The organism is Paralcaligenes ginsengisoli (genome assembly GCF_054781135.1).
Window position 1 is genome coordinate 1 of sequence record NZ_BAAGUZ010000038.1, and the last position, 51908, is coordinate 51908.

50 protein-coding genes, 2 tRNA genes and 1 pseudogene are annotated in these 51908 nt (G+C 58.4%); 33 read left to right on the top strand and 20 right to left on the bottom strand.

All coding sequences use genetic code 11. The features are described from left to right. Positions 1–164: 164 nt before the first annotated feature. Together ACYVIS_RS17915 and ACYVIS_RS17920 are read right to left on the bottom strand one after the other, a co-directional pair. Complete coding sequence (locus ACYVIS_RS17915) at positions 165–1202, bottom strand: quinone-dependent dihydroorotate dehydrogenase (protein ID WP_232740855.1); 1038 nt, start codon at positions 1200–1202, stop codon at positions 165–167. Between the two features lie 97 nt (positions 1203–1299). Continuing rightward, entirely contained in the window at positions 1300–2274 is a 975-nt protein-coding gene (locus ACYVIS_RS17920; RefSeq protein ID WP_460874638.1) for a GlxA family transcriptional regulator, read from the bottom strand. A gap of 157 nt (positions 2275–2431) precedes the next feature. Here ACYVIS_RS17920 and ACYVIS_RS17925 point away from each other — a divergent pair, with 157 nt between their 5' ends. Then, entirely contained in the window at positions 2432–3652 is a 1221-nt protein-coding gene (locus ACYVIS_RS17925) for an MFS transporter (protein WP_232740853.1), read from the top strand. 65 nt (positions 3653–3717) lie between these two features. Here the strand turns inward: ACYVIS_RS17925 and ACYVIS_RS17930 are convergent, their stop codons facing one another. Genes ACYVIS_RS17930 through ACYVIS_RS17945 form a run of 4 tightly spaced genes read right to left on the bottom strand, consistent with a single transcriptional unit; the run spans position 3718 to position 6511 of the window. Next, on the bottom strand, positions 3718–4446 hold the full coding sequence (locus tag ACYVIS_RS17930; RefSeq protein ID WP_232740852.1) for an arginyltransferase: 729 nt from the start codon (positions 4444–4446) through the stop codon (positions 3718–3720). Positions 4447–4490: 44 nt separating this feature from the next. Then, a complete protein-coding gene (gene aat / locus ACYVIS_RS17935; protein WP_232740851.1) occupies positions 4491–5228 on the bottom strand; it encodes a leucyl/phenylalanyl-tRNA--protein transferase in 738 nt (245 codons plus the stop codon). Positions 5229–5242: 14 nt separating this feature from the next. Then, positions 5243–5839, bottom strand: coding sequence for an NUDIX hydrolase (locus ACYVIS_RS17940; RefSeq protein WP_460874639.1), 597 nt, complete (start codon positions 5837–5839; stop codon positions 5243–5245). Positions 5840–5848: 9 nt separating this feature from the next. Continuing rightward, complete coding sequence (locus ACYVIS_RS17945) at positions 5849–6511, bottom strand: DUF2946 family protein (protein ID WP_460874640.1); 663 nt, start codon at positions 6509–6511, stop codon at positions 5849–5851. A 176-nt stretch (positions 6512–6687) separates the two neighbouring features. Between ACYVIS_RS17945 and ACYVIS_RS17950 the strand changes: the two genes are divergently transcribed. From ACYVIS_RS17950 to ACYVIS_RS17960, 3 genes are read left to right on the top strand one after another with little or no spacing between them, the layout of a single operon-like run. After that, positions 6688–7632 carry a sulfurtransferase gene (locus ACYVIS_RS17950; protein WP_232740848.1) on the top strand — a complete coding sequence of 315 codons (945 nt, stop codon included), beginning with the start codon at positions 6688–6690 and terminating at the stop codon, positions 7630–7632. A 48-nt stretch (positions 7633–7680) separates the two neighbouring features. Beyond that, on the top strand, positions 7681–8763 hold the full coding sequence (locus ACYVIS_RS17955; RefSeq protein WP_460874641.1) for a YeeE/YedE thiosulfate transporter family protein: 1083 nt from the start codon (positions 7681–7683) through the stop codon (positions 8761–8763). A gap of 8 nt (positions 8764–8771) precedes the next feature. Next, entirely contained in the window at positions 8772–8936 is a 165-nt protein-coding gene (locus ACYVIS_RS17960) for a hypothetical protein (RefSeq protein ID WP_232740846.1), read from the top strand. 11 nt (positions 8937–8947) lie between these two features. On the opposite strand, the gene ACYVIS_RS17965 is transcribed toward ACYVIS_RS17960, so the two are convergent. After that, a complete protein-coding gene (locus tag ACYVIS_RS17965) occupies positions 8948–9709 on the bottom strand; it encodes a GntR family transcriptional regulator (protein ID WP_232740845.1) in 762 nt (253 codons plus the stop codon). 223 nt (positions 9710–9932) lie between these two features. Between ACYVIS_RS17965 and ACYVIS_RS17970 the strand changes: the two genes are divergently transcribed. The 10 genes from ACYVIS_RS17970 (at position 9933) to ACYVIS_RS18015 (ending at position 18479) form a co-directional block, all read left to right on the top strand. After that, positions 9933–10802, top strand: a complete 870-nt coding sequence (locus ACYVIS_RS17970; RefSeq protein WP_232740844.1) for a fumarylacetoacetate hydrolase family protein — start codon at positions 9933–9935, stop codon at positions 10800–10802. Then, positions 10799–11794 (top strand): ornithine cyclodeaminase family protein, encoded by a 996-nt coding sequence (locus ACYVIS_RS17975; protein ID WP_460874642.1) that lies wholly within the window; start codon positions 10799–10801, stop codon positions 11792–11794. Before ACYVIS_RS17970 ends, ACYVIS_RS17975 begins: the two co-directional genes overlap by 4 nt. 102 nt (positions 11795–11896) lie before the next feature. Continuing rightward, positions 11897–12955: a cupin domain-containing protein gene (locus ACYVIS_RS17980; RefSeq protein ID WP_232740842.1), complete on the top strand. Its 1059-nt coding sequence runs from the start codon at positions 11897–11899 to the stop codon at positions 12953–12955. 47 nt (positions 12956–13002) lie between these two features. After that, complete coding sequence (locus ACYVIS_RS17985) at positions 13003–13494, top strand: aromatic-ring-hydroxylating dioxygenase subunit beta (RefSeq protein WP_232740841.1); 492 nt, start codon at positions 13003–13005, stop codon at positions 13492–13494. A 22-nt stretch (positions 13495–13516) separates the two neighbouring features. Further along, positions 13517–14785, top strand: a complete 1269-nt coding sequence (locus tag ACYVIS_RS17990) for an aromatic ring-hydroxylating dioxygenase subunit alpha (RefSeq protein ID WP_232740840.1) — start codon at positions 13517–13519, stop codon at positions 14783–14785. Positions 14786–14787: 2 nt separating this feature from the next. Next, complete coding sequence (locus ACYVIS_RS17995; RefSeq protein ID WP_370635840.1) at positions 14788–15111, top strand: non-heme iron oxygenase ferredoxin subunit; 324 nt, start codon at positions 14788–14790, stop codon at positions 15109–15111. Next, positions 15105–16358, top strand: a complete 1254-nt coding sequence (locus ACYVIS_RS18000) for an NAD(P)/FAD-dependent oxidoreductase (RefSeq protein ID WP_370636005.1) — start codon at positions 15105–15107, stop codon at positions 16356–16358. Before ACYVIS_RS17995 ends, ACYVIS_RS18000 begins: the two co-directional genes overlap by 7 nt. A gap of 25 nt (positions 16359–16383) precedes the next feature. After that, entirely contained in the window at positions 16384–16809 is a 426-nt protein-coding gene (locus ACYVIS_RS18005; RefSeq protein WP_460874643.1) for a nuclear transport factor 2 family protein, read from the top strand. 135 nt (positions 16810–16944) lie between these two features. Continuing rightward, a complete protein-coding gene (locus tag ACYVIS_RS18010) occupies positions 16945–17928 on the top strand; it encodes a Bug family tripartite tricarboxylate transporter substrate binding protein (protein ID WP_232740836.1) in 984 nt (327 codons plus the stop codon). 185 nt (positions 17929–18113) lie between these two features. Beyond that, positions 18114–18479 (top strand): VOC family protein, encoded by a 366-nt coding sequence (locus tag ACYVIS_RS18015; RefSeq protein ID WP_232740835.1) that lies wholly within the window; start codon positions 18114–18116, stop codon positions 18477–18479. Between the two features lie 188 nt (positions 18480–18667). Here ACYVIS_RS18015 and ACYVIS_RS18020 read toward each other — a convergent pair whose 3' ends face one another. Further along, positions 18668–19357, bottom strand: coding sequence for a helix-turn-helix transcriptional regulator (locus ACYVIS_RS18020; protein WP_460874644.1), 690 nt, complete (start codon positions 19355–19357; stop codon positions 18668–18670). A 152-nt stretch (positions 19358–19509) separates the two neighbouring features. Between ACYVIS_RS18020 and ACYVIS_RS18025 the strand changes: the two genes are divergently transcribed. Then, positions 19510–21165, top strand: a complete 1656-nt coding sequence (locus ACYVIS_RS18025; RefSeq protein ID WP_460874645.1) for an acid phosphatase — start codon at positions 19510–19512, stop codon at positions 21163–21165. A gap of 74 nt (positions 21166–21239) precedes the next feature. On the opposite strand, the gene ACYVIS_RS18030 is transcribed toward ACYVIS_RS18025, so the two are convergent. The 3 genes from ACYVIS_RS18030 to ACYVIS_RS18040 all read right to left on the bottom strand — a co-directional run bounded on the left by ACYVIS_RS18030 (position 21240) and on the right by ACYVIS_RS18040 (position 24486). Further along, a complete protein-coding gene (locus ACYVIS_RS18030) occupies positions 21240–22235 on the bottom strand; it encodes an asparaginase (protein WP_232740832.1) in 996 nt (331 codons plus the stop codon). A gap of 7 nt (positions 22236–22242) precedes the next feature. Next, the gene (locus ACYVIS_RS18035; RefSeq protein WP_460874646.1) at positions 22243–23301 is read right to left on the bottom strand and encodes a tripartite tricarboxylate transporter substrate binding protein; all 1059 of its coding nucleotides are present in this window, start codon (positions 23299–23301) and stop codon (positions 22243–22245) included. A gap of 78 nt (positions 23302–23379) precedes the next feature. Further along, positions 23380–24486 carry a TauD/TfdA family dioxygenase gene (locus tag ACYVIS_RS18040; RefSeq protein ID WP_232740830.1) on the bottom strand — a complete coding sequence of 369 codons (1107 nt, stop codon included), beginning with the start codon at positions 24484–24486 and terminating at the stop codon, positions 23380–23382. 114 nt (positions 24487–24600) lie between these two features. On the opposite strand from ACYVIS_RS18040, the gene ACYVIS_RS18045 reads away from it, so the two are divergent. Continuing rightward, positions 24601–25506, top strand: coding sequence for a LysR family transcriptional regulator (locus ACYVIS_RS18045; RefSeq protein ID WP_232740829.1), 906 nt, complete (start codon positions 24601–24603; stop codon positions 25504–25506). A gap of 205 nt (positions 25507–25711) precedes the next feature. Continuing rightward, positions 25712–26638, top strand: coding sequence for a GGDEF domain-containing protein (locus ACYVIS_RS18050; RefSeq protein WP_232740828.1), 927 nt, complete (start codon positions 25712–25714; stop codon positions 26636–26638). Between the two features lie 5 nt (positions 26639–26643). Here the strand turns inward: ACYVIS_RS18050 and ACYVIS_RS18055 are convergent, their stop codons facing one another. Further along, positions 26644–28041 carry an MFS transporter gene (locus ACYVIS_RS18055; RefSeq protein WP_232740827.1) on the bottom strand — a complete coding sequence of 466 codons (1398 nt, stop codon included), beginning with the start codon at positions 28039–28041 and terminating at the stop codon, positions 26644–26646. A 270-nt stretch (positions 28042–28311) separates the two neighbouring features. Continuing rightward, the gene (locus ACYVIS_RS18060) at positions 28312–29196 is read right to left on the bottom strand and encodes a LysR substrate-binding domain-containing protein (RefSeq protein WP_232740826.1); all 885 of its coding nucleotides are present in this window, start codon (positions 29194–29196) and stop codon (positions 28312–28314) included. 157 nt (positions 29197–29353) lie between these two features. Here ACYVIS_RS18060 and ACYVIS_RS18065 point away from each other — a divergent pair, with 157 nt between their 5' ends. The 7 genes and pseudogenes from ACYVIS_RS18065 to ACYVIS_RS18095 all read left to right on the top strand — a co-directional run bounded on the left by ACYVIS_RS18065 (position 29354) and on the right by ACYVIS_RS18095 (position 35609). Next, entirely contained in the window at positions 29354–30106 is a 753-nt protein-coding gene (locus ACYVIS_RS18065; RefSeq protein WP_232740825.1) for an SDR family NAD(P)-dependent oxidoreductase, read from the top strand. Positions 30107–30125: 19 nt separating this feature from the next. Then, complete coding sequence (locus ACYVIS_RS18070; protein WP_460874647.1) at positions 30126–31001, top strand: transketolase; 876 nt, start codon at positions 30126–30128, stop codon at positions 30999–31001. Further along, positions 30998–31996, top strand: a complete 999-nt coding sequence (locus ACYVIS_RS18075; RefSeq protein WP_232740823.1) for a transketolase family protein — start codon at positions 30998–31000, stop codon at positions 31994–31996. Before ACYVIS_RS18070 ends, ACYVIS_RS18075 begins: the two co-directional genes overlap by 4 nt. Positions 31997–32128: 132 nt before the next feature. Next, complete coding sequence (locus ACYVIS_RS18080) at positions 32129–33145, top strand: TRAP transporter substrate-binding protein (RefSeq protein ID WP_232740822.1); 1017 nt, start codon at positions 32129–32131, stop codon at positions 33143–33145. Positions 33146–33205: 60 nt separating this feature from the next. Further along, positions 33206–35035 carry a TRAP transporter large permease gene (locus ACYVIS_RS18085; RefSeq protein WP_232740821.1) on the top strand — a complete coding sequence of 610 codons (1830 nt, stop codon included), beginning with the start codon at positions 33206–33208 and terminating at the stop codon, positions 35033–35035. 158 nt (positions 35036–35193) lie between these two features. Next, positions 35194–35367: pseudogene (locus ACYVIS_RS18090) on the top strand (type II toxin-antitoxin system RelE/ParE family toxin); the annotation flags it as partial. Next, complete coding sequence (locus tag ACYVIS_RS18095; RefSeq protein WP_232740820.1) at positions 35364–35609, top strand: helix-turn-helix domain-containing protein; 246 nt, start codon at positions 35364–35366, stop codon at positions 35607–35609. The pseudogene ACYVIS_RS18090 and the gene ACYVIS_RS18095, both read left to right, overlap by 4 nt. Here the strand turns inward: ACYVIS_RS18095 and ACYVIS_RS18100 are convergent. After that, on the bottom strand, positions 35574–36056 hold the full coding sequence (locus tag ACYVIS_RS18100) for an Lrp/AsnC family transcriptional regulator (RefSeq protein ID WP_232740819.1): 483 nt from the start codon (positions 36054–36056) through the stop codon (positions 35574–35576). The two genes, ACYVIS_RS18095 and ACYVIS_RS18100, sit on opposite strands and share 36 nt — an antisense overlap. 130 nt (positions 36057–36186) lie before the next feature. On the opposite strand from ACYVIS_RS18100, the gene mdeB reads away from it, so the two are divergent. Next, positions 36187–38952 (top strand): alpha-ketoglutarate dehydrogenase, encoded by a 2766-nt coding sequence (mdeB, locus tag ACYVIS_RS18105; protein ID WP_232740818.1) that lies wholly within the window; start codon positions 36187–36189, stop codon positions 38950–38952. 189 nt (positions 38953–39141) lie between these two features. On the opposite strand, the gene ACYVIS_RS18110 is transcribed toward mdeB, so the two are convergent. Continuing rightward, positions 39142–39215, bottom strand: a tRNA-Cys gene (locus ACYVIS_RS18110). 67 nt (positions 39216–39282) lie between these two features. Next, a tRNA-Gly gene (locus tag ACYVIS_RS18115) sits at positions 39283–39358 on the bottom strand. A 286-nt stretch (positions 39359–39644) separates the two neighbouring features. Here ACYVIS_RS18115 and murB point away from each other — a divergent pair. Then, a complete protein-coding gene (gene murB / locus ACYVIS_RS18120; protein ID WP_232740817.1) occupies positions 39645–40664 on the top strand; it encodes a UDP-N-acetylmuramate dehydrogenase in 1020 nt (339 codons plus the stop codon). Positions 40665–40694: 30 nt separating this feature from the next. On the opposite strand, the gene dapB is transcribed toward murB, so the two are convergent. Further along, entirely contained in the window at positions 40695–41486 is a 792-nt protein-coding gene (dapB, locus tag ACYVIS_RS18125; RefSeq protein ID WP_232744643.1) for a 4-hydroxy-tetrahydrodipicolinate reductase, read from the bottom strand. An 8-nt stretch (positions 41487–41494) separates the two neighbouring features. Further along, a complete protein-coding gene (locus tag ACYVIS_RS18130; RefSeq protein WP_232744642.1) occupies positions 41495–41959 on the bottom strand; it encodes an outer membrane protein assembly factor BamE in 465 nt (154 codons plus the stop codon). 212 nt (positions 41960–42171) lie between these two features. On the opposite strand from ACYVIS_RS18130, the gene fur reads away from it, so the two are divergent. Continuing rightward, a complete protein-coding gene (gene fur / locus ACYVIS_RS18135; RefSeq protein ID WP_232740816.1) occupies positions 42172–42609 on the top strand; it encodes a ferric iron uptake transcriptional regulator in 438 nt (145 codons plus the stop codon). A 24-nt stretch (positions 42610–42633) separates the two neighbouring features. On the opposite strand, the gene recN is transcribed toward fur, so the two are convergent. Both recN and ACYVIS_RS18145 read right to left on the bottom strand, forming a co-directional pair. Next, positions 42634–44277: a DNA repair protein RecN gene (gene recN / locus ACYVIS_RS18140; RefSeq protein WP_232740815.1), complete on the bottom strand. Its 1644-nt coding sequence runs from the start codon at positions 44275–44277 to the stop codon at positions 42634–42636. 4 nt (positions 44278–44281) lie between these two features. Beyond that, entirely contained in the window at positions 44282–45181 is a 900-nt protein-coding gene (locus ACYVIS_RS18145) for an NAD kinase (protein WP_232740814.1), read from the bottom strand. A gap of 115 nt (positions 45182–45296) precedes the next feature. Here ACYVIS_RS18145 and hrcA point away from each other — a divergent pair, with 115 nt between their 5' ends. The 6 genes from hrcA (at position 45297) to dnaJ (ending at position 51795) form a co-directional block, all read left to right on the top strand. Next, complete coding sequence (hrcA, locus tag ACYVIS_RS18150; RefSeq protein ID WP_232740813.1) at positions 45297–46307, top strand: heat-inducible transcriptional repressor HrcA; 1011 nt, start codon at positions 45297–45299, stop codon at positions 46305–46307. A 58-nt stretch (positions 46308–46365) separates the two neighbouring features. Then, positions 46366–47430, top strand: a complete 1065-nt coding sequence (gene hemH, locus ACYVIS_RS18155; RefSeq protein ID WP_232740812.1) for a ferrochelatase — start codon at positions 46366–46368, stop codon at positions 47428–47430. Between the two features lie 129 nt (positions 47431–47559). After that, on the top strand, positions 47560–48141 hold the full coding sequence (gene grpE, locus ACYVIS_RS18160) for a nucleotide exchange factor GrpE (RefSeq protein ID WP_232740811.1): 582 nt from the start codon (positions 47560–47562) through the stop codon (positions 48139–48141). 54 nt (positions 48142–48195) lie between these two features. Then, positions 48196–48531 (top strand): thioredoxin family protein, encoded by a 336-nt coding sequence (locus ACYVIS_RS18165; protein WP_232744641.1) that lies wholly within the window; start codon positions 48196–48198, stop codon positions 48529–48531. A gap of 112 nt (positions 48532–48643) precedes the next feature. Beyond that, positions 48644–50569, top strand: a complete 1926-nt coding sequence (gene dnaK / locus ACYVIS_RS18170; RefSeq protein WP_460874648.1) for a molecular chaperone DnaK — start codon at positions 48644–48646, stop codon at positions 50567–50569. A 104-nt stretch (positions 50570–50673) separates the two neighbouring features. Next, positions 50674–51795: a molecular chaperone DnaJ gene (dnaJ, locus tag ACYVIS_RS18175; protein WP_232744501.1), complete on the top strand. Its 1122-nt coding sequence runs from the start codon at positions 50674–50676 to the stop codon at positions 51793–51795. Positions 51796–51908 lie beyond the last annotated feature (113 nt).

Here is a 51908-nt window from a genome sequence, read left to right on the forward strand (position 1 = left end):
CGTGCCGGACTGCACAGCACCGCCCACCCTGCGGCGTCTTTATAGAATTAACCGCCGCCCACACACCAATACACAGCCCAAATTCACACCCCAAGCCTAAAAACGGCTCAAAACAAAGTCACTGAAGCACATTCAGCGCAGTAAACACTGGAACCAACACTGCGCTAAGACAGCGCACGGACGCACTCGCCTATGAGCGCCGGGCCGCGGTAGATCAGACCGGTATAAAGCTGCACCGCATTGGCTCCCGCCGCCATTTTTTCTTGCGCTTCCTTGCCTGAGACAATGCCGCCAACACCGATAATCGCAAACGAGGCGCCAAGCTGCTGTCTGAGTCGGCTTATGACGGCCAGCGACAGGGCGTGCACCGGCGGTCCCGACAGGCCCCCGGTTTCGGCCGCATGCGGCAAGCCTTGCACGGCTTCGCGCGACAGCGTGGTATTGGTGGCGATGACGCCATCGACTTCGTAGCGCGGCAACGTGTCGGCAATGACGTCGATTTGTTCGGTAGTCAGGTCGGGGGCGATTTTCACCACCAGCGGGACTTGCCGGCCGTGCCGGTCGGCAAGGGCCTTGCGTTTTTCCCGTAGGGCCTGCAGCAGTCCGGCCAGTTCGTCCTGGCCCTGCAGGCTGCGCAGGTTCTGGGTATTGGGCGAGGAAATATTGACGGTAATGTAGTCGGCATGGGGGTAGACCCCTTCAAGCCCCAGCAGATAATCGTCCACGGCCCGTTCGATGGGCGTATTGGCGTTCTTGCCTATGTTCAGTCCTAAAATTCCGCCCTGTTTGCGCCATTGGCTTTTTTGCACATTATCGATAAACGTTGCCAGGCCTAGATTGTTGAAGCCCAGGCGGTTGATCAGGGCCTGGGCCCGCGGCAGCCGATACATGCGCGGCTTGGGATTGCCCGGCTGCGCCTTCGGAGTAACGGTTCCGACTTCAACAAAGCCAAAGCCCAGGTTTCCAAGCGCGTCAATGTGAGCACCATTTTTGTCCAGGCCGGCCGCCAGGCCGACCGGGTTGCGCAGAGTCAATCCCATGAGAGAGCGCGGCAGGCGCGGCTGATCGCTCAGCAAGCCACGGGTAAGGCGACAGTCGTAGGCCTTTTGCAAGGATGCCAGCGTAACTTCGTGGGCGGTTTCGGCATCCAGGGAAAACAGGGCCGGGCGAGCCATCGAATACGAATTGAATAGAAATGACATGGCGATGTTAAGCGGTTGTGATGCCGTCTTGGGCAGGGCAGAGGGGACCGCTCATAATATCATCCGCGGGTAACCCAGGCATGGCTTGCCGGCTGATCTATTGTGCTGCGCGCGACCAGCTGTGCGTGGAGTCTGTCCTGCCGGTGCGCCGCAGAGCCTGGGGAGGTTGGCCGAATACGCGAATGAACGCGCGGCGCATTCTTTCCGGATCTGAAAATCCGACGGACCGCGCGATGGCTTCGATAGGTTCCGACCCCGTTTCCACCCGGGCACGCGCCGCATCGGCTCGCAGCCTTTCAATAGCTTTTGCCGGAGATTGCCCGGTTTCGTTCATGAATGCGCGGTCAAACTGCCTGCGGCTGAAACACGCGATTTCCGCCAGGTGATCGATCGAGATGTTCTCGTGCATATGCTCCCGGGCAAAACGCAGTGCACGGGCAATACGCTCTGAATCGGGGCTCAGTTCAAGTAGCGTGGAAAATTGCGATTGGCCGCCGTGCCGCCGATAATAGACGACCAGTTCGCGCGCCACGGCACGCGCATCGTCGGCGCCAAGGTCTTCCTCGATCAGGGCCAGTGCCAGATCAATCCCCGCTGTGATGCCCGCCGACGTCCATATGGGGCCATCCTTGATGAAAATGCGATCGGCGTCGACCCGCACCCGCGGATAATTTCGCTGCAAGTCCGACGCCTTGCGCCAGTGCGTGGTGGCTCGCCTACCGTCGAGCAGGCCGGCGCCGGCCAGAATGAAAGCGCCCGTGCACACGCTGGCCACCCGGCGGGAATTCCCGCCGGCGTGTTGCGCAAAGGCATACAGCGCAGAACAATCGAATGTGCCGAATGTACCGCCACCGCCGCAGATGATCGCCGTATCGAATGCCGCATCATCGATTTTGCGAGTCATGACCTGGACGCCCGAAGAACTCGTCACACACCCTCCGGTTTCGGAAACAACGCTGATGTCGTAAGGGCGTGGGCTCAAGAGCCTGTTCGGCGCATCGAACGCGGCCAATGGCCCCGACAGGTCAAGAAGATTGAAGGATGGAAACACCAGAAAACCGATCGTGCGCATGATGGCTTGGAATAAGGGTTATATGTCGTTAAAGACATATCTTCGCATGGCACACTTCAGTCATCAAGCCATTTGAACGGCAGCCGGCATTCGGCCTGATCCGTGAAAGTGTTCACTCCTCCAAAAACAGGCAGGCCGCCCGAGCGGCAGGAAAACCATGAATGAAAAGGCCGATGGTGCCGTGGGGCGGCGCAATGCCCGCATTTTGGCGATCGCGCAGGCGCTGTATACCGCGGCAGTCTCGATTGACCTGACGCTCACCGGATTAACCGGGTATCAGCTTGCTTCCGATAAATCCCTGGCAACGCTGCCTTTTGCCATGATCACGGTATCGGGCGCCGCGGTGACTCTGGTGGCCTCATTTCTGATGCAGAAGATAGGGCGCCGCAAGGGGTTTGCGCTCGGTTCATCCGTCGGCGCGCTGGGCGGTTTGATTTCGGTGTGGGCAGTGCTGCATGGCAGTTTCGCCCTGTTTTGCGTCGGCACTTCGGCCGTTGGCGTGTTTCAGGCATTTGCCCAATACTACCGTCTGGCCGCCGCCGATTCAGTTTCCTCGGAATACAAGGCCAAAGTCATTTCAACGGTTCTGGCAGGTGGTGTCATTGCCGCAATAGTGGGGCCGCTGGTTGCGGCATGGAGCAAAGACATCCTGCCCGTGCTGTTTGCCGGCTCTTATCTTGCCGTCTTTGTTTTTGCGCTGCTTTCCAGCCTGATTGTTTTTGCGGGCTATCGGGATATCGAGCCGCAAGCGGCACCTTCCGTTCAAAGCGACGAGCCGGTTCGCCCCTTGGGCGTGGTGATGCGTACGCCGATTTTCATGGCGGCCGTTGCAAGCAATGTTATTGGCAGTGCCGTCATGATGCTGGCCATGACGGCGGCACCGCTGGCCGCAGTGGCCAGTCATCATTCCATAGATCAAGGCGCCAATATTATCCAGTGGCATTTAATCGGTATGTACGGCCCGTCGCTTTTTGCCGGCAAGCTGATCAAGCGATTCGGCTTGGCTCGTGTGTTGTATGCCGGCATGCTCTTGAGCGCTGCATGCGGAATCGTGGCGATTTCGTCCACTCATTTGATTGCGTTTTATGTTGCACTGTTGTGTTTGGGCGTAGGCTGGAACTTCATGTTTGTGGGCGGCACTGCCTTATTGGCCGAATCTTATCGGCCTCGAGAACGCGCCAAAGTGCAGGGCATCGCAGAGCTGATTCGTTATGGGGTAACGGCCATTGCCACACTGAGTGCCGGTCCATTGCTGGAATTTTACGGATGGCAAGGATTGAACGTGGTTACCATGCCCTTGCTGGCAACCGCCGCATTGATGACTTTCTGGTGGGCCTGGACCGCAAAGCGCCAGCGCGTGCGATCCGCCGGTGTGTAAGCGGGTTCTCGGTCGGCCGGATTGTGGATGCATGGGAAGCAGGCATGCCGTTCAATCAGCGGTTCTTACAGTTCGGCCGGTTCGGCCCACACTGCGTGCTGCAGGATTTGATAAGGCTTGAACTGCGATTTATACGCCATTTTGCGGCTTTGACCGATCCAGTATCCCAGGTACAGCCAGGGCAGATCCATGCTTTTGCATTGTTCGATCTGCCAGAGCACGCCGTAAGTGCCCAGGCTGCCTGCCGCGTCCGGGTCGAAAAACGTATACACCGAGGACAGGCCGCTTGCGAGAATGTCGATCATTGACACCATCAGCAACTGCCCCGTCGGCGCTCGGAATTCGACCAGCCTGGAATCGACCCGGCTGGTCAGCAGGAATTGCGTGTATTGGGCCTGGCTGTCTTCGTCCATCCCGGCGCCGGGATGACGGCCCGCCTGATAGCGTTGGTACAGGTCGAAATGTTCGGCCTCCCAGTGCAAGGGCAGGATACGGCTTTGCAGATTCCGGTGGCGGTTCCATACCTTGCGCTGCGTACGGTTGGGCTGGAATTGTCGAGTATCGACGCGTATTGAAATACAGGCGCGGCATGCATCGCAATGGGGGCGGTAAGTAAACAGGCCGCTGCGCCGGAAGCCTTGTTCGACCAGGCGAGAATAGGTGGCGCTATCGATCAGATGCGAGGGCGCCGCAACCTGTGAACGGGCTTCGCGGTCCGGCAGATAGCTGCAGGGGTAGGGCGCAGTCGCATAAAACTGCAGGGTTTTAAACGATAGTTCGGTTGGATGGCTCATGACGGGGCTCTGCAGTATGTCGCAAGGCCATTATGCGTTTTTGCCTATCGCGGAGCAAGTTCTCCCGATTGAAGAAGGCGGCCCGGTGTCCAGGGCGGAGACGGTAAGCGCATGGCCTGTTCGAGGTCGAGCAGAAAATCGGCGCGTTTGATCGGCCGGGCGCCCAGGCTGGCCAGATGCCTCGTCTGCTGCTGGCAATCGATGCGTCGTACATTGTTGCGAATCAGGAATCTCACGAGATAAGCCAGGGCCAGTTTGGATGCATCGCTGATCAGGCTGAACATCGATTCTCCGCAAAAGATACCGCCCAGGCTTACCCCGTACAGGCCGCCGACCAGTTGGCCATCCATCCATGTTTCGACGCTGTGGACCTGCCCCGCCTGATGCCAGTCGAAATATGCGGCCTGGATGTCAGGCGAGATCCAGGTGCCGGCTTGTGTCGACCGGGGGGCCGCGCATGCCGCCATGACATCGGCGAAGGCGGTATCCACACGGATCTGAACCGAGGCGTGCGATGTCGTTTCGGCACGGCCCAGCTGACGCAATTTCTTGCGCAGCGAGTGCGACGGGGAAAACTCCGCACAAGGCAGCACCATGCGCGGGTCGAGGCTCCACCAGAGAACCGGGTCGCCTTCGTTGAACCAGGGAAATATTCCCTTTGAATAGGCTTCGGTCAGGCGCGCGATCGACAGATCGCCGCCAACCGCCAGGAGTCCGTCGGGGAGCGCCAGGCTGGGATGGGGCAATGGCGTGGAACTGTCAAGCCAGACCGGAGCTTGCACGATTCGGCCTCGGCCTATTTGTACAGAGGGCTGTCGGGGAGAGGAATATCGTAGTGATGAATGGGAAAGGTTCCTTTTTCCCTGTCGTCCAGATAATGCTTCAGGGTTGTAATGACGGTGCGGAACGACAGCTCATCCCAGGGGATTTCGTGCGTGGCGAAAAACCTGGCCTCGAGGGTTTCCGGGCCGGGATCGAGATTGGGGTTGAGCACCCTGGCCAGATAAAAAAAGTGAACCTGTTCGGCATGAGGGACATCAATGACCGTATAAAGCGGCCCCAGTTCGATCTGGACGCCGGCTTCCTCGTCGGTTTCGCGTACTGCGCCCTGCGCCGTGGTTTCGCCCAGTTCCATAAAGCCGGCGGGTAGAGTCCATTTGTTATAACGGGGTTCGATGGCGCGGCGGCACAGCAGGATTTTGTCTTCCCAGATCGGCAGCACGCCGACGACGTTGCGCGGATTCTGGTAATGCACCGCTCCGCAGTTTTCGCAAACATCGCGCTGACGGTTGTCGTCGGGGGGAGTCATGTATGTGAGGGGGGCGCCGCACTGGCTGCAAAATTTTTGCGTCCGGGGGGCGGGGAAATAAAAAGAAGGTGCGTGCGCTGTCATGCCCAGATTCTACCGAATCTGAGCCGGGGCCGGGTAGCGCTGAAACCCTAATTGCCCGGGGATGTCCTGGGCGGCACAGAAATTCAGGGCGATGGGATATTCGCCGGCAACGCCGCAATCGGCTGAAATGGCGGCGATTTTGGCTTCTGCCGCAGGCAGGGGCCATGGCTGGACGGTGATGGTTTGCGCTCTGTTGCTTTGCTCCAGAATTTCCGCCAGAGGCCGATTGTCGGCGGTGCGCAGGGCATCGAGTACCGTCGACAGGTCGCGTCCCGCCACCAGTCCGGGACCGTATTCGGTTTGCGCATACAGTCGGCCCGAGTCATCCAGCCACCAGGCGCGAATGGCGGCCAGGCTCAGCCCGTTGTGCGTCTGCAGGGCAGGCGGCGCGCCCAGGGTTTGCAAAATATAGGGCGCCGCATCCAGGCGCACAAATACGCGCTGGGGGCCATTCTGGAAAAACCAGCGCCCTTGTTCGTCGCCGGCATAATTGCGCCCGATGAATTGCAGGATCTGGGGGCTGGAAATGGCTTCTCCCGCGTCGGTGGCGTCCTGCAGTGCGTCGCCTCTGGGGTGCAGGCGCCATGCCCCGCGTTCCGACAGCGACAACCAGCCGAAAACGTCGGGCACATCGGGCCAGCGGGCCATTGCGGCGATTACGTTTGTGTCCATGGGTACGCCTGCATTTGCGTTGTTGTATCGGAATCCCATGTTAAACGGGATTTTTATGGTCAAAAGCCCGTTTGCGAACAGGCTGTTTTGCATTAACAAATAATTAGACTGTAGTTCCATGTGGGAATATTATCTGCCATGATAATGGTCGGTTTCCTATTGCTGGGTATTTCCAAATGAAGTTATTCTCATCGATTGCCGTATCTGTAGCGATGTTCAGCGTGGCCACTGTCAGCTTTGCGGCTACCCCGCTGGTCACTCCGCCCGAGCTCAATACATTGCTGGCCGATCCCTCGGTGCGTGTCATCGATATACGCCCGGCCCCAGCCTACAAGGCCAACCATATCCCCGGGGCGTTGTCGGCGCCTTATGCGCAATGGCGCGGCCCCGCATCCAATCCCGGCCAGTTGCCGCCTTTGGCTAAATTGACCTCTCTGGTGCAAGGGCTTGGGCTGAACGCGGACAGCCATGCCGTGGTTGTTTCTTCCGGCGCCGATTCCACCGATTTCGGCGGTTCCGCACGGGTCTATTGGACGTTGAAATATCTGGGATTGACCAACTTGTCGATTCTGAATGGCGGGGTCAAGGCGTGGGCGGGTGCTGCGCTGCCGCAAAATCAGACGGTGGCCAGCGTTGCGGCCAGCACATATACGCCGACGCTGGATCAAAGCCTGATTGCCACCCGCGAACACGTTGCCGCTCAGGTCGACAATCCGAAAACACGCCTGATCGATGCCCGCCCGGCCAATTATTTCCTGGGCGACGTTCGGGCTCCGGCTGCCAAGGTTGCCGGCACTATCCACAATGCGATCAATTTGGAAAACAGCAAATGGTTCAAGCCGGGCACGTCGATTTTTGTGTCTCCCGAAGAGGCTAAAAAGATTGCGGCACGTTCCGAACCCAAGCCGGCAGACGAAACGATCTCGTTTTGCAATACCGGGCATTGGGCCGCTACCGACTGGTTCGCCCTGTCTGAAGTCGTCGGTCAGAAAAATGTGAAGCTCTATCCGGCTTCCCTGGTGGACTGGACCCAGGCGTCGGCGTCTCTGCCCATGGACAATGTCCCTGGTCGCGGTAAGCAGATCATCATGGACCTGAAAGCCTGGCTGGGCAGGTCATAGCGGTTCGTAAAATCAATCCGGGCAAAACTTTTTCAACTGAAAATCTTAATGAAGCGCTTCCCGATAGCGGCCGTCATGGCCGCCTTTTTTGTCAGCCTGGTGTGGTTTGTGTCCATACGCCAGGCCGTTCTTTTTCTGGTCGGTGTGGGCTTGGGAGGTTTTCTGGCCGGCACGCGCTTCGGGTTTACCACCGGTTGGCGGAGATTGATCGAACACCGTGATCCGCGCGGCGTGATGGCGCAATTATTGCTATTGGCCGTAGCCGCCGCGCTATCGATGCCCTTGCTGGCAAAATTTCCAGAGTTGGGCGCGGCGCTTGGTCCACCCAGTTTCAGCCTGCTGATAGGCGCTTTTGTATTCGGCCTGTCGATGCAGATCGCCGACGGCTGCGGTTCCGGCACGCTGTACAAGGCGGGTCTCGGCATTCCATTGAACATGGCCATCCTGCCGCTTTTTGCGGCCGGGAGCTTTTTTGGTTCGGCGCAACTCAATAGCTGGCTCGATCTGGGCAGCCTGAAACCGTTCGGCCTGGTGGCGCAATTCGGCCCGCTGGAAGCGTTTGGTATTACGTGCCTGGGCCTGATCGCTTTTGGCTGGGCGGCCCTGCGATGGTCGGGCAGGTCGGCGTCGTGGTTCGATCGCCGTCTGTGTATCGGCGCCATTGGCCTGGCGGTGCTGGCCGCCTTGAACTTGCTGATTGCCGGCCAGCCCTGGGGCATTGTGTATGGCTTTGGCTTATGGGGCGCCAAAGTGGCCACCGCGCTCGGCGCTTTTAACCCTCTTGCCAACCATTTCTGGAGCGAGCCAGGCAATTTGGAACGCTTGTCGCAATCGGTGTTTCTGGACGTGACCTCGATTACCAATATCGGCATTCTGGCGGGCGCCTTGTTCATCTCGGCCCGCAAATTGCCGACACAAGCCCTGGCGGCGCCCCTCACTGGCGTGCAGTGGACGGTAGGGCTGATCGCCGGCTTCCTCATGGGCTATAGCTCGCGGCTGGCTTTTGGCTGCAATATCGGGGCGATGGTCAGCGGCATTTCCACGGGCAGCGTGCATGGCTGGATCTGGGTGCCGATGGCGTTTGGCGGTACTTTGATCGGCGTACGTGTGCGCCGTTACCTGAAGTTTTAGGGCCGATCGTGAAAAGACCTATTTTTATCGTTCTGTTCTGGGTGCTGCTGCTGGCCTTTTTCAGTTGGGACTGGGCGGTTTCCCGTCCCATCGATTTTCGCACGGAGCCGCCGCTAATTGCCGCCGGCTCCGGCCAGGCTCCCACCGGCGGCCATTGCGCGTCGACATATTGACGGTTTCTTCCTTATGCAACCGTCAGGTTCAGGCCGAGCAGCGGTGTCGTTGAAGGTTCTGCGCTCGACTTTCCCGAACGTACCTGGCGTATTTGTTCGATGAGCTGGCGCTTGTTTTCGCGGCTGCGGTAAGCGTGCTCGCGCATGATGTTTTCCGCACGCGCCGCTTCCCTGCGGGTAATGGCCTGCACCAGATCTTCGTGGTCCGCCTGGGCTCGCAATACAAATGACGTTTCCAGAAAAGTCGGAGTAATGGGCAGGGTTAATGCGGCGGGGCCCGTCAACGGCGTTTTATTGTTGTGCTCGAGCGCCGAGGTCAGGGCCCGGTTGTTGGCTTCCTGAACCAGAAGCTCGTGAAAGCTGCGGTTTATCTGGCCCCAGGCCAGCGCGTCCACGGTTGTGCGGGGGTTCACGATAGCGCTTTCGAGCAGCTTTTTGCCCTGCTCCACGACAGCCTGCATTTGCTCCAGCCAGGTGTGCGATGGGCCCCGTTCCGCGATCAGACGAGCAGCCATGCCTTCCAGGACTCCTCGAACATCGACAGCGTCGGCAATGTCTTCGACCGAAAAAGCCCGTACTCGAAAACCGCGAGAAGGCAGCCTTTCCAGTAGCCCTTCCTTTTCCAGTTCGGCCAGAGCCAGCCGCAGCGGGGTGCGCGATACGCCCAGCCGGGACGAAAACTGCAATTCGATGATGCGTTCTCCGGGCTGAAGCTCGCCGGAAACCATCATGGCCCTGAGTTCAGAGACGACGCGGTCGATTTGTGCGGCCATATTTTCCTTTTGAATGGGGAAATGCAATAAGAGCTTAGTGTAGTTCTTAATTGCATGCATTTTGTTTTCTGGCAACAAGAAAAGCTTGATATTTGGATAAATTGCATGCAATAATTGATTTTATAAGCAACGAGGCCAGATAATGCGGGTCTAATGCATGCAATTTACCCGTGGGCCATTGAATCACAGATGGCTTCGGTTGGCCCATCCGGATGGAGACAAAATGAAATTGGCAAGCTTTCGCGGCGACTCCGGCATAGGGTGGGGGGCGGTCGAAAATGAGGTTGTTGTGCCGCTGGACTCGGTATGGCCCGATATCCGGCAGGGGATCGCCGCCGGATTACCCGCCATTAAGCGGGCGATCGAGTCCACGGCCATGCGTTTGCCCGTGGATGCGCTGCAATGGCTGCCACCTGTGCCCGTACCTGGAAAGATCTTGTGCGTGGGCTTGAATTATGGGCGCCACATACGGGAAACCGGTCGCGAGCTGCCGCGGTATCCGTCCTTGTTCGTGCGCTTTGCCGACTCATTCGTTGGGCATGGAGCTTCCATCATCCGTCCATGGGCGTCGCACAAATTTGATTTTGAAGGCGAGTTGGCGGTAGTCATCGGCAAGGCCGGCCGCCATATCGCACGTGATGATGCCCTGGCTCATGTCGCCGGCTATACCTGCCTGGCCGAGAATTCCGTGCGCGATTTTCAGAAACACAATGCGCAGGTCACGCCGGGAAAGAATTTTGCCGGCAGTGGGTCCATGGGGCCCTGGATGGTGACCTCCGACGAGATTCCCGATCCGTCCGCACTCACGCTTCAAACCCGATTGAACGGCATGGAAGTACAGATGGGCGAGCTGTCGGATCTTATTTTCCCGATTCCGGAACTGATTGCCTATATAAGCACTTTCACACCCTTGTCGCCCGGGGACGTGATTGCCACCGGGACACCCGAGGGAGTGGGCTCGATGCGTGCGCCACCCCTATTCATGAAGCAGGGCGATGTGCTGGAACTGACCATCTCCGGCATTGGGCGCCTGAGCAATCCCGTCGTCGACGAGCCGCAGGCCAATCAACATACAAGCAGGAAGGTTTTATGAGTGAAGGAATCCGGTATCTGACGGAACAGGATGTGGTTTCAACCCTGGATATCCGTCGCGCGATCGATGCGCTCGAGGATATGTTGGCTGCACAAGGCCGTGGCGAGGCCAAAAATCTGCCCAAGACGCTGACCACATGGGGCGAGGGCAACTCCATGCATGCTTTGGGTTCGGTGATGATCAACAAGGGCTATGCCGGATTCAAGACATGGGTGTACTCCAAGTCGGGAGGGGGGTCGATCTTCAGTCTTTTCGATTCGCAGCACGGCACTCTGTTGGGCCTGATCGAGGCGCGGGCGCTCGGCATGCTGCGCACCGCGGCAATTAGCGGCGTGGCTACGCGTTTACTGGCTTCGCGCGATATTCGCACGGCCGCACTCATCGGCACGGGCCCGCAGGCGGTGACTCAATTGGCCGCCCTGGCCGCCGTGCAGGATCTGGATGAGGTCCGTGTTTTCAGTCCTACCGCCGAAAAGCGCAAGGCTTTCGCACAGAATGTCGCCGCGCGCTATCCGTTTCCAGTGCGTGCTTGCGACACGCTTGAGGAAGCCCTGGATGGCGCGGGCATTGTCACGGTCATTACCCGGGCGCAAGAGCCGTTTCTCAATGCCGCCAATTTGAAGGACTGTCGGCACTTGAATGCCGTAGGCGCCATTCTTCCGGCCAAGGCCGAATTTCATCAAGATGTGTTTGAAAGAGCGGACCTGGTGGTCGTCGATGATCTGGAAAATGCCCAGCGCGGCTCGCGTGAATTGCGTGAACATTTTGGAGCAGGTCCTCAAGGCTGGGGCGAGGTCAAGGTTCTGAGCGATCTGTTGGCGGCGAATAAGGATTGCCCGCTGGGAACGCGTTTCTCGATCTTCAAGGGCATGGGCATGGGCCTGTCGGACCTTGCCATGGCTTCGGTGGCTTATGAGCTTGCCTGCCAGCGGGACCTGGGTATCTCGCTGCCCAGGCAAACCCGCGAAAACCTGTTGCTGACGCAGGTGTAAGCGGGTTTTATCGATATGGAATCTTTGATGCGGGTGCATGAAATGGATAATGGAAAATCTTGTTTTGTAGATGTAAGCGGTGTACAAGCCCGACCCCAGAATATGTGGCCATCGATCGTGGTGCCGAAAAAGGCCATCGATCTGGAAATTGAACGCTTGATTGATTTGGCGCGACCCGACAATGGCCGCCGCGCATCATTGATCACTCATCCCGAGGCGACGGCGCCAGGCCTGGGGCTGGCACCGGGTATCGATGTCACGATCAATGTGCTCAAGCCCGGCGAGAAAACATTGAATCTGCGCAAGAACTCGAACATGGTGGAAATTTGCATCAGCGGTTCGGGGCTTGCCAGAGTTGACGGGCGATCGGTTCGAATGCAGAAATGGGATGTATGGAATACCCCGTCCATGCAAGTTCACAGTTACGAGAATGACGGCCGCGAACCTTGGGTACGGCTATCGTATTCGAATGCTCCCCTGCTGGAAAAGCTCGAGGTCCATTATGTAGAAGAGTTTGAAGGAGATATTCCGCCTGCCGACGCGAATACGCGGCGTGCGGAGGTCAACCGCGAAGCAACCGCCCGCGCCCGCGATCTCGCGATACGCGAGCAGATCACCGAAGAAGGGGCCTGGCTTCTGGGCTATGAGTGGCTGATCGATATTGACGTGCTTGAATCGAAATCGCTGCATTGGCCATGGGCCAAAGTTTCGGAGTATTTGCCCAGTGTGGAGGAATTTGCCCGGGGTTATAACGGCCGGCGCCTGTTCGTGCTGTACAACCCGGCCACCGAGCGGCGCATCGGAACGACGCACAGCTTTTTTGCCACCATTTCCTGTTCTCCTCCCAACAATCATCACGTGCCGCATCGACACAGTTCTTCGGCGATCAATTACTACCTCAGGGGTAAGGGATATAGCCAGGTCGGCAAAGAGCGCCTCGAGTGGAGCACAGGAGATTTGATTCTGTCGGCGCCAGGCTGGGCAATGCATTCGCATCATTCAGGAGACGAATCGACCTCGGCACTGACAGTCCAGGATCATCCATTGCAAATCGCGATGGAATCCCTGATCTGGCAAGAGCGCCTGCAAGAGCCGATTATCACTCTGGGCAGCCAAGGTGGCTTTGAAAGCAACCGCGCCCAGTTCGTGACAGCTGCCTGATTGCCTGTACACCGCAATACAGAATTATCGAAGGAATTGAAGCATCCATGAATGCCGCACTTGAACAAACACCACAGGCCTTGCGCGCCGAGCTGCGTGATTTTTATGACGATTACGCCTTATGTCTGGACGACGAAAACCTGGATGGCTGGATCGAGTTCTTCGCCGAGGATTGTCATTATCGTGTCATTTCCCGGGAGAATTTCGATGCGGGACTGCCGCTGGGGCTGATCTATTGCATGAACAAGAATATGCTGCGCGATCGGATCACCGCATTGAAGGAAACCACCGTATACGAGCCCAGAGCCTTGCGCCATTTCATCAGTGGCGTGCGCGTCAATGGCCATGACGGCGACGCGATCATGGCTCAGGCCAACTTTGCAATCATGGAATCGCTTTCCGACCAGGAGCCCAGTCTGAACATGGTCGGCAGGTATCTGGATCGTTTGCGCCGGACGCCGGAAGGCTTGGTGCTGCAACGCCGTGACTGCGTTTACGACAACTACCGCATCCGCAACTCTTTGATCATTCCTGTCTGATGCGCCGCTTAAGGATATTGCCATGAACTGCAAGGACAACGCGCAACTCGAAGCGCCCGCGTCATCACCCATCCATATCCAACGGCGCTGGCCCAAGGAAGGATATACGCGCATTCCCAACTGGGTATATACCGACCCGGCGATCTATCAGAAAGAGATGGATGTGTTCTTTGCCGGGAGAACATGGAATTACGTCGGACTGGAATGCGAGGTGCCTGAAGTCGGCAGCTACAAGCGCAACTGGATAGGCGACAAGCCTGTCGTGATGGTGCGCAACGAAGCCGGCGATATCAATGTGCTGGAAAACCGCTGTGCGCATCGCGGCGCGCAGATCTGCTGGCAGAACACCGGCAAGGTGAAGGACTTCACCTGCCCCTATCACCAATGGAACTACAGTCTGGATGGAAACCTGCAAGGCTTGCCTTTCCGCCGCGGGGCGATGGGCAAGGGCGGGATGCCGCGCGATTTTGATCTGAAGCAGCACAATATACGCAAGCTGCGCAGCGTCAATCGGGGCGGTTCCATTTGGGCCACGTTTTCGGATGAAGCCCTTTCGTTTGACGAGTATTGCGGCGATGAGGTCCTGGCTGAAATCGACCACATGCTGCCGGGGAAAAAGCTGAAACTGCTGGGTTACAGCCGTCAGCTTATTCCCAGCAACTGGAAGATGTACCTGGAGAATCTGAAAGATCCTTATCACGCGACCCTGCTTCATACTTTTTACATCACCTTCGGCCTGTGGCGCGCCGACTCCAAATCGGAATGCATTCCGACAGGCGGTGGTGCGCACAGCGTCATGGTGTCCCACAACGAGGGCAAGAAGGTAACGGAAGCCACCTCGGAGATGACGCGTTTTCGCGGCGACCTGACGCTGCACGATCTGGAAACCGTTACTCCGCGTGCCGAGTTCAATCGTGGGCGCGTAGGCGGCGCCTGGGTCTTTCCGGCAGCTCAGTTCGGCATTCAAGCGAACTCCCTGAAGACGCGCCACGTCATTCCGCGCGGCCCGACGGCCCACGAGCTGGTGTTCACCTATTACGGCTACGAGGACGATGACGAGGAAATGACTCGCCTGCGTCTGAAACACGCCAACTTGCTGGGGCCGGCCGGCTTTGTTTCCATGGACGACAGTGAAATGCTCAAGCAAGTGCAGACCGGCGTGACCGGCTACCCGAACGACCACGGCGTTGTCGAGATGGGCGGCCGCGATACCAAACCGGCGGACTATATGGTCAGCGAAGTCTTGATTCGGGCTTTTTATGAATTCTACCGAAATGCGATGGAGCTATGAGCATGGTTGAAGCCTGGAAGCCTGTTGCCTTGATGCAGGATATTTCGCCCGATACCGGCACGTTGCGGATCATTGTGGACGGCGAGGCGGTCTGCCTGTATCAGGTAGACGGGAAAGTATGTGCCACCCAGGACCGCTGTCCCCACGGTAATGCCAGCCTGTCGGAGGGCTATATTGAAAACGGCACTATCGAATGCCCTCTTCATCAAGGTGTATTCGATATCGCCACCGGGAAGCCGCTGTGTCCGCCCGTCACCACCGATTTGAAAGTTTATTCCGTCAAGGTGGATGGCGCTACGATTCTTGTCCGAGCGGACGAATCGTGAGCAGCGAAACCATCGTTGTAATCGGTGCCGGGCAGGCCGGGGCCTGGGCAGTTCGAACCCTGCGCGCGGAGGGTTACGCAGGCCGCATCGTGCTGTGCGGCGATGAGCCGCACGCTCCTTATGAACGTCCGCCCTTGTCGAAGGCCGTTCTGGGGGGAAGCATGCTGCCGCATCAGACGGAATTGCTTTCCGCTTCAGCCTTGGCGGAACTGGACGTGGCGTTCCTGGCATCAAAAAAGGTGCAAGGGATCGATCCGGCGGCCCGGCATGTGACGTTGTCCGACGGAACGGACTTGCCTTACGACAAGCTCTTGCTATGCACTGGCGGCCGTGCTTTCGTGCCGCCTTTGGCGGGAGCGGATCAGCCGGGAATATATACCTTGCGCACGCTGGATGATGCGAAGCGTCTTGGCCTGGCCATGCGTGCCGGCCGGAAACGGTTGGCGGTGGTAGGGGGCGGCTGGATCGGGCTTGAGGTGGCTGCGACGGCCCGGCAGGCAGGATGCCAGGTAACCGTGATCGAGGCGGCTTCGCGTTTATGCAGTCGCAGCGTTATGCCTGAAGTGTCCGATTACCTGGCCGGCCTGCATCGGTCTCGCGAAGTGGCCATATTGACCGGAACGCATGTGCGGGCCATCTCCGCTGGCGAGAGCGGTGAAAAACAGTTGCTGCTGGCAGACGGACGCAAAGTATCGGCCGATATCGTGGTACTGGGTGCGGGCTTATTGCCTAACGATGAGCTCGCTCGCCTGGCCGGTTTGTCTTGCGATGGCGGTGTGATTGTGGATGGGCAATGTCGCAGTTCAGACCCGAATATATACGCGGCAGGGGACGTAACGGTAATCGAGCATGACAGATCCGGTGGCCGCGTCCGCCTGGAGTCGTGGCAAAACGCCCAGGATCAAGGAGTGGCCGCGGCCAGGGCCTTGTTGGGCCTGCCCGTTGTCTATGCGCCGATCCCATTGGTCTGGTCGGAACAGTACAACAACATGATTCAGATTTCAGGTTTTGCCGCGCAGTCGGTAACAACCGTTGTTCGGCCTCTGGCGCAACCAGGCTGCCTGTTGGCGTTCGGCCTCGATGCCCAGTCCTGTGTGGTGTGCGCTATCGGCGTCAATGCCGGGCGTGATTTTCGTCTGGCGCGCAAATGGGTTGAAGAACGCAGGCCTGTCGATGCCGCTCTGCTGCGGGATGCCACCGCACCCCTTGCCGCGCATAAGGCCGTGCTTGTCGCGGCTTCTGCCTGATTCTCTGCTTGAAAGGACTGCTTTTATGAAACCCTTGATCGGCGATTCCACTGAATGGGCATGCGCCCAGGTCACGCTGGCTTTTTTTTATGCCCTGGACATGCGCCGCTATGGCGAGGTGGCGGCGTTGATGGCTCCTGACGGCATCTGGCTTCGCCAGGGAGCGGAACTGCGGGGCCCCGAAGGTGTCCTGGCCGCGCTCGATGCCCGGCCGGCATCCCGCACAACTTGCCACATCATAAGCAATCTGCGGGTGGAATTGAACAATGAAGCGAAACCACCGAGTGCTCGCGTCTGCTTTTATTTGACAGCGTACGACAACGATGCCGTTCAGGGCTCTCCCGCCTTGCGTTTGGTAGCCATCCGGGACTGTTGTGATGAATTGATCAAAACAGAAGCGGGCTGGCGAATATCGGAGAAGCGAAGCCGCAGGCATTTGCCGCCGGAATAGCGCATATGCCCTTGCTGCCTGTCCAATCAGCAAGAGTACTCATATTAAAAGCGGCCGGACGAATAATCCGGCCTTGATTCAAGCCTGTAAACAAATAAACCCGTCATATTGGCGGATCTGGCATCGGAGGAAAAAATGCAATTCAGAAAAATGGCAATACTGTTTGGCGCCGTGTTGTTTGCCGGCACGGCTACGGTTAATGTTCTGGCTGAGGGCACAGGCGCGTGGCCGCAGCGCGCCATCACATTGATAGTGCCCTTTGCCGCCGGCGGGGGCGGCGACACCCTGGCGCGTCTTGTTGCTGAGCCGCTGGGCCGCGAATTGGGGCAGGCGGTCATTATTGAGAATCGTCCGGGTGCGGGCGGTAATATTGGAACCGCCACGGCAGCCCGCGCCAAACCCGATGGATATACCCTTTCCTACGGAACGAATGGGACCGAAGCCATCAATCATTGGCTGTACAAGGATCCCGGGTATACGCCCAAAGATTTCGAGCCGATTTCCCGCTTCACCGTGATTGCCGCGGCACTGGTTGTGAATCCAGGCGAGCCTTTCAAAACGCTGCAGGAATTGATCGCCTATGGCAAGAAGAACCCCGGAAAACTGACCTGCGGCTCCGCGGGTAATGGCACGACCTCCCATTTGTCCTGTGAGTTGTTCAAACAGATGACGGGTCTGGACATTGCCCACATTCCATACCGTGGCGGAGCGGCGGCCTTGACTGATTTATTGGGGGGAAGAATTTCCATGTTGATCGATGTCATGCCGAATCTGGCGGGACAGATCAAGGCTGGAAAACTGCATGCATTAGCCGTTACGACGAAAAAGCGCGTTGAATCGAACCCGGATATCCCGACATTCGATGAAGCCGGTGTACCTGGATATGCATTTTTTGCCTGGGACGGGCTATATGCCCCGAAAGGAACGCCTCCTGAAGTGTTGGATCGCCTGAATCAGGCTGTCAACACGGTGTTGAGCAAGCCCGCGGTACAGGAATCGTTGCGGTCGCGCGGGGCGATACCGTCTCCGACGACGCGTGCGGAACTCAAGCAGTTTGGCGCCGAAGAATATGCCCGCCTGGGCGATATAGTCAAGAAATCCGGGGCTGTCATTGACTGACCTCACCTGGAAAGCCTGAGCGGAGATCCTGGCCTTCTGGATCCTTCGGAGGAACGAAAGCTGGTTGCGCGCAATAGGGAACGCTACTGTCAGAAACTGACAGTGGCGGCGATTAGGATGGTTTCTCATTGAACAGGAAGCCATCCTGTGTCAGCACATCCCATTGACTATTGCGGAGCAGCAACATGACCGACCCGAATTTCTTCCTTTTGTACGTGGACAGCCCAGCAGCCAGCGCCGACTTTTATGCTGGGCTGCTTGGGAAGCCACCTGTCGAGGCCTCGCCCACCTTTGCCATGTTTGTCCTGGATTCCGGCGTCAAGCTTGGGCTTTGGTCCAGGCATACTGTAGAGCCTGCCGCCGCTGCGGCGGGTGGGGGCGGGGAACTGGCCATTTCGGTTGACGGCAACGACACCGTCGACGCTATGCATGCCCAGTGGAGCCTGCGCGGTCTGGTCATGGCACAGGCTCCAACCGCCATGGATTTCGGTTATACGTTTGTGGCGCTCGACCCTGACGGCCATCGCCTGCGCGTTTTCGCGCCGGCCTGAGTGTGGCCAATTCAAATTTCCCTGGCTACGCGGCCGACTCGGCGTCTTTTTGGAGCTTGCGCAGCGAAAGCTCCAGTTCGTCCTTGATCCATGCACGCAGTGCCGCCGTGGCTCATGGCGCAAGCGCAGCAGCGCAGGGAGGCCCAAGTGAAACATATGCACGATATGCTGCGTTTCTAGGCGGGAGATCAGGTTGAGGACGCGAGCTGCGTCTTGCGCCATTCCTTGAGCAGGGCTTGCTTGCTGCGCGGGTAGCGCAGGTCCAGCAGGGACAGGGAGGATATCCTGTCTGTCCGGAAATGACGAAAGTCGCCCCGTAGCTCGCACCATGCGACGAGCACGCGGGAAGTTTCGAAAAAGCCAATGGCAAATGGCCATATGGTGCGGTGCGACTCGACGCCATTTTGATCGGAATAGGCGATGACCAGCTTGCACCCAGTGCGAATGGCCTGTCTTGCCAGTTTCAGATCAATGTGTTCCAGCGCAGTCGTGTCATGAGGCCCGACAAACAGGGCATTGTTGTCCATATTGTTGCGCAGGTCGTCAGGAAGCACTGACGCGATCTTCGCAAGGGCGTTCGACGCCGCAGCAGAGAGCTGTCTATCCGCCCGCTTGCTGACCCAGCGCGAGCCGAGTACAAGCGCCTCGATTTCGTCGTCGGAAAACATGAGCGGAGGCAGCATGAATCCGGGCCGCAGAACGTAGCCGATACCAGGCTCTCCTTCAATCATGGCGCCCTGCGCCTGAAGGGAGGCAATATCTCGATAAAGCGTGCGAATGCTGATGCCCAGGTCGTATGCGAGTTTTGCACCGCTTACAGGCAGACGATGGCGGCGGAGTGATTGGAGCAGTTCAAGCAGGCGTTCGGATCGTGACATTTTTCGATCGTCTTGAGAATTCTTGCTGTCATATTTCGGCAGTATAGTACGTGTTCTTTCCAGCTTTCTCGTTGCCGCGGTTCGCCGCAACCGCATTTCTTTTGCATGGTAGCCCCTTTTTTGCCTGCTCAGTCATAGGGAGATCACAGCTTATGGATAAGGACGTCGACGGTCGCAACATCAATGATCCCATGGATCCCACCCGACGCCGGGTGCTCGGCGGCATCACGGCGGTGGGGGTTGGCCTGGCGCTGGGAGGCTGCGAAACGGTTCAGCCGCCACGCACGAAAGCCGACGAACGTCTGGATCAGGCGCTGCGGTCGCAGGTGCGCAATATCGTCGTGATCTATGCGGAAAACCGCAGCTTCAACAATCTGTACAGCAATTTCCCTGGCGTGCAGAGTCCACTCTCGGCGGTGCCCGCTGCGCAGTCCATGCAACTGGACCGTGACGGCCGGACACCGCTGGCCCGCCTGCCAAAGATCTGGGGCGGCCTGGTGCCGCGCCCGCAAGACGTGGGCGGCAAGCACTTCGAAATTACGCAAGACCAGATCGACGGCCTGCCCAACGGCCCATTCCATCTCGCGGATGCGCAAGGCGTACCACTGCCGCTGGGAGTCATCACACGCGACCTGTGGCATCGTTTCTACCAAAACCAGATGCAGATCAATGCGGGCCGCAACAATCAATTCGTCGCCTGGGCCAATTCGGGCGGCCTGGTGATGGGGCATTATCGCGACTCCGCCGAGACGCTGCGGCTTTGGAGTCTGGCCAGTCAATACACCCTATGCGACAATTTTTTCATGGCGGCTTTTGGCGGCTCGTGGCTCAATCACATCTTCCTGATCTCCGCGCAGGCGCCGTTCTATCCGAATGCGCGCAACAGCCCGGTGCACAAGTTGCTGTCGGTAGTGGAAGGCAGCGACCCGACCGGTACGCGTTTGAAGCTGGCCGCCAATTCACCCGTGTCGGCACTCGACGGCTCTCCCAAATTCGAGAAAGACGGTGCGCTTACGGCGGATGGCTACGCCGTCAACACGATGGCCGCGGCTTATCAGCCCAGCCACGTGCGTCCCGCCGAGGGTGGCGACCCGGCCTTTGCCGATCCGGAAAATATCCATGTGCTGCCGCCGCAGCACTATGCCACCATTGGCGACCGTCTCTCCGAAAAGGGCGTTTCGTGGGCGTGGTACAGCGGTGCGTGGCAATATGCGCTCAATCACACAACAGGGCCGGTGCCAGATTTCCAATACCACCACCAGCCGTTCAACTATTTTGCCAACTACGCCCCGGGCACGAAAGCGCGCCGCCTTCATCTGCGCGACGGCGGCCTGGGCGACGATCCCTCCACCAACCGCTTCATTGCGGATATCGATGCCGGACGCCTGCCTGCCGTTACCTTCTACAAGCCGCAAAGCAGTCTCAACATGCATGCGGGCTATGCCGACGTCGCGTCCGGAGACCGGCATATCGCGAACGTCGTCGAGCACATCCGGCGCGGACCTCAGTGGGCAAACACGGTTGTCATCGTTACGCACGACGAGAACGGCGGCTGGTGGGATCACGTTTCGCCGCCGAAAGGCGACCGCTGGGGGCCGGGTTCGCGAATCCCGGCAATCGTGATTTCTCCCTTGGCCAAGAAGGGCCATGTCGATCACACGGTCTATGACACGAATTCGATCCTGCGCCTTATCAGCCGTGTGCACGGGCTGGCGCCGCTGGATGGCGTTGCCGCCCGCGACAATGTTTTCGCCGCGAACGGGCTGGCGCCGCTAGGCGATCTGACGCAGGCGCTGGACCTGGGGTAGGGCTCTTCATGCCGGTGTTGTGCGGGAGGCTTCGGTGTATGAGCACGAGTCCGAGGGTTTTAATTCAGGGCCGGCTATTTATCGAAGAGCGAAGAAAGTTCGCGCGAGTTCAAGAATGTATTTTGCAGCGCGAGCATCAGCAGGATTCTTGCCTTCCATGCAGACAGGTCATTGCTTAGTACCGCGCCGGCTTCCACCAGCAATTGCGACGAACCGGCAAAGCCGTAGCCCGCCCGCGTTCCTCCGCGCGGAATCCGAGTGGCAATGACAACGGCTATGTTGCGATCCAGCGTATGTCGTATGGCTTCAAACATCGGCGCATTGACGTGGCCCGACGCAACCGCCTGCACAACCAGGCCCCGAGCGCCCAGATCCGCCGCGGCTTTTACGAGAGCCCCTGTCGCTCCGGCATACATGGAAATGATCTCCACGGCCGGCAAGTTCCTTGAAATCAGCGGGACATGCAAACGACGCACCGGAGCCCTGTGAAAAGTGACACGATCATTGACGACGCTGCCAAGATATCCCCATTCGCCGGACTGAAACGTTTCGACGTCGACCGTATGGGTTTTGGTCGCTTCCCGTGCCGCATTGATATGGCCGTTCAGCGCCACCAGCACCCCCATTCCGCGAGCGGTATCGGTTCGGCAGATCATGAGCGCGTCGAGCAGATTCCTGGGACCATCGAAATCGAGCGCGGAGGCATTGCGTTGGGCGCCGATGACGACGATGGGCTTTTCTGTCCGGATCGTCAGGTCAAGGAACCACGCCGTTTCCTCCAAAGTGCTCGTACCGTGGGACACCACGATGCCCGCAATATCGTCCCGTGCAATCAGGCCTTGGATGGAATCATGCAAGGCTATCCAGTGCGTCGGCTCTATATGCGGAGAGGCGACGCGTGCTATGTCGTGAATCTCGATGGACGATACATCGGTGAGGCCTTTGAGCGTTTCGAGCAATTCCCCACCCGACATCACCGGCATCGCCAGCCCAGTCGATTGGTCGACTTTCGAGACGATGGTGCCCCCGGTCATGAGCAGGGCGCAGCGCGAATTCGAAGTGTGTTTCATGGGTTTCCTAATCCAGGGAAATTCCCGCTGTTTTCACGACCAGGCCCCATTTTTCAATTTCCGCGTTCACAAAATCCCTGAATTGCGCAGACGTTCCGCCTACAGGCTCCGCGCCCAGGGCTTCCAACTGTTTTTTCACGTCAGGCATTTTCAGTATTTCGTTGACCTCTTTGTTGAGCTTTTGAATAATGGGTTCCGGCGTGCCGGCCGGTGCCGCAAGCCCATTCCACGAAAGAACGTCGAAATTGGGCAAACCCGCCTCCGCCATGGTGGGAACATTGGGCAGCTCGGACAGACGCTTGGGGCTGGCGACGGCGATGGGCCTTAATTTGCCGTTCTGCATGTACTGCAACGCACCCAGGGATGTCATGAATCCGCAGGACACAGTGCCGCCGATCACGTCGGTCAGCGCCGGCGTTGCACCCTTGTAGGGCACGTGTACCATGCTGATTCCCGCACGTAGCTTGAGCATTTCTCCGGCCAGGTGCGGCGAGCCGCCCACGCCAGACGACGCATAGGTCAACTTGCCCGGCTTGGCTTTGGCCAGGGCAATGAATTCCTTCAGTGTTTTTGCGGGTACGGATGGGTTGACAACCAGCACGCTGGGCGAGGCCATGAATTGAACGATGGGCGCAAGGTCTTTGCGCGTGTCGTAATGCATGTTTTTGTAGACCGACATATTGGTTGCATTGGCAATTGTTTCCACCAATAAAGTGTAGCCATCGGGCTGCGCCCTGACCACCCGGTCGGTGGCAATGTTCGACCCGGCACCGGGCCGGTTTTCGACAATCACGGGCTGTCCCAGCACCCGTTCCAATTTGCTGGCGATAAGGCGGGTAATGATGTCGGTGGCGCCGCCGGGCGTGTAGCCTACAACAACCGTAATAGGTTTCGAGGGGTAATGATTCGAGGCATCGCCGGCGCTCGCTGCCGCGGCGGATCCGGCTCCCCCGAAAAGCATCAGCGAAGAGATGATTGCTGTGTGAATCAGCTTTTTACCCAGAGGTTTCAAATCGGTCTGCAAGCCACGGCAAAAATCAAGAGGCAAAGAAGAAGTGCGTTTCATGGAGTCTCCTTGTTGGGAAAAGGTGAGACCGGGATGCATGGCCCAGGTCTACATATAGTGGTGCCGGTCGCTGATTGCTCAGCCTGCAACCAGTGCCGGGTATGTGATGGCGTGCGGCATGCCTAGAATCCGGGCTTGCCGAGCCTCATAATCGATGAACGCTTTGGAAATGGCGCTGCCTCGCACACCGCCGCGCACGGACCCGGGGCGAACGTCGCCGTAATACTCTTTCCATTCGGGTGGCAGGGGTTGTGAAATGGGCAAGGCCAGCCACAGGCGCAACAAATGCCGTTTCCTGGAGAGCTCTTCGTAGTCTTCGAAGCTCGTGCGGGAGTGCAGGTTTACATAGTTGTTGAGCAATTGCATGTCTCCGCGTTCCAGCCACATGGAAAAGCAGAACTTCGGGTCCGGCAGGATTTCTTCCAGCAAATCGAGAGCCTCGAGCTGTTCGGGATTCAGGCGTGGCACATCCTCGAAGTCCGCCTGGGCAGCCATTGTATTTTTGCGATTGGCGCGCAAGGCAAAGTAATCGGGATCACTGCCGAGAATCGGGCATTGATAGTAAGGGCGTTGCGAGGAATCCTGTGTACCCTGGTAGCTATGGAAAAACGTTTTTTTCAGGACTTCGATCAGATCGGGGCGGCGGCGCGCAACCTCGTCGCGCAGGGCGATGGAACTGGTGATCTTGCTTTCACCTCCGGATTTGGCGGTTTGCAGCGTGAGCAGCGCGACCACATCGCCTGAATCCATATGGAAATCGAGTCCCGCATTCGTGTTGTATCCTCGGCCGTTTTTCGTTTTGTAGCTTGCCCCCACATCGCGCACGTCAGTCATGATGTCGCTTGCGCGGTTTTGCGTTCGAGCCAGGCCTACGTGGAGGCCGACACCCCAAAATACGAGCTTGGCATCGTCTTCGCTCCATCGATCCACCGGGAAGCCTTTGACCAGGCATAGGCCCCAGCGTTCTTGCGTGGCTTTGAACGCACGCTGCATCGCGGCCGCGGCGGCCTCTCCCATGGGGAAGTCGTCCGCGGTCATGGACAGCAGGTCTTTGTTGCAGCCTTTGGCATGCGCGAGCCCCCGCTCCAGGCCCGAGATCTCTTCTTCGCTCAGGTGTTGCACCCAGGACTTGTTCTGGTCTAAATCGGCCGCCAACCACGCTTGCGGCTGAAAGGACTTGCTCATTCAATCGTCTCCTTGACGAAATGGATCGGTATGTGTTCTGGCATGACAGAAGGATAAAAGAATCAATCATCAATTAATATCGATATTTATTTAAACTTTAGTTAAGGAATTTTGATGAAAATGGAAGCCTTTGCGGTTTTGGATGCCGTGCTGCGCCACGGCACACTGGCGGCGGCGGCAAGGGAAGCGAATGTGACGCCGAGTGCAGTCAGCATGCAGATGAAGCAGCTCGAAACGTATCTGGGACAGCAACTGTTTGACCGCAGCGGCCTGAGGGTCAAGCCGCTGCGCGTCGCCTACGAGGTTTCCGAAGCAATGAAACCCGCTCTGGCGCGCCTGAATTCTTTACGGCTCCAGTCGGCGGTTGTGGTCGAGGGCAATGTCGGTTTCGGAGTGATTGAGTCGCTGCAGCCTATGCTGCTGCCCGGCGTCATGCGTTATCTGGCAGACCGTTATCCGCTTTTGCGAGTACTTCCTACCCGAGGGAAAAGCGCCGATCTGACCGATGCGGTGAAATCGGGAGATTCGGACGCGGCAGTCGTGGCGCAGCCTGAAGCGGGCGGAGCATCGCGCCTGACATGGCATCCACTGTTTCGTCGCGAATTGGTATTGGTCACTCCGCCGCAGAGCCAGGAAACCTCGCTCAACGCCTTGTTCAGGAAATACGAATGGATCCGTTACGACCGTAAAACGGAAACCGGGCGATTGGCCGCACATTATGTCGGCAAGCATGTTCGAAAGGCGCGCAGCTCGATCGAACTGGACGGCGTGCGCGCGATCGTCGCCATGGTGAGCGCCGGAGTCGGTATCTCGGTGGTGCAGATTGCGGATCCGGGTATTCAATTGATGTATCCGGTCAGGACGCTGCGCCTGCCCAATGCGCCGCAACTGCAGTTCTCGCTCGTGACTCGTCGCGCCGACGGCGAAAGCCGCAAGGTTGCCGCGGTCAAAGAAGCCTTGCAGGCTTTGCTGCACGACAACTGGGAAGATGATGCGGAACATTTCGAGAGTGTGAAATGATTCCGCCGGCGGCCTGCCGGGCGGCCTTCAAGGCGCGAGGGTGGCGGTGTCTTGGCCGTTGTTGACAGGATGTTGAATTTCCCGCTCAAATTACAATAAATTTTTAATTTAAACTCATCGAACATTCTCTTGTCGAGAGAACGCATGTTTTGGCGTATACCTAAGAACAATAAGTTCTGGAAAAGAAAAGCACGATGGAGATGATTTGAACACTGCAGGCATTCCGGATGAAAATGCCGGAGCACGATTGCTTCAAGGGTTTCAGGGCAGTCGCACTTTAATAGCGCTATACGATCCCGAAGACACACTGTGGTATGCGAATGATGCCTTTCGCAAGGCCTTTGTGCACAGCACGGACAACGTTTCTTTTTCTGCTATTGTCAGGTCGAATCATGCCGCCGGAGTGGGGGTGAATATTGGCGCAAGTTCCATCGATACCTACATTACCCGTGCGCGGGCCAGGCGCCGCGCCCAGAGCCATTGCTCCTATCCGATCGAGCTGCTCGACGGCAAGCGCCTATGGATAACCGAAACGCTCTTGCCGGATGGCTGGCCGCTTTGCGAAGGCGCCGATGTTACTGCGCTCAAGCAAGTCGAGACTTCGCTGCGGGTTTCGCGGGATGTGGCGCTTGAGGCGTCGCAGACCGATTACCTGACCAAGCTGCCCAATCGACGTTATGCTTTCGAACTGTTGAAGCGTGTCTTGCTCAGTACCCAGACCCAGATGCAATTGCTGAGTGTTGCCCTGGTCGATCTTGATTTTTTCAAGAGCATCAATGACCGGTTTGGGCATGAGGCGGGCGATGCCGCCTTGTGCCGGTTTGCCGAAAATTGCCGTGCCAATCTTCGGGCCGTCGATACGATAGCCCGCATCGGCGGAGAAGAGTTCCTGGTCATTTGCCCTGGCGTTCCTGTGCAATCGGCCCTCGACATCCTGAATCGTTTGCATAACAACCCCATCCAGGTCCATCTGCAGTTCCCCTCGATAGATTTCAGCTATACCTTTTCTGCCGGGGTGACGCAGGCCTCACAAGGGGACACCATGCATTCGCTGCTGGCGCGTGCGGACCAGGCGCTTTACGCAGCCAAGGCCCATGGCCGCAATTCTATTCAGGTTGCGGCAGGGGGGTGAGCTGCTTACCACGAGCCGTGGTACTCCGGTACGCGAGCGATTACCGGCAGGGCGACGACACATAGCAGGGCCGCCGCGACGTAGACCCAAGCCTGAGCGCTGCCGGCGGCATGGGAATTGGCGAGGATCGCCGTGGCCATCGAGATTGTGACGATGGATCCGATCTGGCGGAACAAGGTACGCAGTGCGGCGAGGGTCGAGGAATGTTCGGGCGCCAGTTGCAGTCCCGCGTTACGGCTGGCGGGGTTGAGCATTCCACCGCCGGCGCCTATGAGGAATGCCGAACATGCCAGCCAGGCGTACGGTGAAATATTGACGAGTGGCTTGGCTGCGAGCAGCAGCATCCCGATACCGATGGCAATGCCGCCGACGTACATCGGCAGCCTGTAGCCCGTTCGCCGCAGCGCCAGAGCACTGATGGTGGATAGCGCGATGGCGGCGACTCCCTGCGCCACCAGCAGAGTACCCGAGCCGAGCGCGTCGATACCGTAGCGGTTGGTGGCGTACAGCGGCACGAGCGCCACTGCCCCGGCCGTGACGCCGCCATAAATCATGTTGACGAGGTTGACCGAACCGAAACCGAGCCCGTGGATCAGGCGCGGGGCGATGAACGGGTGCGCGCAGCGCTGGATATGGCGGAAGAACAGCCACAGCGCGGCGACCGCGATGACCGAGGGTACGGCAAACGCGAATGACCACAGCTGCGCTTTTTCACCCAGGTGGCTGGCTGCCAGCATGCCTGCGAGCACGCCACCGCCGAGCAGGGCTATGCCGGCAAGATCCAGCTTGGAGCGGGCCTGTTTCGCCCTCGGCGGGTCGTGCGGTATATAGCGCAGCGCCAGCACAATGATTGCAATCCCGATAGGTACATTGACGAAGAACACGCCCCGCCAGCTCCAATACGACACGAACAGCCCGCCGAATATGGGGCCGATCGTCGCACCGATGGGAAAGATGCTGCCGAACAGGCTGACCGCGCGATCGCGCTCATCGCCGAAATAATCGACGACAATCCCGGTTGCCGACGGCGTGAAGCCCGCTCCGCCTGCCGCCTGCACCGCGCGCAAGGCGATGAGCGCAAAGATATTGTCGGCCAGCCCGCAGCATAGCGATGCCACAGTGAATGCGACGACCGAGCCGAGGAACACCTTGCGGCGGCCGTATCGATCGCTGAGCCTGCCGCTGATCGGCAGCATCAGCACGAAGCCGAACGAGTACGCCGTGATGGTCCACCCGGCCCAGTTGATCGACGTTCCCAGCCCGACTTGCAAGGAGTGCAGGGCGGTCGCGACGATCGTCGAGTCGACTGACATCATCAATAGTGCCAGGGAGACGATGGTAAACACCGCTCCGCGACGAACGGGCCGGGTTTCCCTGGCCGGGCCCGAAGAACCGTTGGCCATACAGGCATCCTGCTGGGCACTCTCATCGCGTATGTTTCGCACTTTCGACGTCCTGTAAGAGGTGCTCTACAGTCCGGCCGGGCCAGGTACAGGCTTGCCGTTGTTCCGCTAGCCTCTACCCGGCTGTCGCATCTGGGCACCTGGCCGTCGGGATTTTAGCGTGAAAAGTCTTTGTCCGAATATTGCTGGGCGCGGAGATGAGTCGCCACTTCGCCGGGCTCGATGACCGCATCATTGCGCTGTACGCGTGGGGGATGTGAGCCTGCGTTGTTACGTCGTGTCGGAAGCCAGTTCGGCGAGCAGCCACTCCCGGAACACGCCAATAGTCTGCCGTTGATGCGCGGCGCTGGAATAGGCCAGGTAGTGCCCGTTGTAACGGATTTCGCATTCTTTCCCGGCAAGCGGGCGCACGAGCCGCCCGCTGTTCAGTTCCCGCTCGGCCAGCCGCGTTGATTCCAGCGCCACACCCAGGCCGTCAGCCGCGGCGGCAATGGCCAGGAAGCTGCGGTCAAAGCGGGCTCCCTGCGGTGCGTCGACCGGCAGCCCGTTCGCCTCAAGCCAGGCCGGCCAGCGAATCTGCTTCGACTCGCTTTGGATCAATTGCAGTCCAATCAGGTCTTTCGGCGATTTGATGCGCGCCGCCATCCCGGGAGCGCACAGCGGTGTGAGCAATTCGTCGCCCAATGGGACAACGACAATACCGGCTGCTTTGGGCTCGCCATAAATGATGTCCAGGTCGAACTCGTCGGCTTCGAACCGGGCATAGTCGGTGTTGGCGGCTAGCCGCAAGTCGATCCGGGGGTGGTCGGTGAAGAAGCGGGCCAGCCTCGGGACCAGCCATTGCGCCGCGAAGCTGGGGGCGGAATGCAGGCGCAACACGGTCGGCCCGCGCGCCGAGACCAGCTCCATGCCGTGGCGGAGGTCGTCGAAGCCCCGCCTGATGTGGGTGAACAGTGCCTCACCCTCTGGCGTGAGCTGGATTCTCCGCGTGCTTCGCAGGAAAAGCCGGGTGCCCAGATGTTCTTCGAGGTTCCGGATGGCATGGCTGACGGCACTGGGGGACAGGCAGAGTTCTTCGGCCGCGTTGCGGAAGGAGCCGGTGCGCCCGGATGCTTCGAAAGCGCGCAGCATGGATAGCGGAATGTTTTTGAACACGACGGTCAGCGACTCTCATTCATGAATCAAATTCATTATTTATTGCAAACTTACCGTTTGTCCAGCGAATTTTTGCCGTCTACCATTTCACTCATCCGGTGTTTTGCCGTTTCGTTCATCCGATCCAATTCTTTCAAGAATTTCCAGGAGACAGCACATGCTTTTGAAGGACAAGGTCATAGCCATATCGGGAGCCGCCAGCGACCGGGGAATAGGTCTGGCGACGGCCAGATTGCTCGCGTCTCATGGCGCCACCGTGGCGATTCTTGATCTGGATGCAACTTCCGCGTCGCAGGCGGCCACGACCCTTGAGGCCGGCGACCACATCGGGCTGGCCTGCGACGTGGCCGACAGGGATGCGTGCGAGAGGGCCGCCGCGGCGATCATCGACCGGTATGGGCGTATTGACGTGCTGATCAACAATGCCGGCATCACCCAGCCGCTCAAGACCATGGAAATCGATCCGGACAGCTGGAGACGAGTCCTGGACGTGAATCTGGGAGGCGTCCTGTATCTGAGCCAGGCGGTGATTCCCCACATGCGCGCCCGGAAATCCGGCTCGATTGCCTGCATGTCGTCGGTGTCGGCCCAGCGAGGTGGCGGCATTTTCGGGGGACCGCATTATTCAGCGGCAAAAGCGGGCGTACTGGGCCTGGCCAAGGCCATGGCACGCGAACTGGGGCCGGACAATATCCGGGTCAACTGCGTCACCCCGGGGTTGATCCAGACCGACATCACCGGCGGCAAGCTGACCGAGACGATGCGGACCGATATCCTGAAGGGCATACCGCTGAACCGTCTGGGGGAAGCCCGGGACGTGGCCAACGTTTACTTGTTCCTGGCATCGGACCTGTCTTCCTACATTACGGGGGCGGTCATCGATGTGAACGGCGGCATGTTGATTCACTGATTTACGGGCGAGGGAAAAAATGAATGCACACACCATAGTGGAACCGCGTGCCGGAGACGAATTGTGCCGACTCGCCGAAAGCGCCTACCGTATCCGCCGCTACGCGCTGCGAATGGGCGAGGTCCAGGGGCAGGGCTATATCGGCCAGGCCTTGGGCATCGCTGATGTATTTGCGGTGGCATACCGTCATGCGCTCAACTTGCACCCTGACGATCCGGAATGGGAAGGGCGCGACCGCTTCCTGCTTTCCCATGGTCATTACGCTATTGCGCACTATGCGGCGTTGATCGAAGCGGGGGTCATCCCGCAAGACGAACTGGACACCTATGGCAGCGATGACAGCCGCCTGCCCATGTCGGGCATGGCAAGCTACACCCCTGGCATGGAAATATCCGGCGGATCACTCGGGCAGGGCCTGGCCATAGGTGTTGGCATGGCGCTGGGCCTGCGCCAGAAAAAAAATCCCGCCTGGGTGTACGTCTCGATGTCGGATGGTGAACTCGACGAGGGCGCCACTTGGGAAGCGGCCATGTCGGCCCATCAACACCGGCTGGCGCATCTGATTGCGCTGGTGGATATCAACAACCAGCAGGCCGATGGAAGATCGCACGACATTCTGAGTTTCGAACCGCTGGCCGACAAGTGGAACGCGTTCGGCTGGTTCGTCCAGCGTGTCGACGGCAACGATATCGCCGCGGTGCTCGAAGCGTTCGACAGCGCGCGTGCTCATGATGGAGACGCACCTCGTGTGATTCTGTTCGACACACTGATTGGCAAAGGCGTTGATTTTCTCGAACGACGTGAAAGAAACCATTTCATCAAGGTCGAGCCGCCCGAATGGCGGCAGGCGATCGATGTCCTGGATGCGACGCAACGCGATGGAGCCGGAAAATGAACCAGACGATTGCCAAGAAACCGCGCCTTACGACATCGGCGATGATTGCATCCATCGCGAGCGAAGGACAACGCACCAAGACGGCGCCGTTCGGCCACGCCCTGGCGGAATTGGCCGAACAGCGCGCCGACATCGTGGGCATGACGGCGGACCTGTCCAAATACACCGATCTTCACATATTCCACAAGGCCCATCCGGAACGGTTCTTTCAGATGGGCATGGCCGAGCAACTGCTCATGGCGGCGGCGGGGGGCATGGCAAAAGAAGGATTCGTTCCGTTTGCCACCACCTATGCGGTGTTCGCCACGCGGCGGGCCTACGATTTCATTCATCAGGTCATTGCCGAGGAGCACCTGAACGTCAAGATCTGCTGTGCATTGCCCGGGCTGACCACAGGCTACGGCCCCAGTCACCAGGCGACGGAAGACATTTCCATATTGCGCGGTGTGCCGGGGCTCACCATCGTCGATCCGTGCGATGCGCTGGACATCGAACAGGCCGTGCCGGCGATCGCGGCGCATGAGGGGCCGGTATACATGCGGCTGCTGCGAGGCCAGGTTCCCCTGGTGCTGGATGAATACGACTATCAGTTCGAGTTGGGGAAGGGCAAGCTGATCCGGGATGGCCGGGACGTTCTGGTCATGTCCAGCGGCCTCATGACAATGCGGGCGCTCGAGGCGGCAAAGAAACTGGCTGGCGACAGCGTGGACGTGGCGGTGCTGCATCTTCCGACGATCAAGCCTCTCGACGAGGAAATAATCCTGCGCGAAGCGGCACGCGAGGGGCGCATGGTGATCGTGGCCGAGAACCACTCGGTCGTGGGCGGTCTCGGAGAGGCGGTGGCGAGTCTGTTGCTGCGTTCGGGCGTGTCGCCTGTGTTCCGGCAGATTGCATTGCCGGATGCCTTCCTGGATGCGGGCGCATTGCCGACTTTGCACGATCGCTACGGCATCTCCACCGAAGCCGTGGTCCGCCGGATCAAGGAATGGCTCTGAACCTCGATGGGAAACAGGATGACTGCAACGTGGGAGGGGTTGCGTGGAAGCGTACCGGAGAATAGCTGACTGAACAGGGCGCCAATCGCAAGCCCTGAAACCGCGTTACATAAAAGAAAGGAGACACTGGACATGAACTCATCCAATATCAGCCGCCGCGCGTTGTTGAAAGGCCTCGCCGCCACCGCCGCGTTTGGCCTGTTGCCAGGCCGCAGCGATGCGGCGCAGTTCCGCTGGAAAATGGCCACGGGCCAGGAGCCGACGCATCCGGTGAATGTCCGGGCCGCGGAAGCGATTGCCCGGATCAGGAAGGAGACCGATGGCGGGCTCGACATCAAACTCTACCCCGCTGCGCAGCTCGGTACCGACAAACAACTTATCGCGCAGACGCGCCTGGGCGGCATCCAGATCATGAATATGGCGAGTTCGGTTCTGGCGAACACGATTCCCGCCGCCGGCATCGTCAATATCGGCTATGCCTTCCTCGATCCCAAGGCCGTCTGGTCGGCGGTCGATGGCGCGCTCGGCAGCCACATCGCCCAGGAAATCAGTCAGCACGATATGCATCAGATCGGCGTGTCCTGGGAGAACGGCTTTCGCAACGTCACTTCGGGCACGAAGCCGGTGACCCTGCCGGCGGACCTGCACAACATGAAGATCCGCGTGCCTGACGCGCCCATCCTGTCCTCCCTGTTCGCGGCCTTCGGAGCCGCGCCGACTTCCATGGATTTCAGCGAGGTCTATACCTCGCTGGAAAATCACGTGGTGGATGGTCAGGAAAACCCGCTGCCGATCATCTACACCGCCAAACTCTACGATGTGCAGAAGTATCTCAGCATGACCCAGCATGCCTGGGACGGCTACCTGATCATCAGCAACAAGCCGGCTTTCATGCGCCTGCCCAAAAAGTGGCAGGATATCGTCAGCGAGGCGTTTTCCGATGCGGGCCGCGGCGAGCGCGCGGACATTGCACGTTTGAGCGACTCGCTGAAAGGCAAGCTGGCCACCAAGGGCATGAAGATCGTCGATGTCCACAAGAGCGCCTTCCGCGATGCCCTGATCAAGACAGACTATTACCCCCATTGGAAAAAGAAGTTCGGCGACACGGCGTGGTCACTGCTCGAAAAAACGTCGGGCTCGCTCGAATAATCTTGTGTGGCGGGCGGGTGCCGGTTGGGCATCCGTCATTGTTGTCCGGAGGGGGCAAGAATGGTGAAAACCGATGTGGCGGAATTCGAAACCTGCACTGACGGCTGGTCGTGGCGCGCTTTCGCCGATGCCAGCCTGGATGCGGTCGGCGTTGCGCTGCTCGCCAGCGAGGTTCTGGTCTTGTTTGCCGGCATTGTCGCGCGGACTGTCTTCGTTCACCCGCTGATCTGGTCGACCGAATTCGCGCGGTTTATCTTCGTCTGGCTGACCATGGTGGGCGCGGTGGTCGCCGTGCGCGACGATCAACACATGCGGATGACCGCATTCACCCATCGGCTGTCGCCGTCGTGGCAGGGCTGGCTCGGGGCTGCCGCCGACCTGGTGCAAATGCTTGCCGTGCTGGCGATGATCGAGCCGAGCCTGCGATTCCTGCAAATTGAACAACTGTCTTCGCTGTCGCAACTTGGAATTTCCAGCGCCTGGGAGGCGGCGGGTCTCGTTGTCGGCTTCATTTTGATGGCGGCCTACCTGGTTTGCAGTCTGCTTGCCCGTCCCCGTGCCGATATACTGCGCGGTGGGATTGGCGCCCTCGTGGTGGTCGGCGCCGCGTTTCTCATCGGTCTGGCACTCAGTGAATACACGTTGCCGGAAGTCGTCTTTGTTTTCGTGATTTTACTGTTTGGCGCCGTGCTCGCCGGTGTGCCGATTGCTTTCGCCTTCGGGTTTTCCAGCATCTTCTACCTGTTGGTCACCGGCAGCGCGCCGCTAGGCGTGATGGCAAGCCAGGTGGAGCAGGGCACGAGTTCGATCATCCTCCTTGCTGTGCCACTGTTCGTGTTGCTGGGCGGCCTGTTGACCGTCACCCGCCTTGCCCCGGCGATGATGCGTTTTCTTTCCGACATCTTCGGTCAGGTCAAGGGCGGCCTGTTCTATGTGTTGATAGGCGGCATTCTCCTGGTGTCGGGCATTTCCGGCGCCAAGACAGCCGATCTGGCCGCCGTGGCGCCCATCGTCGTACCCGAGATGAAACGCCACAAGATCGACGAGGGGCATATTCTCGCAGTGACGGCGAGTTGCGGCGCAATGGCGGAAACCATCCCGCCCTCGATCGTGCTGATCATCATCGGCGCCGTTACCGGCACATCCATCACCGCCCTGTTCGAGGCCGGGCTGATGCCGGCGATCGTCCTCGCTGTAATTCTCGCTGTGCTCGCGCGCTTCTGGGCCGGTGGCCACACCGTGGCCGGCGCGCGGCCGGCGGCGCGCCAGGTCCTGCGCAGCTTCCTCTACGGCTTGCCTGCGCTTGCCTTGCCGTTCGTGATCCGTTTCTGCGTCATCGACGGCATTGCGACTGCGACTGAGATCGCAACCATAGGCACGGTCTACGCCATCTTGCTGGGCCTGGTCTTTTACGGCGGCTTCCGGCTGTCGGCGCTGTACGCTGCGCTATCCAAGTCTGTCGGGCTGTCGGGCGCCATCATGTTCATCATTGCCGTGGCCACGGCGATGAGTTGGACATTGACACAATCGGGTTTCGCCGAAGACATCACCCATCTCATGCTGGCGCTGCCCGGAGGCCAGGTCGGCTTCATACTGGGATCGATCTTCTTGATGATCGTGCTTGGCAGTTTCCTCGAGGGCATCCCGATCCTGGTCCTGTTCGGGCCCATCCTGTTTCCCATTGCCCGCACTCTGGCGATCAGCGACGTGCGCTATGGAATCGTCGTGGTCCTTGCCATGGGGATAGGCCTGTTCGCCCCGCCTGTTGGTCTGGGCTACTACGCCACGGGCATCATCACCGAGATCGATCCGAACAAGGGATTGGTCAAGATATGGGGGTATCTTGCCGCTCTCGTCGCGGGACTGATGGCTATAGCACTGGTGCCCTGATACCGCCGGCTCCCGGCGCGATAGCGTGCCGTGTCTTGGCACTTAAACCTCGGTTGGCGTGAACGGCTTTTTGCAGAATGTCGTAGGCTTTGGCCGTCCTGAGTGCTTGATGCCGGCTTTATAGAAGCGGGCGAAGATCCACCTCAGTTCATTGCGGCGGTACCTTTCATGCTGCCTATACCGTGAAATTTGGCAATGCTGTTTATGTGCTGCATTGCTTTCAGAAAAAATCAACCAAGGGTATAGCAACCGCCAAGCCGGATATGAATATTATCCGAGACAGATTAAAGACGGCGCAAGCGCATGCTCGAGGAGTAAAGGAAAATGATTGAAATTGAAAGAAGTACTGGCAATGTCTATGCCCGACCTAGGCAGGGCGGACGCTAACGAAATGATCGTGAAGGCGCAACCGGCAACCAAAATTGGCGAAATCATCAAAAACCGGAAGTGGGGCCAACGGCAGGCGGCCGAAGTGCTAGGAATGACACAGCCCAAATTGTCCAAGATGTTGCGTGGCCAGTTTTGCGGCATCAGCGAATCAAAGATGCTTGATGGTTTGGCGCGGCAAAGGTAATGCGGTTTTATACGATACCTGCTTAAGTGCGAAACTGGAACGAATTTTCTCTATTCCAGGAATTGACGTCAGCTGTTCAAGAATGAAATGTTCCAGTGCGCCTATATTCGCCACTGCAACCCGGATCAGATAATCGGAGTCTCCAGTCATTAGGTAGCACTCCATGACTTCGTCGTGTTCCACGATACGCTGTTCGAAATTGGCCAGTGCCTGCTTTTCTTGTGACTTTAGGCTGATCGAAATAAATACATTTAAGTCCAGTCCCAAGGCGGCCGGGTTAGCCAACGCCACATAACGCGCGATGACGCCCGATGATTCAAGCGCTTTGACGCGAACTAGGCAAGGTGAAGGCGACAAGTGCACTCGTTTTGCCAGCGTCACATTGCTTAGCGAACCGTCATTTTGCAACTCTTGCAGAATTCGTAAATCAATCGTATCGAGTTTCATTGACCTTATTTTTAGTAATTTTCAATATTTTATACTGACTTTATCAGAATAATAAGTGTTTTCGAAATCTAATTCTTCGGGGATTAGGCCAAAATAGAACTTGAATGAAATAAGCAGCTATGGATTTGTCATGAACTTTCCAATTCCCACACAGCCCTTATTAAAGGCAAGCGCCTTGGGCCAACTAACGTACGATATTGATCCGGAAGAAACAGCGGAGTGGCGCGATGCGTTTGATTCGCTGGTTGCAACAAATGGCGTACAACGTGCTGTCTTCATGCTGGACGAATTGTGCCGTTTGGCCCACGTCAGGAATATTCCGTGGAAGCCCAAAACGAGTACTCCTTATATCAATACTATTGCCGTTGACCAGCAACCGACCTTTCCCGGTGAGTTGGCGATTGAAGAGAAACTGGGTGCGATCATGCGCTGGAATGCCCTGATCATGGTAGTGCGGGCCAACGCTGCTTATGGTGAGTTGGGCGGCCATATTGCCAGCTACGCCAGCGCAGCGGACTTGTTTGAAGTCGGGTTCAATCATTTTTTTCATGCGCGTAGCAATGGTGTAAAGAGCCACGGTGGTGATCTTGTTTTCTTCCAGCCGCACAGTGCCCCGGGCGTTTATGCGCGAGCTTTTCTTGAGGGGCGTCTAAGCGAAGACGATCTGGCGCACTTTCGCCAGGAGCTAAGCGCACCACGTTCAGGTGCGCGTGGCCTGTCCAGTTATCCGCATCCTTATCTTATGCCCGATTTTTGGCAATTTCCGACAGGCTCCATGGGAATTGGCCCAATCAGTTCGATTTATCATGCGCGGTTTATGCGCTATTTGACTCATCGTCAGATACTTGATTGCAGTGGCCGCAAAGTATGGGGTGTATTTGGCGATGGAGAAATGGACGAGCCGGAATCCACGAGCGCGCTGACGCTGGCGTCGCGCGAGGGCCTGGATAATCTGGTGTGGGTCGTGAACTGCAATTTGCAGCGTCTCGACGGCCCGGTAAGGGGTAACGGTCGGATTATCGATGAGTTGGAACAACTCTTCTCGGGCGCCGGCTGGAACGTTATCAAATTGCTATGGGGTAGCGATTGGGACGGCTTGTTCGCTCGTGATCTGACTGGCGCACTGGCGCGTGCGTTCGCTGATACGGTGGATGGCCAAATGCAGACCTTTGCGGCCAAGGACGGTCAGTACAACAGGGCCTCTTTTTTTGGTCAGAACCCAGAGCTTTCACGGTTGGTACAAGGCATGACCGACGAGCAGATCGACCGTTTGCGCCGCGGAGGTCACGATTTGGTCAAGATTTACGCCGCCTATGCAGCAGCGGCAAGCCATGCTGGTCAACCCACGGTCATCTTGGCGCATACCAAAAAGGGCTATGGCATGGGTAGTGCCGGCCAGGGCCGCATGACGACGCATTCTCATAAAAAACTGGGCGAAACCGATCTGATTGAGTTTCGTAATCGCTTTGGTTTGCCTGTGACAGACGAACAGGTGCGTCGGCTGGATTTTTATAAGCCTGCCCAAGATAGCGCCGAGATGCAGTACCTGTATGCGCGGCGCAGCGAGTTAGGCGGCTATCTTCCTGCCCGGCAAACGTCGGCGGCATCACTGGCAGCGCCCATGTTATCCGTATATGGTCAGTTTGCGGTCAACGCTGATGGAAAGGAAATGTCTACGACGATGGCCCTTGTGCGTATGCTTGGCGGCCTGCTTAAAGACAAAGAGCTGGGTCCGCGTATCGTGCCGATCGTGGCCGACGAAGCGCGAACCTTTGGCATGGCCAATCTTTTCCGGCAGGTCGGTATTTATTCCAGTGTTGGGCAACGCTACGAACCTGAGGATATCGGTTCCATACTGAGCTATCGAGAGGCACTCGATGGGCAGATTCTGGAAGAAGGCATCAGCGAGGCGGGTGCAGTTTCGAGTTGGATGGCTGCCGGCACCAGCTATAGCGTACATGGAACGGCTATGCTGCCGTTTTACATTTATTATTCGATGTTTGGCTTTCAGCGTGTTGGCGATCTGATTTGGGCAGCGGCCGACCAACGCCCGCGCGGCTTCCTGATCGGAGCCACCTCCGGGCGCACCACACTCGGTGGCGAGGGCCTGCAGCATCAGGATGGCACCAGCCATGTCCTTGCAGCAGCGATTCCGAACTGCAAATCATATGATCCGGCGTTTGCCGGGGAATTGGCTGTTATTGTCGATCAAGGCATACAGGAAATGGTCGTCCAACAAAAGGATGTTTTCTACTACATCACGGTGATGAACGAAAACTATGCCCAGCCAAGCTTGCTTGAAAGTGCTCGTGCCGACATTATTCGTGGGGGCTATATCTTTGAAAGCTACGCCGCAATTTCCAGTGCTAATGAAACTGTGAATGAGTCTATAGTTGAAGAGGCTGATAAGTCTGCCCATAATTCCGCAAACAGATCAATGAAAGAGGATAAACGAGTTACCTTGTTGGGTTCGGGCGCCATTCTTCGCGAGGTGATCATGGCGGCCCAGCAGCTTGCACAACATGGAATTGCCAGTGATGTGCTTAGTATCACAAGCTGGAGTGAACTGGCACGCGACGGACAGCAGTGCGAAGCCGAAGGGCGGCAAGGGCACATAGTGTCCCAGCCTTTTATAGCAACGCAACTTAGCCAAACTGCAGGTCCCATCGTTGCGGCAAGCGATTATGTGCGCATGGTCCCCGAATCGATCCGTGCTTTTGTTCCACCAGAACGTCGGTACATTACCCTAGGTACCGATGGTTTCGGCCGCAGCGACACGCGTGCTGAACTGCGCCATTTTTTCGAAGTGGATGCAACAGCTATCGTGAATGCGGCGCTGTATGCTTTGAGGTGTGCGCATGTATGCGGGGATGGTCAGGCGCGGCAGATTGACTGACAGATGATGATCAACAAGCAAGAGTCGTGCCATGAATATTGTGCCAAAGGCCAATTTGATTGGATAGCCAATCCTGAACAATTGCGTATGGGCGCGCTGGGTTAAGCATGTGTCGAGAACCATAGCCTGTCGTTTGCGACAAGTTATGGTTCTCGACACACGAATGGACCTGGCGGAAAATAGGTGTGATGGAGGCGCAACTCGGAATCGAACCGGGGTGGACGGATTTGCAATCCGCTGCATGACCACTCTGCCATTGCGCCGACATGTACAACATGTACACAAAGTACATGTAAAAAGAGGGAAGCGCCAAGGCTTCCCTCTTGAATTTGGAGCGGGAGACGAGTCTCGAACTCGCGACCTCAACCTTGGCAAGGTTGCGCTCTACCAACTGAGCTACTCCCGCATGTTGATTCGTTAGAAGCACCGTGCCCTATCGAAAACAGCCTCGCAGTATATCTGGATTTTTACTGCCGCGCAAACTGCATTGCACACGTATTATGCAGGCTTGAAAAACGGTATTTGCCAGGTGTTTACCGCGCGGTGTTTGCCATTACGCAACGCACACACCGACTGGCACAATCTTCGTCGCCTGCATAGGCTAAAAATCAAGTAACATTTAAGCGAAGACCAAGATGATAGCATAGGTATCGCGTTTCGTGTCAAGTACCCCTCAATAATTGGGCTTAGTTTTGCTTCAAATTACCTCTCAAAACCTTACTTCGTTCAATACTCTCGGCCTGTGTTCGCAGGCGGCGGCCTTTGTTCGTTACCAGTCATCGGCGCAATTGGCGGACCTTTCCGAGACGGCGCGGCGCTATCCCCGGGTTTTTGTTCTGGGCGGCGGCAGCAATGTGGTGCTGGCCCCGCGCTTGGACAGTCTGGTGATCAAGGTGGAGTCGCGCGGGGTGCGGGTCCTGGCCGATTCCGGCGATGCCTTGATTGTCGAGGCTCAGGCGGGAGAGGTCTGGCACGATTTTGTGGCGCTGTGTATTGCAAATGGCTGGAACGGGCTGGAGAACCTGGCATTGATTCCGGGAACGGTTGGCGCCGCGCCGGTGCAGAACATCGGCGCGTATGGCGTCGAGCTGGATCAACGCTTCCATAGCCTGCTCGCCTGGGATCTACATGAGCGGCGCCAGGTGGAAATGAGTCCGGCAGAGTGCGGATTCGCCTATCGGGACAGCTTTTTCAAGCATGCGGAGCCGGGGCGGTGGCTGATTGTCGCGGTGCGCTTCTGTTTGCCCAAACCGTGGCGTGCGGTGATGAGTTATCCTGACCTGCGCCGGCATCCGGCGCTGGAGCAGGCGGGCGCCGCGGTAACGGCGGCGCAGGTTTTTGACGCGGTCTGCGAGATTCGCCGCCGCAAGCTGCCCGATCCCTCCGTGCTGGGCAATGCGGGCAGTTTTTTCAAGAATCCGATTGTCTCCGCCGGCCATCATGAGGCAATCAGGGCGGCACATCCGGATGTGGTGGCGTATCCGCAGGACGGCGGTTTTTTCAAGCTGGCGGCCGGCTGGCTGATTGAGCACACGGGCTGGAAAGGCCGCCGCATGGGCGCAGTGGGAGTGCATGACCGCCAGGCCCTGGTGCTGGTGAATTACGGCGGCGCCAGCGCCGAGAATATTGCAATGCTGGCTGAGGCGATTCGCCGCGATGTCGCGGCCCGTTACGGCGTCCTGCTGGAGCAGGAGCCGGTGGCCGTGGCCTGAACCCGGCCCAGCCTGATTTCGGGCAATTATCTAGATGGCGAGCACGTCCTGCATGTCGAACAAGCCCTTTTCCTTGCGTGACAGGTAGCGCGCGGCGCGCAGGCTGCCCTGTGCGTAGGTGGTGCGGCTGCTGGATCGGTGGGTGATTTCAATGCGTTCGCCCGTGCCGCAAAAATAGACGGTGTGGTCGCCTACGAGATCGCCGCCCCGCATGACCGAAAAGCCTATGCGGCCGGTTTCGCGTGCGCCGGTATGGCCGTGGCGCGCCCAGTCGGCGATGTCGTCGAGGTTCTTGCCCCAGGCCGAGGCAACTGCCTCGCCCATGGCCAGTGCCGTGCCGGATGGCGCATCGACCTTGTTGCGGTGATGCGCTTCGAAGACCTCGACGTCGTAGCCGCTGTTCAAGAGGCGCGCCGCCATGTCGAGCAGTTTCAGGGTGGCATTGACGCCCACGCTCATGTTGGGGGCAAACACGATCGCGATTTTCTGGGCCGCGGCATGTATGGCCTGTTTGCCTTGCGTATCGAAACCTGTCGTGCCGATGACGCATCGGGTGCCGTGCTGGACGCAGGCCTTTAAATGGGCCAGTGTCCCCTCGGGGCGGGTGAAGTCGATCAGGCACTCGGCCTGCGACAGGGCGTTGAGGTCGTCGGTGATCGATACGCCTGTATCGCGGCCCAGGAATGCGCCGGCATCCTGCCCTATGGAGGGCGATCCGGCGCGATCGAGCGCAACGGCAAGCTTCAGGTCGGCTGCGTCGAGAACGGCTTCAATGAGCATGCGCCCCATGCGTCCGTCGGCTCCTGCTATGGCTATACGCATCATGACCTCTAGCGCAAGGGTTGAACGCTTGTCTGGTTGGGCGGCGTGGCGGCTGCCGGACTGGTAGCGTTGATTTCAACATTGGACTTGTGGTCGGCTGTGCTGGTTGCGCCGGCCGTATCGCTGGCAGTGCTGGGGGTCGCCTTGGCGGCGCCCGTATCGGTTTTCTGGAACGGCTGGCGGTCGGGCTGCTTGTCGCCTTCCCAGTGGTCCAGGGTGTCGCCCGTGAACCAGACGGTGAATTTGCGTTCTTGTTCTTTGCCGTAGCCGGGCTTGTTGAGGTAGGGGTAATCCCAGCGGTTGCTGCGGAAGATATCCTGCAGGGTCGGAGTGCCCAAAATGAAACGCACCTGGTCGCGTGTCATGCCTTTCTGGAGTTGCGCGACCTGTTCGGCGGTGATCCAGTTGCCTTGCTGGACGTCGGACCGATAGGGGAAGCCCCAGTTGGTGGTGCCGCAGGCCGACAGCGCCATGGCAATCGCGCCTATGGCCAGGCCGGTCCGAAGCTTGGAAAAAAATGGTTTTGCAGTCGTCAGCACGAAGCGCCCCTGTTATTCATTTCGAATAAAACCGTTATCATAAAGGTTTAAGAATAAACGCATAATAGCGTTAGTATGAGTTCGTTGTTTTCGCAACCCGCGATCAATCGAACATCAGTTCAACATTCGCCAGAGATATTTTAGCTATGAACGACCAAAGTGAACTAAAAAATATGGGCTTGAAGGCGACTTTCCCGCGCCTGAAGATCCTCGATATTTTTCGTAAAGCCGATCACCGCCATCAAAGCGCCGAAGATATTTATCGCGCACTGATCGCCGAAGATGTCGAAATCGGCCTGGCAACCGTGTACCGCGTGCTGACTCAGTTCGAACAGGCCGGTATCCTGATGCGCAGCCAGTTCGACGGCGGCAAAGCTGTTTTCGAGCTCAATGACGGCGATCATCACGATCACCTGATTTGCACCAATTGCGGCAAGGTGGTCGAGTTTTCCGATGCCGAAATCGAAAAACGCCAGCAAAAAATTGCCAAGGAAAAAGGTTTTGCGCTTGAAAGCCACACGATGATGCTCTATGGCATCTGCGCCGAATGCGCTCCCAAGCATTTGCATCATCATCTCAAGTAGCCGGCCCGGGGCGCCATCCCTGGCTTATTCGGCCAGCATCTCCTGCGCATGCTTGCGGGTGGTTTCGGTAATGGTCAGGCCACCCAGCATGCGCGCCACTTCGTGCACTCTTTCCTGGTCGCTGAGTACCTCGATGGTCGACAGGGTAGTGCCGTTTACCGTGGTCTTCCTGACTTCGTAGTGGTGCGCTCCGCGCGCCGCCACTTGCGGTAGATGCGTGACGCACAGCACCTGATGGCGCAGGCCCAGTTCCCGCAGCAATCGGCCCACGACCTCGGCGACGGCGCCGCCGACGCCGGTGTCGACCTCGTCGAAGATCAGGGTGGGAACTCGCGCTGCCTGGCTGGCGATGACCGACAGGGCCAGTGACAAGCGGGCCAGTTCGCCGCCCGAGGCCACTTTGGCCAGAGGCCTTGCCTGGGTGCCGCTGTGCCCGGCAACTAGGAATTCGATACTTTCATTGCCGTGAGCGGAAGGCTCGCACGGATTCAGGCTTATGTCGAAACGGCCGCCTTGCATGGCCAGTGTCTGCATGGCCTGGGTGACATGCCTGGCCAGGGATTTGCCGGTTTTCTGGCGTGCCTGGCTGAGTTTTTTTGCGGCGGCCTGATACACGTCTTTGGCCGCGGCAAGCTGCTCGGCCAGGGCGTCGATGTCGGCGGCGGCTTCGCTGGCGTCGAGTTGCCGGTGCAGGTTTTCCTGCAGGGCCAGGAGTTCGTCGGGTTCGACTTTGAATTTGCGCGCGGTGTCGAAAATGGCGGCCAGCCGCTGTTCGGCCTGGGCCAGGCGCTGGGGGTCGAGTTCGAGCCTGTCCAGGTAGCTGTTCAAATCGGACACGGCCTCGGCCGTGGCGATGTGGGCGGACTCGATGGCGTCGTGGACGCTTTGCAAATGGCTGTCGTGACGCAGCAGCTGTTTGATTTGATGAGCGGCGGCACTCAGGCGCTGCTGGGCGGAGTCTTCGTCGTTATCGAGTATGGCCAGGGCCTGGGTGGCGCCATCCAGCAGCGATTGGGCGTGGGCCAGCCGGCTGTGCTCGTTGCCGATGGCGTTCCACTCGTCGGGGCGCAGGTTGAGGCGATCGAGCTCGGCGGCCTGCCAGGCCAGACGTTCGCGTTCTTCCTTCAGGGTGGCCGCGTTTTTTTGGGCGGCGCTGAGTATCTTTTGAGTCTGCTGCCATTGCTGCCAGGCTTGCTGCACCTGTTTGACCAAGGGCTGGTGGCCGCCCTGGGCATCGAGCAAATCGCGTTGGCTGGCGGTTTTGAGCAGGCTTTGGTGGGCGTGCTGGCCGTGTATGTCGACCAGCAGTTCGCCCAGTTCGCGTAGCTGCCCCAGGGTGACGGGCAGGCCGTTGATGAAAGCCTTGCTGCGCGCCTGGGTGTCGATGACGCGGCGCAGCACGAGGGCGTCGTCGGTATCGAGCTCGCGCTCTTGCAGCCATGGGTGCAGGGTATCGGGGACATCGAAGACGGCGCTGATATCGGTGCGGGCGGCATTGTCGCGCACGACGCTGGCGTCGCCGCGCGCGCCCAGCGTCAGCGACAGGGCATCGATCAGGATCGATTTGCCGGCTCCGGTTTCACCGGAAAATACGGTAAAGCCCGGCTCGAACTGTATGTCGGCCTGGTCGACGATGACAAAGTCTCGAATGTGCAGGGTGCGTAGCATGGGTTTATTCGACCTCGTCGGAGGGTTGCGGCATGCGGTTCCAGTGCAGCTTGCGGCGCAAGGTGGAAAAAAAACTGTAGCCGGTGGGATGTATGAAACGCACCGTATGCTGTGCGCGGCGCACGTCGATGCGGTCGCCGGGCTGGCAGTCGGACCAGGTCTGCATGTCGAAGTGGACGCTGGCGCCCGATTCGACTCGCCCGAGCGCGGTGATCGTCATGCTCAGGGTACCGGTATCGGGGATGACAATAGGGCGGTTCGACAGGGTTTGAGGGGCTACGGGAACCAGCAGGATGGCATTGAGCTTGGGATGCAGGATGGGGCCGTTGGCCGAGAGCGAATAAGCGGTCGAACCTGTGGGCGTGGCGATGATCAGGCCGTCGGCGCGCTGGCTGTACATGAATGCGCCATCGAGTTCGATGCGCAGTTCGATCATGCCGCCCCGGCCGGCGCGGTTGATGACGACATCGTTTAGCGCGACCCCGGAAAACATGGTTTTTTCGCCACGCATGACGCGCCCTTCGAGCAGGACGCGGTCTTCGGCCTCGAAGTTGCCATTGATGACGCTGGTGAGCGCATCCTGGGCGCTGCGCAGCGGAATGTCGGTAATAAACCCCAGGCGTCCGTGGTTGATGCCGATGAGGGGTACGCGGGTATGCGCGAGATGGCGCCCGGCGCCCAGCATGGTGCCGTCTCCCCCCATGATGACCGCCAGATCGGCGCGTTGGCCGATTTCTTCGTAACTGCCGATTGAGTGTTCGGTGATCCCCGTATTACGGGCAGTATCGGCCTCGATTAGCACATTGCATCCCGCAGCCTGTAAAGTGTCGGCTAGTTGACGCAAAGGTGTATCGAGTCCACTGTCCTGATGGCGGCCGATAATCGCAACGGTTTTGAAGTGCATGGGCACAGACCTTGAGTAATGGATTAGAGTGGTGATAAATCGATTATATGGGTGTCCCGAGTTTAGGAAGTAGGTAAAAAAAGCCTGTTTTCGCCAGATTACATAAAATACGGATATGGATGACAGAGCCAATGCGCTTTTAAAAGCGCTTATCGAACGTTATATCGCTGATGGCCAGCCGGTAGGGTCGCGCACGCTTTCCAAAATGTTCGACCTTTCGCCGGCGACCATACGCAACGTCATGGCCGATCTCGAAGAGCTGGGCCTGATCCATAGCCCGCACACTTCGGCGGGCCGCATTCCCACTCCGCGCGGCTACCGGATGTTCGTCGACCGTCTGCTGGCGGTGCAGCGCTTCGAAGTATTGCAGCCGGCCCAGATACGCGAAATGCTGCCGGTAACTGAACCCAGCCGGGCAGTGAATGCCGCGGCGGCCCTGTTATCGAATTTGTCGCAGTTTGCGGGGGTGGTGCTGGCGCCGAAGCGGGCGCAAGTGTTTCGCCAGATCGAATTCATTCGCCTGTCCGACAAACGGGTGCTGCTGATCATCGTGACGCCCGATGGCGACGTGCAAAACCGTATTCTGTCGGTATCGCGCGACTACCTCGAGCAGGAACTGCAAGAAGCCAGCAATTTCTTCAATCATCATTTTGCCGGCATGTCGTTCAGCCAGGTACGGGCTTCGCTGGCCGATGAGCTTTCGTCCCTGCAGGCGGATATCTCGCGCCTGATGCAGGCCGCGGTCGAGGCTGGCACCGCGACAGACGATTCCGATGAGGCGGTAGTCATCTCGGGAGAGCGCAATTTGCTCGATATCACCGATATCGCTTCCGATATGGATCGCTTGCGCCGGATGTTCGCCCTGTTCGAAAAGAAAACCGATCTTCTGCAATTGCTGGATGTATCCAGCCGGGCGCAAGGCGTACAGATCTATATCGGCGGCGATTCGCGGCTGGTTCCCATGGAAGATGTCTCGGTCATTACGGCGCCCTATGGGGTGGACGGCAAGGTGGTGGGCACGCTGGGTGTCATAGGGCCCTCGCGCATGTCTTACGAACGCGTCATTCCGATTGTCGATATTACGGCGCGCCTGCTGTCCAATGCGCTTAGCCATAACCAGCCCTGAATTCCATTTCCAGTCCTTGCCGCGCGGCGGGGCCACATAAAACACCAAGAGCGGTCACGTGTCGAGTTTATTTGCCCCCCGTTTTCAGCCCGAGCCGGCCGATCCCCATGCTTTCGATACCAGCCCGCCGCCGCGCGACGCGGGCCCCGTAGGGGTGCTGCTGGTGAATCTGGGTACGCCCGACCTGCCCACCGCGCCATCGATTCGCCGCTATCTGGCCGAATTCCTGTCCGACTCGCGCGTTATCGAAATTCCCGCTCTTTTGTGGCAGGTCATTTTGCGCGGTTTCATCCTGACGCGCCGTCCGCGCAAGCTGGCTCCCCGCTATGAGGAAATATGGATGGAGGGCGGATCGCCGCTGCTGGTATGGAGCCGCGCCCAGGCGCAGGGGGTGCAGCGGCAACTGGATGCGGAGGGCGCGCCGGTTCGAGTCGAGCTGGCCATGCGTTACGGCAATCCGTCGATTGCCGCTGCTCTTGCGAACTTGCGTGCCCAGGGTTGCGAACGTATTTTGACCGTTCCCATGTATCCGCAGTATGCCGCCAGCACCACGGCGACCGCGGTCGACCAGGTGGCGGCGGTGGCGGCGCGCCTGCGCAATCAGCCCGAGCTGCGTTTTGTAAAGCGCTTTTGCACTGATCCGGCCTATATCGGCGCTCTGGCCGCCCAAGTGCGGCGCTACTGGCAGGAACATGGCAAACCGCAAAAATTGCTGCTCAGCTTTCACGGCCTGCCGCGGCGCGTGGTGGAGCAGGGCGACCCTTATTATCGCGACTGCATGGAAACCGCGATGCTGCTCAAACAGTCGCTGGGCGCCGATGCGAGCCTGGTCGAGGTCTCGTTCCAAAGCCGTTTCGGCGCGGAAAAATGGCTTGAGCCTTACACCGAACCCACCCTGAAGGCCTGGGCGAAGCAGGGCATCAAGCGTGTGGACGTGATGTGTCCCGGGTTCCTGGCCGACTGCCTGGAAACGCTTGAAGAAATCCAGCTGCAATGCCGGGACGCATTTTTGGCGGCGGGCGGCGAACAGTTCCGTTATCTGCCGTGCCTGAACGACGATCCGGCGTGGATCGCCGGTCTGAGCGGTCTCATCAGGCGTTACGCGGGCGATTGGCTGGATTAAACCCTTGCCTGGCCTGGTGTATCCTGATAGGCCCTTACCCCGGGTCCTTCGCCGGGCTAAGGGCTTGAAAAGGGGGCTTCCGCCCCCATTCTTATTGAATAGAGTTAATTTTTTGATGTGGAGAGCCTTATGTCGGCGACGAATGAATCCCTGGAACCCAAGCAGGAAAATCAACCTGTCGATACCTCGGAAAAACTTGAACTGAACAATGCAGAGCACGATCTGGATGCCGCCGCCGATGCATCCGACGATCTGGCCGCCTTGCTCGAGACCGCTCAGGCCCAGGTAGCGCAATATCATGATCAATTGTTGCGCGCCAAGGCGGAAGTCGAAAACATACGGCGCCGCGCTCAGGACGATGTCGCCAAAGCCCGCAAATTCGGTACCGAGTCGTTCGCGGAAAGCCTGGTCCCGGTTAAAGACAGCCTCGAGGCCGCCTTGGCGCTGCCCGATCAAACCGTCGAATCCTGGCGTGAAGGCGTCGAAGCGACCCTCAAGCAACTCAGCTCGGCTTTCGATCGCAATCTGCTTAAAGAGGTGGCGCCCGCCGTGGGCGACAAGTTCGATCCGCATCTGCATCAGGCGATTTCTTCTGTTCCCGCCGATCAGCCCAGCGGTACGGTGGCACAGACGCTGCAAAAAGGCTACACCATTGCCGACCGCGTGCTGCGTCCCGCGCTGGTTACAGTGTCCGCGGGTCCCGCGGCCTGAGTCGTGGCTACTACCCAGGAATTCGACCCGGCTGAGGTATTCAGTCTGTTTGCCATGAGCGAGGTCGACAGCACTAGTTTCGACGCGCTGGTTGTGAATGCGGAAGGGGCGGATCTGCGTTGTGTTTTTATGTGGGGCAAGGATTGTTACAATTGCACCTTGTTTAAAAACACCGCGCTGATGCTCCAGGATCAACTCAAGGCATTGGGTTTAAGCTGGTTTCATGCCAATGTGTACCAGGATGAAGCGCTGGGCAGGCGGTTTGGCCTGCATGGAGTACCGGCTTTTGTGTTTTATCAGGCTGGCAAGCGTCTGGGGCGCATATCCGGATGGCCGGGGCTGCCCCAGTTCAGCGAGGCTGTGGCGCGCTTGCGCGCCCGCACCGGGTAGCTTCGAAGTAAATATTCAGGGGTGCCAGACTTGAAATGGGGCGAGTTATCCCCAATTTAGATTCATCCTGGTTCATTTTTACGTATTCAATCTATTTTCAGAGTTAGAGATCATGGGCAAAATTATCGGTATCGACCTTGGCACCACCAATAGCTGTGTAGCCGTTCTTGATGGCAGTAAAGTCATCATTATTGAAAATGCGGAAGGCACGCGCACAACGCCTTCGATCGTCGCCTATATGCAAGACGGTGAAGTGCTGGTGGGCGCTCCGGCCAAACGCCAGGCCGTCACCAACCCCAAGAATACGCTCTATGCCGTGAAGCGCCTGATCGGCCGCAAGTTCGACGAAAAGGCTGTGCAGAAAGACATACACCTGATGCCCTACGGCATCATCAAGGCCGACAACGGCGACGCCTGGGTCGAAGCCCAGGGCAAAAAGCTTGCGCCTCCGCAGGTTTCAGCCGATGTGTTGCGCAAAATGAAGAAAACCGCCGAAGATTATCTGGGCGAAGAAGTCACCGAAGCCGTGATCACTGTTCCGGCCTACTTCAACGACAGCCAGCGCCAGGCCACCAAAGACGCGGGCCGGATTGCCGGCCTTGAGGTCAAACGCATCATCAATGAGCCGACCGCCGCGGCCTTGGCATTCGGCATGGACAAAGCCGAAAAAGGCGACCGTAAAATTGCGGTATACGATCTGGGCGGCGGTACTTTCGATATTTCGATTATTGAAATCGCCGATGTCGATGGTGAAAAACAGTTCGAAGTCCTGTCGACCAACGGCGATACATTCCTGGGCGGCGAAGACTTCGATCAGCGCATCATCGACTACATCATCGGCGAATTCAAGAAAGAAAGCGGCGTCGACTTGTCCAAAGATGTCCTGGCCCTGCAGCGCCTGAAAGAATCTGCCGAAAAGGCCAAGATTGAACTGTCCTCGGCTCAGCAAACCGAAATCAATCTGCCGTACATTACGGCTGATGCTTCCGGCCCCAAGCACCTCAATCTGAAGATTACGCGTGCCAAGCTCGAAGCCCTGGTCGAAGAGCTGATCGAACGCACCATCGATCCTTGCCGCGTGGCCATCAAGGATGCGGGCGTGAAAGTATCCGAAATCGACGACGTGATTCTGGTCGGCGGCATGACACGCATGCCCAAGGTGCAGGAAAAGGTCAAGGAGTTCTTCGGCAAGGATCCTCGCAAGGACGTCAACCCCGACGAGGCGGTAGCGGCCGGCGCGGCGATCCAGGGCTCGGTCCTGGCCGGCGATCGCAAAGACGTGCTGCTGCTTGACGTAACGCCTTTGTCCCTGGGCATCGAAACCCTGGGCGGCGTCATGACCAAGATGATCCAGAAGAACACCACGATTCCGACCCGCTTTTCGCAGGTGTTTTCCACGGCCGACGACAATCAGCCCGCCGTGACGATCAAGGTGTTCCAGGGCGAGCGTGAAATCGCGGCCGGCAACAAAGGTCTGGGTGAATTCAACCTGGAAGGCATTCCGCCGTCGGCCCGCGGCACGCCGCAAATCGAAGTCACCTTCGATATCGACGCCAATGGTATTTTGCATGTGTCGGCCAAAGACAAAGGCACCGGCAAAGAAAACAAAATCACCATCAAGGCCAATTCGGGCCTGACCGACGACGAAATCGAACGCATGGTTAAAGATGCCGAGGCCAATGCCGAGGAAGATCACCGTGTGGCCGAGCTGGCCCTGACTCGCAACCAGGCCGATGCGCTGGTGCACTCCACCCGCAAGTCCCTGGAAGAGTACGGCGATAAGCTTGACGCTTCAGAAAAAGAAGCAATCGAAAACTCAATCAAAGAGTTGCAGGACTCTTTGAAAGATGGCGACAAGGCTACCATCGACGGCAAGGTCGAGGCGCTGACCACAGTGTCTCAGAAACTGGGCGAAAAGATGTACGCCGATATGCAGGCCAAGGCCGCCGCGCAGCAAGGGGCGGCGGGGGCAACCGAGCAGCCTGCCGACGAAAATGTCGTTGACGCCGATTTTAAAGAGGTCAAACGCGATCAGTAAGGCCTGGTCTTAATAGTCGAGAGCCCGGTTTCCGACGGTTAGTCGGAGATCGGGCATTCTTGTTCCGTTCTAAAGAATAGGCGTCCTGGACGCAAGCAATCGAAATGGCAAAACGCGATTTTTACGAAATCCTGGGTGTGGCGAAAAACGCCTCTGATGACGAAATTAAAAAAGCCTACCGCAAGCTGGCCATGAAGTACCATCCGGATCGAAATCCGGATAGCAAGGAAGCGGAAGGAAAGTTCAAAGAGGCCAAAGAAGCCTACGAGATGCTGTCCGATGAGGAAAAGCGCAGCGCTTACGACCGTTTTGGCCATGCCGGCGTCGACCCCAACGGGGGGGCGGGCGGCATGGGCGGCGCTGGCTTTGCCGATGCCTTTGGCGATATATTCGGCGAGATCTTCGGCGGTGGCGGCGGCCGTCGCGGCGGCGGCCCGCAAGTGTATCGGGGGGCCGATCTCAAATATACCCTGGACATCAGCCTGGAACAGGCCGCCAGTGGGTTCGACACGGAAATCCGCGTGCCCAGCTGGGAAACCTGCGATACCTGCCACGGCACGGGCGCGAAGCCGGGGACGCAGGCCAAAACCTGCCATACCTGCAGCGGCAACGGCACCGTGCGCATGCAGCAGGGTTTTTTCAGCGTGCAGCAAACTTGTCCTACGTGTCACGGTACGGGCAAGGAAATCACCGATCCATGCGTGGCGTGTGATGGCGTGGGCCGGACGCGCAAAAACAAGACTCTGCAGGTCAAGATTCCGGCCGGTATCGATGACGGCATGCGGATACGTTCATCGGGCAATGGCGAGCCGGGCGTGAATGGCGGCCCCTCGGGGGATCTGTATGTGGAAATCCATCTGAAGCCTCACGGTATTTTCCAGCGCGATGGCGAAGACCTTCATTGCGAGTTGACGATTCCCTTTACCAGGGCGGCATTGGGTGGTGCGCTCGAGGTGCCCACTTTGGCGGGCAAAGGGGAAATCACCATACCGGAGGGCACGCAAACCGGCAAGACTTTCCGTTTGCGCGGCAAAGGCATCCGCGGCATACGCGCCAGTTATCCCGGCGACCTGTATTGCCATGTGTCGGTGGAAACGCCGGTTCGCCTGACCGAAGAGCAAAAGAAAATTTTGCATCAATTCGAGGCCTCGCTGCAGCAGGGTGGTGAAAAGCACTCGCCCAAAAGCGAATCCTGGACCGATAGAGTAAAGAGCTTCTTCAGCTAGGGCGTTTACGGCATTCTTCGATGGATGGGGTATTGGTATTTACGTTTTGGTAGTTTTGGTATTTGAAGACGCCGTCTATCGGGGCTTGGGGTCAGGGCCGGCACGGCGTGCTT

Bases quoted from the DNA above. Each gene is read 5' to 3' on its own strand.
- ACYVIS_RS18130 (WP_232744642.1), bottom strand. From the start codon at position 41,959: ATGGCGCTGTCGGCCTGCGGCACCACCAACTGGGGCTTCCCCTATCGG.
- ACYVIS_RS18075 (WP_232740823.1), top strand. From the start codon at position 30,998: ATGAACCAGACGATTGCCAAGAAACCGCGCCTTACGACATCGGCGATG.
- ACYVIS_RS17985 (WP_232740841.1), top strand. From the start codon at position 13,003: ATGAATGCCGCACTTGAACAAACACCACAGGCCTTGCGCGCCGAGCTG.
- ACYVIS_RS18020 (WP_460874644.1), bottom strand. From the start codon at position 19,357: ATGTCACGATCCGAACGCCTGCTTGAACTGCTCCAATCACTCCGCCGC.
- ACYVIS_RS17920 (WP_460874638.1), bottom strand. From the start codon at position 2,274: ATGCGCACGATCGGTTTTCTGGTGTTTCCATCCTTCAATCTTCTTGAC.
- mdeB (WP_232740818.1), top strand. From the start codon at position 36,187: ATGAACTTTCCAATTCCCACACAGCCCTTATTAAAGGCAAGCGCCTTG.
- ACYVIS_RS17970 (WP_232740844.1), top strand. From the start codon at position 9,933: ATGAAATTGGCAAGCTTTCGCGGCGACTCCGGCATAGGGTGGGGGGCG.
- ACYVIS_RS18055 (WP_232740827.1), bottom strand. From the start codon at position 28,041: ATGGCCAACGGTTCTTCGGGCCCGGCCAGGGAAACCCGGCCCGTTCGT.
- grpE (WP_232740811.1), top strand. From the start codon at position 47,560: ATGTCGGCGACGAATGAATCCCTGGAACCCAAGCAGGAAAATCAACCT.
- ACYVIS_RS17980 (WP_232740842.1), top strand. From the start codon at position 11,897: ATGTGGCCATCGATCGTGGTGCCGAAAAAGGCCATCGATCTGGAAATT.
- ACYVIS_RS18145 (WP_232740814.1), bottom strand. From the start codon at position 45,181: ATGCACTTCAAAACCGTTGCGATTATCGGCCGCCATCAGGACAGTGGA.
- recN (WP_232740815.1), bottom strand. From the start codon at position 44,277: ATGCTACGCACCCTGCACATTCGAGACTTTGTCATCGTCGACCAGGCC.
- ACYVIS_RS18010 (WP_232740836.1), top strand. From the start codon at position 16,945: ATGCAATTCAGAAAAATGGCAATACTGTTTGGCGCCGTGTTGTTTGCC.
- ACYVIS_RS18015 (WP_232740835.1), top strand. From the start codon at position 18,114: ATGACCGACCCGAATTTCTTCCTTTTGTACGTGGACAGCCCAGCAGCC.
- ACYVIS_RS17915 (WP_232740855.1), bottom strand. From the start codon at position 1,202: ATGTCATTTCTATTCAATTCGTATTCGATGGCTCGCCCGGCCCTGTTT.
- ACYVIS_RS17995 (WP_370635840.1), top strand. From the start codon at position 14,788: ATGGTTGAAGCCTGGAAGCCTGTTGCCTTGATGCAGGATATTTCGCCC.
- dnaK (WP_460874648.1), top strand. From the start codon at position 48,644: ATGGGCAAAATTATCGGTATCGACCTTGGCACCACCAATAGCTGTGTA.
- ACYVIS_RS17975 (WP_460874642.1), top strand. From the start codon at position 10,799: ATGAGTGAAGGAATCCGGTATCTGACGGAACAGGATGTGGTTTCAACC.
- dapB (WP_232744643.1), bottom strand. From the start codon at position 41,486: ATGCGTATAGCCATAGCAGGAGCCGACGGACGCATGGGGCGCATGCTC.
- dnaJ (WP_232744501.1), top strand. From the start codon at position 50,674: ATGGCAAAACGCGATTTTTACGAAATCCTGGGTGTGGCGAAAAACGCC.
- ACYVIS_RS17940 (WP_460874639.1), bottom strand. From the start codon at position 5,839: ATGACAGCGCACGCACCTTCTTTTTATTTCCCCGCCCCCCGGACGCAA.
- ACYVIS_RS17955 (WP_460874641.1), top strand. From the start codon at position 7,681: ATGAAGCGCTTCCCGATAGCGGCCGTCATGGCCGCCTTTTTTGTCAGC.
- ACYVIS_RS18005 (WP_460874643.1), top strand. From the start codon at position 16,384: ATGAAACCCTTGATCGGCGATTCCACTGAATGGGCATGCGCCCAGGTC.
- ACYVIS_RS17945 (WP_460874640.1), bottom strand. From the start codon at position 6,511: ATGGACACAAACGTAATCGCCGCAATGGCCCGCTGGCCCGATGTGCCC.
- ACYVIS_RS18025 (WP_460874645.1), top strand. From the start codon at position 19,510: ATGGATAAGGACGTCGACGGTCGCAACATCAATGATCCCATGGATCCC.
- ACYVIS_RS17930 (WP_232740852.1), bottom strand. From the start codon at position 4,446: ATGAGCCATCCAACCGAACTATCGTTTAAAACCCTGCAGTTTTATGCG.
- ACYVIS_RS18100 (WP_232740819.1), bottom strand. From the start codon at position 36,056: ATGAAACTCGATACGATTGATTTACGAATTCTGCAAGAGTTGCAAAAT.
- ACYVIS_RS18085 (WP_232740821.1), top strand. From the start codon at position 33,206: ATGGTGAAAACCGATGTGGCGGAATTCGAAACCTGCACTGACGGCTGG.
- ACYVIS_RS18065 (WP_232740825.1), top strand. From the start codon at position 29,354: ATGCTTTTGAAGGACAAGGTCATAGCCATATCGGGAGCCGCCAGCGAC.
- ACYVIS_RS17965 (WP_232740845.1), bottom strand. From the start codon at position 9,709: ATGGCCGCACAAATCGACCGCGTCGTCTCTGAACTCAGGGCCATGATG.
- ACYVIS_RS17990 (WP_232740840.1), top strand. From the start codon at position 13,517: ATGAACTGCAAGGACAACGCGCAACTCGAAGCGCCCGCGTCATCACCC.
- ACYVIS_RS17950 (WP_232740848.1), top strand. From the start codon at position 6,688: ATGAAGTTATTCTCATCGATTGCCGTATCTGTAGCGATGTTCAGCGTG.
- ACYVIS_RS18070 (WP_460874647.1), top strand. From the start codon at position 30,126: ATGAATGCACACACCATAGTGGAACCGCGTGCCGGAGACGAATTGTGC.
- ACYVIS_RS18045 (WP_232740829.1), top strand. From the start codon at position 24,601: ATGAAAATGGAAGCCTTTGCGGTTTTGGATGCCGTGCTGCGCCACGGC.
- ACYVIS_RS18030 (WP_232740832.1), bottom strand. From the start codon at position 22,235: ATGAAACACACTTCGAATTCGCGCTGCGCCCTGCTCATGACCGGGGGC.
- ACYVIS_RS18040 (WP_232740830.1), bottom strand. From the start codon at position 24,486: ATGAGCAAGTCCTTTCAGCCGCAAGCGTGGTTGGCGGCCGATTTAGAC.
- ACYVIS_RS18080 (WP_232740822.1), top strand. From the start codon at position 32,129: ATGAACTCATCCAATATCAGCCGCCGCGCGTTGTTGAAAGGCCTCGCC.
- fur (WP_232740816.1), top strand. From the start codon at position 42,172: ATGAACGACCAAAGTGAACTAAAAAATATGGGCTTGAAGGCGACTTTC.
- ACYVIS_RS18035 (WP_460874646.1), bottom strand. From the start codon at position 23,301: ATGAAACGCACTTCTTCTTTGCCTCTTGATTTTTGCCGTGGCTTGCAG.
- ACYVIS_RS17925 (WP_232740853.1), top strand. From the start codon at position 2,432: ATGAATGAAAAGGCCGATGGTGCCGTGGGGCGGCGCAATGCCCGCATT.
- ACYVIS_RS18165 (WP_232744641.1), top strand. From the start codon at position 48,196: ATGAGCGAGGTCGACAGCACTAGTTTCGACGCGCTGGTTGTGAATGCG.
- hrcA (WP_232740813.1), top strand. From the start codon at position 45,297: ATGGATGACAGAGCCAATGCGCTTTTAAAAGCGCTTATCGAACGTTAT.